Annotated in this window: 47 protein-coding genes (1 of these 47 running past the window's edge); 21 read left to right on the top strand and 26 right to left on the bottom strand. The window is 64.4% G+C overall.

From position 1 onward, the window contains the following. The 3 genes from PMI42_RS24250 to PMI42_RS24240 all read right to left on the bottom strand — a co-directional run. Positions 1 to 41, bottom strand: the 5' end (the start) of a protein-coding gene (locus PMI42_RS24250) for a glutathione S-transferase family protein (RefSeq protein WP_008138973.1). 616 nt of this gene lie to the left of the window's left edge; only the first 41 of its 657 coding nucleotides appear in the window; the start codon lies at positions 39 to 41; its stop codon lies off the left edge, out of view. A gap of 64 nt (positions 42 to 105) precedes the next feature. Then, positions 106 to 1,257 carry an acyl-CoA dehydrogenase family protein gene (locus tag PMI42_RS24245; RefSeq protein ID WP_008138971.1) on the bottom strand — a complete coding sequence of 384 codons (1,152 nt, stop codon included), beginning with the start codon at positions 1,255 to 1,257 and terminating at the stop codon, positions 106 to 108. Between the two features lie 69 nt (positions 1,258 to 1,326). Then, positions 1,327 to 2,463 carry an acyl-CoA dehydrogenase family protein gene (locus tag PMI42_RS24240; RefSeq protein ID WP_008138969.1) on the bottom strand — a complete coding sequence of 379 codons (1,137 nt, stop codon included), beginning with the start codon at positions 2,461 to 2,463 and terminating at the stop codon, positions 1,327 to 1,329. Between the two features lie 265 nt (positions 2,464 to 2,728). Here PMI42_RS24240 and PMI42_RS24235 point away from each other — a divergent pair, with 265 nt between their 5' ends. Further along, the gene (locus PMI42_RS24235; protein ID WP_035966470.1) at positions 2,729 to 4,279 is read left to right on the top strand and encodes an acyl-CoA synthetase; all 1,551 of its coding nucleotides are present in this window, start codon (positions 2,729 to 2,731) and stop codon (positions 4,277 to 4,279) included. A gap of 89 nt (positions 4,280 to 4,368) precedes the next feature. Beyond that, positions 4,369 to 5,589, top strand: coding sequence for an ABC transporter substrate-binding protein (locus tag PMI42_RS24230; protein ID WP_008138967.1), 1,221 nt, complete (start codon positions 4,369 to 4,371; stop codon positions 5,587 to 5,589). A 52-nt stretch (positions 5,590 to 5,641) separates the two neighbouring features. Here the strand turns inward: PMI42_RS24230 and PMI42_RS24225 are convergent, their stop codons facing one another. Beyond that, positions 5,642 to 7,135, bottom strand: a complete 1,494-nt coding sequence (locus PMI42_RS24225; protein ID WP_008138966.1) for a glycosyltransferase family 2 protein — start codon at positions 7,133 to 7,135, stop codon at positions 5,642 to 5,644. Between the two features lie 57 nt (positions 7,136 to 7,192). Next, positions 7,193 to 7,954: a helix-turn-helix transcriptional regulator gene (locus tag PMI42_RS24220; RefSeq protein ID WP_008138965.1), complete on the bottom strand. Its 762-nt coding sequence runs from the start codon at positions 7,952 to 7,954 to the stop codon at positions 7,193 to 7,195. A 186-nt stretch (positions 7,955 to 8,140) separates the two neighbouring features. Between PMI42_RS24220 and PMI42_RS24215 the strand changes: the two genes are divergently transcribed. From PMI42_RS24215 to PMI42_RS24205, 3 genes are all read left to right on the top strand, one after another. Then, a complete protein-coding gene (locus PMI42_RS24215) occupies positions 8,141 to 10,402 on the top strand; it encodes a marine proteobacterial sortase target protein (RefSeq protein ID WP_008138964.1) in 2,262 nt (753 codons plus the stop codon). A gap of 106 nt (positions 10,403 to 10,508) precedes the next feature. Beyond that, positions 10,509 to 11,078 carry a class GN sortase gene (locus PMI42_RS24210; protein WP_008138963.1) on the top strand — a complete coding sequence of 190 codons (570 nt, stop codon included), beginning with the start codon at positions 10,509 to 10,511 and terminating at the stop codon, positions 11,076 to 11,078. Positions 11,079 to 11,197: 119 nt separating this feature from the next. Beyond that, positions 11,198 to 12,190, top strand: a complete 993-nt coding sequence (locus PMI42_RS24205) for a glycosyltransferase (RefSeq protein WP_008138962.1) — start codon at positions 11,198 to 11,200, stop codon at positions 12,188 to 12,190. Positions 12,191 to 12,201: 11 nt separating this feature from the next. Here PMI42_RS24205 and PMI42_RS24200 read toward each other — a convergent pair whose 3' ends face one another. Continuing rightward, positions 12,202 to 13,839 carry a glycosyltransferase family 2 protein gene (locus tag PMI42_RS24200; protein WP_008138960.1) on the bottom strand — a complete coding sequence of 546 codons (1,638 nt, stop codon included), beginning with the start codon at positions 13,837 to 13,839 and terminating at the stop codon, positions 12,202 to 12,204. A gap of 200 nt (positions 13,840 to 14,039) precedes the next feature. Here PMI42_RS24200 and PMI42_RS24195 point away from each other — a divergent pair, with 200 nt between their 5' ends. Beyond that, positions 14,040 to 16,259, top strand: a complete 2,220-nt coding sequence (locus PMI42_RS24195) for an acetate--CoA ligase family protein (RefSeq protein WP_008138958.1) — start codon at positions 14,040 to 14,042, stop codon at positions 16,257 to 16,259. 154 nt (positions 16,260 to 16,413) lie between these two features. Continuing rightward, positions 16,414 to 17,244: an MlaD family protein gene (locus PMI42_RS24190; protein ID WP_008138956.1), complete on the top strand. Its 831-nt coding sequence runs from the start codon at positions 16,414 to 16,416 to the stop codon at positions 17,242 to 17,244. A gap of 36 nt (positions 17,245 to 17,280) precedes the next feature. Here the strand turns inward: PMI42_RS24190 and PMI42_RS24185 are convergent, their stop codons facing one another. The 9 genes from PMI42_RS24185 to urtA all read right to left on the bottom strand — a co-directional run bounded on the left by PMI42_RS24185 (position 17,281) and on the right by urtA (position 28,384). Further along, positions 17,281 to 20,418 (bottom strand): autotransporter outer membrane beta-barrel domain-containing protein, encoded by a 3,138-nt coding sequence (locus PMI42_RS24185; RefSeq protein WP_008138953.1) that lies wholly within the window; start codon positions 20,416 to 20,418, stop codon positions 17,281 to 17,283. A gap of 188 nt (positions 20,419 to 20,606) precedes the next feature. Continuing rightward, positions 20,607 to 21,647 carry an aliphatic amidase gene (locus PMI42_RS24180; protein ID WP_008138952.1) on the bottom strand — a complete coding sequence of 347 codons (1,041 nt, stop codon included), beginning with the start codon at positions 21,645 to 21,647 and terminating at the stop codon, positions 20,607 to 20,609. A gap of 45 nt (positions 21,648 to 21,692) precedes the next feature. Beyond that, a complete protein-coding gene (locus PMI42_RS24175) occupies positions 21,693 to 22,070 on the bottom strand; it encodes an FmdB family zinc ribbon protein (RefSeq protein WP_008138950.1) in 378 nt (125 codons plus the stop codon). 113 nt (positions 22,071 to 22,183) lie between these two features. After that, the gene (gene fmdA, locus PMI42_RS24170; protein ID WP_008138949.1) at positions 22,184 to 23,413 is read right to left on the bottom strand and encodes a formamidase; all 1,230 of its coding nucleotides are present in this window, start codon (positions 23,411 to 23,413) and stop codon (positions 22,184 to 22,186) included. 27 nt (positions 23,414 to 23,440) lie between these two features. Continuing rightward, positions 23,441 to 24,130, bottom strand: a complete 690-nt coding sequence (urtE, locus tag PMI42_RS24165; RefSeq protein WP_008138947.1) for an urea ABC transporter ATP-binding subunit UrtE — start codon at positions 24,128 to 24,130, stop codon at positions 23,441 to 23,443. Positions 24,131 to 24,141: 11 nt separating this feature from the next. Further along, positions 24,142 to 24,897 (bottom strand): urea ABC transporter ATP-binding protein UrtD, encoded by a 756-nt coding sequence (gene urtD, locus PMI42_RS24160; protein ID WP_008138945.1) that lies wholly within the window; start codon positions 24,895 to 24,897, stop codon positions 24,142 to 24,144. Between the two features lie 10 nt (positions 24,898 to 24,907). Further along, entirely contained in the window at positions 24,908 to 26,050 is a 1,143-nt protein-coding gene (gene urtC / locus PMI42_RS24155) for an urea ABC transporter permease subunit UrtC (RefSeq protein WP_008138943.1), read from the bottom strand. A 17-nt stretch (positions 26,051 to 26,067) separates the two neighbouring features. After that, positions 26,068 to 26,994: an urea ABC transporter permease subunit UrtB gene (urtB, locus tag PMI42_RS24150; protein WP_008138941.1), complete on the bottom strand. Its 927-nt coding sequence runs from the start codon at positions 26,992 to 26,994 to the stop codon at positions 26,068 to 26,070. Between the two features lie 130 nt (positions 26,995 to 27,124). Continuing rightward, positions 27,125 to 28,384, bottom strand: coding sequence for an urea ABC transporter substrate-binding protein (gene urtA, locus PMI42_RS24145; protein ID WP_008138940.1), 1,260 nt, complete (start codon positions 28,382 to 28,384; stop codon positions 27,125 to 27,127). A 178-nt stretch (positions 28,385 to 28,562) separates the two neighbouring features. Between urtA and PMI42_RS24140 the strand changes: the two genes are divergently transcribed. Continuing rightward, the gene (locus PMI42_RS24140) at positions 28,563 to 31,934 is read left to right on the top strand and encodes a hybrid sensor histidine kinase/response regulator (RefSeq protein ID WP_008138937.1); all 3,372 of its coding nucleotides are present in this window, start codon (positions 28,563 to 28,565) and stop codon (positions 31,932 to 31,934) included. Further along, positions 31,918 to 32,844: a response regulator gene (locus PMI42_RS24135; RefSeq protein ID WP_008138936.1), complete on the top strand. Its 927-nt coding sequence runs from the start codon at positions 31,918 to 31,920 to the stop codon at positions 32,842 to 32,844. Before PMI42_RS24140 ends, PMI42_RS24135 begins: the two co-directional genes overlap by 17 nt. A gap of 231 nt (positions 32,845 to 33,075) precedes the next feature. On the opposite strand, the gene PMI42_RS24130 is transcribed toward PMI42_RS24135, so the two are convergent. Next, positions 33,076 to 34,578 carry a flavin-containing monooxygenase gene (locus PMI42_RS24130; protein WP_035966473.1) on the bottom strand — a complete coding sequence of 501 codons (1,503 nt, stop codon included), beginning with the start codon at positions 34,576 to 34,578 and terminating at the stop codon, positions 33,076 to 33,078. A gap of 125 nt (positions 34,579 to 34,703) precedes the next feature. After that, a complete protein-coding gene (locus PMI42_RS24125) occupies positions 34,704 to 35,453 on the bottom strand; it encodes a S1 family peptidase (protein WP_008138934.1) in 750 nt (249 codons plus the stop codon). Positions 35,454 to 35,556: 103 nt separating this feature from the next. Between PMI42_RS24125 and PMI42_RS24120 the strand changes: the two genes are divergently transcribed. Continuing rightward, the gene (locus PMI42_RS24120; protein WP_008138933.1) at positions 35,557 to 36,192 is read left to right on the top strand and encodes an HAD-IA family hydrolase; all 636 of its coding nucleotides are present in this window, start codon (positions 35,557 to 35,559) and stop codon (positions 36,190 to 36,192) included. A gap of 96 nt (positions 36,193 to 36,288) precedes the next feature. On the opposite strand, the gene mtnA is transcribed toward PMI42_RS24120, so the two are convergent. The 3 genes from mtnA to PMI42_RS24105 all read right to left on the bottom strand — a co-directional run bounded on the left by mtnA (position 36,289) and on the right by PMI42_RS24105 (position 38,676). Then, positions 36,289 to 37,398 carry an S-methyl-5-thioribose-1-phosphate isomerase gene (gene mtnA, locus PMI42_RS24115; protein ID WP_008138932.1) on the bottom strand — a complete coding sequence of 370 codons (1,110 nt, stop codon included), beginning with the start codon at positions 37,396 to 37,398 and terminating at the stop codon, positions 36,289 to 36,291. 18 nt (positions 37,399 to 37,416) lie between these two features. Beyond that, positions 37,417 to 38,292, bottom strand: coding sequence for an S-methyl-5'-thioadenosine phosphorylase (locus PMI42_RS24110; RefSeq protein WP_008138931.1), 876 nt, complete (start codon positions 38,290 to 38,292; stop codon positions 37,417 to 37,419). Between the two features lie 111 nt (positions 38,293 to 38,403). Further along, complete coding sequence (locus PMI42_RS24105; protein ID WP_008138930.1) at positions 38,404 to 38,676, bottom strand: phosphopantetheine-binding protein; 273 nt, start codon at positions 38,674 to 38,676, stop codon at positions 38,404 to 38,406. 357 nt (positions 38,677 to 39,033) lie between these two features. Between PMI42_RS24105 and PMI42_RS24100 the strand changes: the two genes are divergently transcribed. The 7 genes from PMI42_RS24100 (at position 39,034) to PMI42_RS24070 (ending at position 48,695) form a co-directional block, all read left to right on the top strand. Beyond that, complete coding sequence (locus tag PMI42_RS24100; RefSeq protein ID WP_008138929.1) at positions 39,034 to 40,251, top strand: acyl-CoA dehydrogenase family protein; 1,218 nt, start codon at positions 39,034 to 39,036, stop codon at positions 40,249 to 40,251. A gap of 81 nt (positions 40,252 to 40,332) precedes the next feature. Continuing rightward, positions 40,333 to 41,313: an amino acid--[acyl-carrier-protein] ligase gene (locus tag PMI42_RS24095; protein WP_008138928.1), complete on the top strand. Its 981-nt coding sequence runs from the start codon at positions 40,333 to 40,335 to the stop codon at positions 41,311 to 41,313. Positions 41,314 to 41,350: 37 nt separating this feature from the next. Continuing rightward, positions 41,351 to 42,226 carry a hypothetical protein gene (locus PMI42_RS24090; RefSeq protein WP_035966466.1) on the top strand — a complete coding sequence of 292 codons (876 nt, stop codon included), beginning with the start codon at positions 41,351 to 41,353 and terminating at the stop codon, positions 42,224 to 42,226. Between the two features lie 268 nt (positions 42,227 to 42,494). Beyond that, positions 42,495 to 45,362: a PAS-domain containing protein gene (locus PMI42_RS24085; RefSeq protein WP_008138926.1), complete on the top strand. Its 2,868-nt coding sequence runs from the start codon at positions 42,495 to 42,497 to the stop codon at positions 45,360 to 45,362. A 203-nt stretch (positions 45,363 to 45,565) separates the two neighbouring features. Then, positions 45,566 to 46,543 (top strand): tripartite tricarboxylate transporter substrate binding protein, encoded by a 978-nt coding sequence (locus tag PMI42_RS24080; RefSeq protein ID WP_008138925.1) that lies wholly within the window; start codon positions 45,566 to 45,568, stop codon positions 46,541 to 46,543. Positions 46,544 to 46,696: 153 nt separating this feature from the next. Then, entirely contained in the window at positions 46,697 to 47,182 is a 486-nt protein-coding gene (locus PMI42_RS24075; RefSeq protein ID WP_008138923.1) for a tripartite tricarboxylate transporter TctB family protein, read from the top strand. A gap of 4 nt (positions 47,183 to 47,186) precedes the next feature. Beyond that, on the top strand, positions 47,187 to 48,695 hold the full coding sequence (locus PMI42_RS24070; protein ID WP_008138922.1) for a tripartite tricarboxylate transporter permease: 1,509 nt from the start codon (positions 47,187 to 47,189) through the stop codon (positions 48,693 to 48,695). A gap of 102 nt (positions 48,696 to 48,797) precedes the next feature. Here PMI42_RS24070 and PMI42_RS24065 read toward each other — a convergent pair whose 3' ends face one another. Continuing rightward, positions 48,798 to 50,492, bottom strand: coding sequence for a bifunctional diguanylate cyclase/phosphodiesterase (locus PMI42_RS24065; RefSeq protein ID WP_008138920.1), 1,695 nt, complete (start codon positions 50,490 to 50,492; stop codon positions 48,798 to 48,800). 221 nt (positions 50,493 to 50,713) lie between these two features. Between PMI42_RS24065 and PMI42_RS24060 the strand changes: the two genes are divergently transcribed. Then, positions 50,714 to 50,974 (top strand): hypothetical protein, encoded by a 261-nt coding sequence (locus PMI42_RS24060; protein ID WP_008138918.1) that lies wholly within the window; start codon positions 50,714 to 50,716, stop codon positions 50,972 to 50,974. Between the two features lie 6 nt (positions 50,975 to 50,980). Here the strand turns inward: PMI42_RS24060 and PMI42_RS24055 are convergent, their stop codons facing one another. The 3 genes from PMI42_RS24055 to mtgA all read right to left on the bottom strand — a co-directional run bounded on the left by PMI42_RS24055 (position 50,981) and on the right by mtgA (position 52,795). Then, positions 50,981 to 51,628 (bottom strand): hypothetical protein, encoded by a 648-nt coding sequence (locus PMI42_RS24055; protein WP_008138914.1) that lies wholly within the window; start codon positions 51,626 to 51,628, stop codon positions 50,981 to 50,983. 142 nt (positions 51,629 to 51,770) lie between these two features. After that, positions 51,771 to 51,953: a 50S ribosomal protein L32 gene (rpmF, locus tag PMI42_RS24050; RefSeq protein ID WP_007598106.1), complete on the bottom strand. Its 183-nt coding sequence runs from the start codon at positions 51,951 to 51,953 to the stop codon at positions 51,771 to 51,773. A gap of 167 nt (positions 51,954 to 52,120) precedes the next feature. Next, entirely contained in the window at positions 52,121 to 52,795 is a 675-nt protein-coding gene (gene mtgA, locus PMI42_RS24045; RefSeq protein WP_008138906.1) for a monofunctional biosynthetic peptidoglycan transglycosylase, read from the bottom strand. A 161-nt stretch (positions 52,796 to 52,956) separates the two neighbouring features. On the opposite strand from mtgA, the gene PMI42_RS24040 reads away from it, so the two are divergent. Further along, positions 52,957 to 53,880 carry a polyprenyl synthetase family protein gene (locus PMI42_RS24040; RefSeq protein ID WP_008138904.1) on the top strand — a complete coding sequence of 308 codons (924 nt, stop codon included), beginning with the start codon at positions 52,957 to 52,959 and terminating at the stop codon, positions 53,878 to 53,880. Between the two features lie 7 nt (positions 53,881 to 53,887). Then, complete coding sequence (locus PMI42_RS24035) at positions 53,888 to 54,577, top strand: DUF1345 domain-containing protein (RefSeq protein ID WP_008138902.1); 690 nt, start codon at positions 53,888 to 53,890, stop codon at positions 54,575 to 54,577. Between the two features lie 54 nt (positions 54,578 to 54,631). Here PMI42_RS24035 and PMI42_RS24030 read toward each other — a convergent pair whose 3' ends face one another. Together PMI42_RS24030 and PMI42_RS24025 are read right to left on the bottom strand one after the other, a co-directional pair. After that, positions 54,632 to 56,452, bottom strand: a complete 1,821-nt coding sequence (locus tag PMI42_RS24030; protein ID WP_008138900.1) for a caspase family protein — start codon at positions 56,450 to 56,452, stop codon at positions 54,632 to 54,634. Positions 56,453 to 56,633: 181 nt separating this feature from the next. Beyond that, positions 56,634 to 57,062 (bottom strand): GFA family protein, encoded by a 429-nt coding sequence (locus PMI42_RS24025; RefSeq protein WP_008138899.1) that lies wholly within the window; start codon positions 57,060 to 57,062, stop codon positions 56,634 to 56,636. A gap of 94 nt (positions 57,063 to 57,156) precedes the next feature. On the opposite strand from PMI42_RS24025, the gene PMI42_RS24020 reads away from it, so the two are divergent. Next, positions 57,157 to 57,531 carry a nuclear transport factor 2 family protein gene (locus PMI42_RS24020; RefSeq protein WP_008138896.1) on the top strand — a complete coding sequence of 125 codons (375 nt, stop codon included), beginning with the start codon at positions 57,157 to 57,159 and terminating at the stop codon, positions 57,529 to 57,531. Positions 57,532 to 57,671 lie beyond the last annotated feature (140 nt).

Here is a 57,671-nt window from a genome sequence, read left to right as displayed (position 1 = left end):
CGGAACGAGCGCGCGGCGTCGCAGTGATAGAGCGTGATCATCAGGCGTTCCCCTCGCATTGTCTAAGCATGATCTTCCCGGAAAACCGGCATCCACTTTTCCGGATCACGCGCTGGGCAGCGTGCCCATCATCTTGCACAGGACCATCAGCATGACCTCGTCGGCGCCGCCGCCGATCGAGGTCAGGCGGCTGTCGCGATAGGCACGGCTGACCGGTGTCTCATTGGTAAAGCCCATTCCGCCCCAATATTGCAAGCAGGCGTCGGTGAGCTCGCGGCCGAGCCGGCCGGCCTTGAGCTTGGCCATGGTCGCGAGCTTCGTCACATCCTCGCCGGCGACCAGCTGCTCGGCGGCGCGATAGATCAGCGCGCGCAGCAGCTCGACCTCGGTCTGCATCTCCGCAAGCTTGAAGTGGACGACCTGGTTATCGAGGATCGACTTCCCGAAAGCCTTGCGGTTGCGCGTGTATTCGATGGTTTCGTTGATGATGTATTCATGCGCCTTCAGGCAGGCGGCAGCGCCCCAGAGCCGTTCCTCCTGGAATTGGATCATCTGGTAGGTAAACCCCTTGCCCTCCTCGCCGATCCGGTTGCGCTTGGGCACGCGGACATTGTCGAAGAAGATCTGCGCGGTATCGGACGAGCGCATGCCCATCTTGTCGAGCTTGCGCGCGACCGTGACGCCCTTGCTCTTCATGGCCACGCAGATCAGCGACTTGTTGCGGTGAACAGGCCCATCGCCGGTATTCGCCAGCAGGCAGATCCAGTCGGCCTGGGTGCCGTTGGTGATCCACATCTTGCCGCCATTGATGACGTAGTCGTCGCCATCGGAACGCGCGGCGGTCTTGATCGAGGCGACGTCGGAGCCGGCGCCGGGCTCGGAGACGCCGATGCAGGCGACGTAATCGCCGGAGATCGAGGGCGCCAGGAATTCGCGCCGCACCTCGTCCGAGCCGAATCGCGCCAGTGCTGGCGTTGCCATATCGGTCTGCACCCCGATCGCCATCGGCACGCCGCCGCAGGTGATGGCGCCAAGCTCCTCCGCCATCATCAGCGCGTAGGAGTAATCGAGGCCCGAGCCGCCGAACTCGACCGGCTTGTTCAGCCCGAGGAAGCCGAGGCTGCCCATCTTTCTGAACAGCTCGTGCGCCGGAAAGATGTCGGCCTTCTCCCATTCATCGACGTGAGGATTGATCTCGCCCGCGATGAACTTCTGCAGGCTCCGTCGGATTTCGTCGTGGTCGGCGGTAAACAGCATTCTCTCTCCATCGTCATTCCGGGCTCGCTCGCTTCGCTCGCGCCCCGGAATGACGCGAGGAGAAAGCGGTTATAGTCCCATCTGCCGCGACGCCAGATCCTTCATGATCTCCTCGGTGCCACCGCCGATGGCGTTGACCTTGACCTCGCGGTAGATGCGCTCGGCCTTGATGCCGCGCATGAAGCCGGCGCCGCCGAAGATCTGCACCGCTTCCGAGGCGCAGAACGCCATGGTCTGGGTCGCCTGGTTCTTCATCATGCAGATTTCGGCGACCGGGCTTTCGCCCTGCTCCAGCCGCCACGCCAGCAGCTCCAGCATCGCCTGGCTGGCGGCGACCTTCTGCGCCATGTCGACGATCTTGTGGCGGATCACCTGGTGCTGGGCGAGCGGCTTGCCAAACGTCTTGCGCTCCTTGGCGTAGGCGATGGCCTCGTCGAGGCAAACACGGGCAAAGGCCGTGCAGCCCGCCGCCATGCCCATGCGCTCGCTGTTGAAGTTCTGCATGATGATCTTGAAGCCCTGCCCCTCCTCGCCGATCAGGTTTTCGGCCGGCACCCGGCACGCGTCGAAATGCAGCGTCGCGGTGTCGGAGGCCCACCAGCCCATCTTTTTCAGTTTTGTGCGCGACAGGCCGGGCGTGTCGCCCTCGATCAGCAGCAGGCTGACGCCGCCGGAGCCCTCGCCGCCGGTGCGTACCGCGACAGTGAGATAGTCGGCGCGCACGCCCGAGGTGATGAAGGTCTTCTCACCGGTCACGACGTAGTGATCGCCGTCACGGCGCGCCTTGGTGCGGAGACCAGCGACATCGGAGCCGCCGCCTGGCTCGGTGATCGCGAGCGCTGAAATCTTCTCACCGGCGAGCACCTGCGGCAGCACGCGTGCCCTAACCTCCGGCCGCGCCGCCCGCGCGATCGGCGGCGAGCCTATGGTGTGGCTCATCAGGCTGGCACTGACACCGCCGGCGCCAGCGCGCGCCAGCTCCTGGCTGGCGACGATCTTCATGAACTGGTCGGCGGCGATCCCGCCATATTCCTCGGGAAATCCGAGCCCCAGCAGGCCGATCTCGGCCGCCTTGCGATAGAGCACGCGGGGGAATTCGCCGGCCTCGTCCCAGTCATGGGCAAAGGGGGTGATCTCCTTGTCGACGAAGCGGCGCATCACATCGCGGAAGGCATCGTGCTCGGCGGTATAGAACGGGCTCTTCATCGCAATCTCGGCTGCTGACGGATTCGTCTCATCCACCATGGCTGGAACATCTGCGGTTCACTTGCGCCGAGTGGCTGGCTGGGGGAACCACTCAGCGCAGTCATTATCTTAGCAACTCAACGCAAGACGATTTTCGCCGCTCGCAGGCCAACTCCGGATCAAAAAAAACGTCCATGCACAAACTCCGGCTGGCCCAAGGGCCACGCCGGGCATGGTGCGCGGCAACAGGGACGCAGGCGGCACGAGACCGCCGAGGGAGGGATTTTTGGCCGTTCGTCATTACGACTGGATCGCCCATCATGGCCGCCGCACGCCTGGCAAGGTCGCGGTCATCGACCTCGCGAGCGAGCGTCGCTTCACCTATGCGCAGCTCGACGCCCGCGTCTCGCGCCTCGCCTCCTTCCTGCGTCACACGCTGAACGTCTCGCGCGGCGACCGTGTCGCGGTGCTGGCGCTGAACACGACCGATACGCTGGAGGTGCAATTCGCCTGCGGGCGGCTCGGCGCGGTCTTCGTGCCGCTGAACACGCGCCTCACCGTTCCCGAGCTTCAATTCATCACCGGCGATTGCGCGCCTGTTGTGATGATTCACGACGCCGATCTGGCCGAGACCGCGCTCGAGGTCGCAAAGCTCTGCGGCATAGCGACCAGCCTGCTGCTCGGCCCCGGCGGCGCCTATGAAACCGGCATCGCCGCAGCAAAGCCATTCGAACGCGCGGAAGAGGTCACGCTCGATGACGTCTCGACCATCATGTACACGTCGGGCACGACGGGGCATCCGAAGGGCGCGACCATCACCCACGGCATGACGTTCTGGAATTGCGTCAACCTCGGCGGTCCCGCCTGCATCGGCCCGTCCTCGGTGCTGCTCACCGTGCTGCCGCTGTTCCACACCGGCGGGCTCAATTGCTACACCAATCCGGTGCTGCATGCCGGTGGCACCGTGATGATCATGCGCGCCTTCGATCCCGGCACGGCGCTCGGCCTGATCAACGATCCCGCGCAGGGCATCAATGTGTTCTTCGGCGTGCCCGCGATCTACCAGTTCATGGCGCAGCATCCAGCCTTCGCGACCACCGATCTGACCCGACTGATCGTCGGCGGTGTCGGCGGCGCGCCGATGCCGGTGCCGCTGCTGAAAGTCTGGGAGGCGCGCGGGGTCGCGCTGCAGCAGGGCTACGGCATGACCGAGACTTCGCCGGCCGTGCTGGTGCTCGATCGCGAGGATGCGGCGCGCAAGGCCGGCTCCGCCGGCAAGCCGGTGCTGCACACGGAAGTGCGCATCGTGCGGCCTGACGGCAGCGATGCCGCCATCGGCGAGCTCGGTGAGCTCTGGGTCAAGGGACCGAACATCACGCCCGGCTACTGGAACAGGCCGGAGGCGAACAAGACCTCCTTCACCGACGGCTGGCTGCACACCGGCGATGCGACGCGCATCGACGAAGAAGGCTTCTACTACATCGTCGATCGCTGGAAGGACATGTACATCTCGGGCGGCGAGAACGTCTATCCGGCCGAGGTCGAGAACGTCCTGCATCAGCTCGCGGCGATCGCCGAAGCTGCCGTGATCGGCATTCCCGATCCGCAATGGGGCGAGGTCGGGCTGGCCATCGTCGCGGTCAAGCAGGGCCAACAACTGAGCGAGGCCGACGTCTTCGCGCATTGCGCGGCGAATCTCGCGCGGTTCAAATGCCCGCGCCAGATCCGCTTCGTCGGCGCGCTGCCGCGCAACGCCACCGGCAAGATCCACAAGCCGACCTTGCGAAAGGAATTCTCGGTGGCCTCCGAAGTCGACAGGAAAGTCGCCAACGCCTGATCAAAGCGCCCCTCTCGCGGGCGCTTTTGTTTTTCCAACGTGCCTGCTCCAACCCAAAGAAACCCCAAAGAAAACCCCAAGGAATTTTCATGAACAAGAAACTCGCCCTGCTTGCCGCAGCAACAGCGTTGACGCTATTTGCGACCCAATCCGCGCATGCGCAGAAGGCGTACGACACCGGCGTCACCGACACCGAGATCAAGATCGGAAATGTCGAGGCCTATTCCGGCCCCGCGTCCGCCTACGGCGTCATCGGCAAGACCGAGGAAGCCTATTTCAAGATGATCAACGACCAGGGCGGCATCAACGGCCGCAAGATCAACTGGATTTCCTATGACGACGGCTATTCGCCGCCGAAGACCGTGGAGCAGATCCGCAAGCTGATCGAGAGCGACGAGGTCTTCCTCGTCTTCAACGCGCTGGGCACGCCGACCCAGACCGCCGTGCAGAAATATCACAATGCCAAGAAGGTGCCGCAGCTCTTCCTCGCCACCGGCGCCAGCAAGTGGAACGACCCGAAGAACTTTCCCTGGACCATGGGCTTCCAGCCCAGCTACCGGGTCGAGGCCCAGATCTTCGCAAAATACATTCTGAAGGAGAAGCCGGACGCGAAGGTTGCGATCTTCTATGCCAACGACGATTTCGGCAAGGACTACCTCGCCGGCATCAAGGACGTGTTCGGCGACAAGGCATCGAAGCTGATCGTGGCTGAAGAGAGCTACGAGACGTCTGAGCCGTCGATCGATGCCCATATCGTCAAGCTCAAGGGCACGGGCGCCGATGTCTTCGTGAACATCGCAACCCCGAAATTCGCGGCGCAGGCGATCAAGAAGATCGCCGAACTCGAATGGAAGCCGATGCACCTGATGACCGACGTCTCGGTATCCATCGGAGCGGTGATGAAGCCGGCCGGCCTCGAGGCGTCGGAAGGCGTGCTGTCGGCCGGCTACCTGAAGGATGCATCGGATCCGCAGTGGAAGGACGACGAAGGCATGAAGAAATTCATGACGTTCATCGACAAGTACATGCCCGGCGCGAACATCTCGGATGCCAATCTGGTCTACGCCTATGCCGCAGCCCAGACCATGGTTCAGGTGCTGAAGCAGTCGGGCGACAATCTGACCCGCGAGAACGTGATGAAGCAGGCTGCCAGCCTGAAAGACTTCGTCCCCGACACGCTGATCCCGGGGATCAAGATCAACACCTCGTCGACGGACTTCGCCCCGATCGAGCAGCTCAAGATGTGGCGGTTCAAGAAGGGCCAGTGGGAGCTGTTCGGCGACATCATCAGCGCCGAAACCGGCGGCTAGTTCGCGCCGGCATGGCGTTATCGAATGGCGGCCGAAAGGCCGCTATTCTCTTTCAGCGTGCCACGGCGCTCTCGGCCTCGGACGTGTCCGGGCCGATGTCGATCGATACGATGGACAGGCCGAGACGACGCGAATCGCCGGCGCCCCTCAGCACGGGACATGACCATGCGAGAATCGCAGTGCCCGAGGCCGGCAGGTCGAGATTCAAAGTATAGCTGTCGCGACCGATTGCGATCGCCGAAGCAGCGACGCGCGCGCCATCGAGATAGAAATGCGCACCGATCTTCTCCAGTGGCGCGCGCAGCGCAGGGCTTCGGATGCGGATCAGGTTGCGGCCCGGAGCACTTTTGATACGGACCGCGGCCTGCGGCTCGCTCCAGCAAAATGTGTGGCCGGCTGAGGATTCCATGCGATGGAAACCAAGCTGCCCGACGACCTGGTTGCCGAAAAGCCCCGCCACGGGCCTCGCGCCCCGGCGAACGCGGCGAATGCAATCGAGCCGCTGAAGCCGGATCAGCGATCCGATATAGCGCTTCATCCATCGTGCAATGGCCTGGTCTGATCCGGCCACCGTCAGCGCGGTCAGAACCATGCGCGCATGCGCGACAACGAGACGCGCCGCGATGCGCGCGGGACGATCGCCGAACAGCGCTGCCGCAGCCCAGCGCAGGAAGACACGCAGCTTCTCGTCGGGCCGCCTCCAACCCCGGCCCGAGAGGCTGTAGCGTACCAGCGCGTTCAGCGCGGCGCGGGCGAGCGAAGCGTCGAGGTTATCCAGCTCGCTCCATTCGGCCGGAATTTCGAGCAGGTCGCTGCCGGGATCGCGTTGCTCCTCGCTGAGATAGCGGATCTCGCCCTGCACGAAATCGAGCGTGAACGCCCTGAGTTCGTCGAGCTTGCCGATGTAGTAGTGATGGACGCAGGCTTCCTTCAGATAGCCGACGACATGACCGCGTGCGTAATAGCTGGCGGCGAGGGCCCATTCGGCGAAATGGCCGAAATCCGGACGCAGACCCCCGCATTGCTCGTAGACGTCACGTCGTGTCACGAAACACTGGTCGAGCACTTTGAGCCAGGGATGCCGCTTCATGCCGAATTCGATATCGGATTGATACATCGCAGCTTCGGCTTCCGACAGCGCGTTATGGCAACTTGGAATCGAGCGGCAGGAAAAGCCCGCCCAATCCGGATGATCCGCGATGGCGCGCACGCAGAGCTCGAGCACGTCGGGTTCCGGCCGGCAATGCGATTCCGTGAAGAACAGGTAGCTGCCGCGGGCCTTCGTCGCACCGAGCGCGCTCAACTCAATGTCATGATGGGACTCGCTGTATTCGAGATGCGCCTCGTTGCCGACGAGCGCCTCGATATCCGCGCGAAGCATGGGGTCAGGTGGCAGGACGAGAATGATCTCGTAAAGGGCGGCTGCCACGGTCTGCGATTTCCAGCCGAGCCAGCATTGCCGCCATTGCCCGCGGTGGTCGTCCAGCGGGATGACAATGGAGAACAGCGGAGATCCGCCGCCAGATGGTGCCGGCGCGTCCTGCATGATCGTCTTATAGACGGATATGCCAGCGGCGCCGGACTATTTTGTTCGGGGAGCTAACTATCCCGGCAGGAACAGCGCGAACGGCTCTTCCACCGTGCGGCGCAGGTGGCTGCGATACAATGCATGGTTGACGTCGTCGGGCGCGACTCGTCCCAGGGACGGTTTTGGAACATTCCTGAGCGGCACGTAGGCGATCGGTGCCGCGATCGGCGTGAGCTGCGAGCCGGGACCGGCGCGCAGCGTCGAGATGATGCCATACATCTCGCCGGCAACCGTCGGCCGCGACACAGTGATCACGCGATGCTGGCCGTGCTTGATGATGACGAGATAGATGAAGCCGGACTGATGCGGCACCGCAACCTCGCCGGTGTGCTCATAGGCGGCATCGGTCCGCTCGCCCTCGCGGAAGACCAGCGAAGAGACCTTCGGCTCCCACACGATCTCCGTGCGATAGGCGAAGATCGCGTCCTTGTCGCCGAATGACGGCCGCAGCGTGATGTAGACGTCCTCGAGCCAGGTTACCGCGCGGTGCGAATAGGAGCCGAGGCTGTCGGGCGCGACATCGTTTGCGGCTGGAGGCGCCATCACGACGACGCTCTTGCGCAAGGACACGCCCAGCGCCTGCTCCAGCCGGACGGTCGTCGCCAGCGTGAACGGCCGACGGCCGCCGAGCACCTTCTCCAATGTCGACAGGCTGAGCTTGGCCTGCTCGGCCAGCGCCTGCCGGGAGATCCGGCGCCTTGCCAGCTCCTCGCGGATGGTCTCCGCGATCTCGCGGCTTTGCTCGTCGGAAAGCTGCTTGTCGGCCTGCATCTGCATCGTCAACCCTGCCTTGGGAGCAGCATTCTAGCAGGGCGGACAAACCAGCACAAAACCGCACATGGCCACCCGGCCGCGGCCCGCCCGGGCCGGCCGCGGCGGAACATTGCCGATCATTCTGCTCGCGACATCGGGCTCTTCCGGCCGATGCTTTGGACCAGCGAACACCCTTCGGGAGCAGGCCAGATGGACAGCTACGATACGACAGACAGCGACGAGCATCCGATGCTGGGGCGGCTGATCACGCTCGGCTTGTTTCTGCTGGTGCAGGGCATCGCGGTGATGCTGGTCGCCTTCGTCGCCCTGCTGGTGAGTTTTGAGCCGGGCTGGTCGGCGACGACCGAGCAGGCCAGCCTGCTCCAGCCCGGCGACGCCAGGTCGGGCACGCTCCTCCTGAAGGAAGACGGCGCCACCACCGAAGCGATCCGCCTCGGCACCGACGTCGACATCACCGTGTCGGGCTCGACGCTGCGCGCACGCATCACCCAGGTGTTCCGCAATCCGACCAAGGACTGGGTCGAGGCCACCTATGTCTATCCGCTCGCGACCAATGGCGCCGTCGATACGCTCAAGATGGTGGTCGGCGACCGCATCATCGTCGGCGACATCAAGGAGCGGCAGCAGGCGCGCGTGATCTACGAGGAGGCGCGCCGCGCCGGCCGAAAGGCCGCGCTCACCGAGCAGGAGCGGCCCAACATCTTCACCAACTCGGTCGCCAATATCGGTCCTGGCGAAACCGTGCTGGTGCAGATCGAATATCAGGAGCCGGTGCAATCCGGCAATGAATATTCGCTCCGCGTGCCGCTGGCGGTTGCGCCGCGCTACAATCCGGCGCCGATCGTGCAGAGCGTCGACTTCCGCCAGGATGGTTCGGGCTGGGGCGCGACGAATTCGAACCCTGTGCCGGATCGTGACCGCATCGCGCCACAGGTGCTGGATCCCGCGAAGAGCGCGCCGGTCAATCCGACCAGCATCACGGTGCGCCTGAAGGCCGGCTTTGCGCTCGGCGAGGTCAAGAGCCACCATCATAACGTCAAGACGGACAGCCCTGATAACACGACGCGTGTCATCACGCTCGCCGCTGGCGCGGTGCCCGCCGACCGCGATTTCGAGCTGACCTGGAAGCCGGCCGCGGAGAAAGCGCCGTCAGTCGGCCTGTTCCGCGAGCGCGTCGGCGATGCCGACTATTTGCTCGCCTTCGTCACCCCGCCCAGCGCCGAGCAGGCAACACAAAAGCCGCTGCCGCGCGAGGTCGTGTTCGTGATCGACAATTCCGGCTCGATGGGCGGCACGTCGATCGTTCAGGCCAAGGCCAGCCTGACCTACGCACTCGGCCGCCTCCAGCCCAATGACCGCTTTAACGTGATCCGCTTCGACGACACCATGGACGTGCTGTTCCCAGCCTCGGTGCCGGCCGACGCCGCGCATGTCGGCGAGGCCACCTCGTTCGTCAGCGCACTGCAGGCCCGCGGCGGCACCGAGATGGTGCCGGCGATGCGCGCCGCGCTGACCGACAGGATCGGTGACACCAACATGGTTCGCCAGGTTGTCTTCCTCACCGACGGCGCGATCGGCAATGAGCAGCAATTGTTCGAGACGATCACGGCCATGCGCGGCCGCTCCCGCGTGTTCATGGTCGGCATCGGCTCCGCACCCAACACCTATCTGATGACGCGTGCCGCCGAACTCGGACGCGGCGCCTTCACCCATATCGGTTCGGTCGAGCAGGTCGAGGAGCGCATGCGCGGCCTGTTCGCAAAGCTGGAAAACCCGGCCGTGACCGGCCTCAGCGCAAAGTTCTCCGACGCCAAGGCGGACGTGACGCCGGCGATCATTCCCGACGTCTATCGCGACGAACCGCTGGTGCTGGCCGCGAAGCTCGACAAGCTCGCGGGCTCGCTCGAGATCAAGGGACGCATCGGCGATCGCCCGTGGTCGGTGACGCTGCCGCTGCAAAACGCCGCCGAAGGCAAGGGCCTGTCAAAACTCTGGGCCAGGCGCAAGATCGGCGATGCCGAGGTGGCGCGCACCCTCCGCGAGATGACGCCCGAGGATTCCGACAGAGCGATCCTGGCGCTGGCGCTCGACCACCAGATCGTCACGCGCCTCACCAGCCTTGTCGCGGTCGACAAGACGCCGAGCCGCCCCGAAGGCGCGCCGCTCAGGCTGAGCGAATTGCCGATCAACCTGCCGGCCGGCTGGGATTTCGCGAAGGTCTTTGGCGAGCGGCCGCAGCAGGCACCGACGCACTTGCGCGAACGCCATGCCGATGCCCGCAACCAGCCAGCGACGAGGCGGCCGACACCCGCCGCCCCCGATGCGATCCGCCTGCCCAAGACTGCCACTTCGGCCGAGCTGAAGATGATCGGAGGTTTGATTCTGATCGTGCTCGCCCTGATCCTGTTCGTGTTCAACCGGCGTCAGACCTTGCTCACTGACGCCGCTTGAGAGAGGAGCCCCCCGAACTCCTCTGTTAGCGCGCGCGGCTGCCCGTCCCACACCAACGGCCGCGCGCGCCTTTTTCTTCTTGCCGTCATTGCGGGTGTGGAGACAAATGCCCCGCCTCATCTCTCCCCTCGTTCTGGCACTCGTCGGCCTGCTCCTGTTCGGCGACGGCGCCTACATCCATGCCAAGGCCTGGCTGGCGCAGGTGCTGCTGGAGCGCGCCTTCGACAGGAGCGTGGCGACCGGCCAGGCTGTCAGGCCATGGTCATGGGCAGACACCTGGCCGGTCGCACGGATCGAGGTGAAGCGGATCGGGGCCAGCGCCATCGTGCTGGAAGGCACGAGCGGCCAGGCGCTTGCCTTCGGACCCGGCCATATCCACCAAACGGTTGATGCCGGCGAGCGCGGTGTTGCCGTATATGCAGCGCATCGCGACACACATTTCCGTTTCTTGCGGAATGTTACCATTGGCGACGTAATCGATGTCACGCGCAGTGACGGCAGACGCTTTCGCTACCGGGCGGATTTCTCCGCCGTGGTCCGCTTCGATGAGTCCGGCATCGATCCCGCGGCGCAGGATGCCGAGCTTGTGCTCACGACCTGCTGGCCGTTCGACGCCATCACGTCCGGCCCCGAGCGCTACATCCTGCATGCAACCTTGATGGGGACAGGTGAATAGCCGTTCGCGACCGGCCGGTCCGGTATCGTTTGCTGGAACCGGTGAACTGGCGGGACTGCCGATTGACCTATAAGAATGGACGATTGATTTTGACATTGCGCTTTCCGGGACCGACCGTCATGGACGACGAGTACAGGCAGCGTCTCGAGCAGCGGTTGGAGCAGCTCGAAAATCGCGTCGCGCTCCTGGAAAGGAATCAGGACCTCATTGCCGCCGGACAAAGACGAACCTCGTTGAGGAGCCTCTGGCGCCGGCCGCCGATCTGGACCTTCGAGCAATATCCGCCGCGCCTGCTCAACCTGACCGCTTTCCCCTCCGCACCGGCGATCCCCGCAGGTGCGCCGCGGATCGCCATGGTCACGCCCAGTTACAACCATGCGCAATATCTCGGCGCCACGATCGAGAGCATCGTCAGCCAGAACTATCCGAACCTGTATTACCACGTGCAGGACGGCGCCTCGATCGACGGCACGATCGATCTGCTGAAGAGCCGTGGCGACGGCATCAGCTGGAAGAGCGCGCCGGACAACGGGCAGTCCAATGCCATCAATCTCGGCTTTGCCGGCGTCGACAGCGAGATCATGGCGTACCTGAACAGCGACGACATCCTGCTGCCGGGGACGTTGGCCTATGTCGCCAACTACTTCATGTCCCATCCCGATGTCGACGTCGTGTACGGCCATCGCGTCTTCGTCGATCGCGAGGGCCTCGAGGTCGGGCGTGCCGTGCTGCCGCCCCATGACGACAAGACGCTGCAATACGCCGATTATATTCCGCAGGAGACAATGTTCTGGCGCAGGCGCGTGTGGGACAGGATCGGTCCGATCGACGAGAGCTTTCACTATGCGATGGACTGGGACTTCATCCTTCGGGCACAGGCCGCAGGATTCAAGTTCGTACGGCTGCCGCGGTTTCTCGCCTGCTTCCGGATCCACGATGCCCAGAAGACGGCCGCGACCTATGCAGTCGGCGTCAAGGAGATGGGTATCCTGCGGCGCCGCGTTCTCGGCTTCGACCCGACGCAGCTGCAAATCCGCCGCGCCATCGCCCCCTATCTCGCCAAGCAATTGGCCTATCATTACGCCTACAAGCTGAGCCTGCTGCGGCACTGAGCAGGCTGTTGTCAGCGGCCTCGGGCACCGCGATCGAGCCAGATCCGTTCGAGCCCGATGCCGAGCGGACGGACATCGGAGCCCAATGCCAGATCCGCAGGTGAGAGCGGATCGGATAATGCGAGGCTGATGGTGACCATCCCATCGGCGGCGATCGCGGCCGGATCGAGCGTCAATCGGCGCAGGCCGGCGAACCCATCGGTCGAGAATGTCAGCTCCTGTGGCGCTCCGTTGCCGACGCGGCAGACGACCCGCAGTTGCGGATTCCTGTCGGAGACGAAAGCCCGGCACGCCAGCACGATCTCGGCCGGTTGTGGCGGAACGGGACGGACCTCGAAGCGGAGCACACAGTTCCTGGCGATGGACCAGGTGCCCCATTGCTCCGGCTCGCTCCATCCCTCGGCCAGCGCGGCGATGCCGGTCCCGTCACGCGCGAATGCAAGCTCCTCCCCGCCCAGGACAGGCGCGGACACGGACGTTTCCAGGGCGGCCGGGTCGAACGGAGCCTGATCCGGAACGAACTGCGCAATCACGCGCACCGCATCCGCGATCGAATTAAGTCCAAGCGCGGAGCCGTCCAGCTCGTAAAGCACACGGTTCAATCCGGTTGCGCGGACGCCCCGGCCGGGAAGCGGGCGATGCGTGCGGCGTGCGGGAATGACGATGTCGGCGACATCGAAACCATGCATGCCGGCGAGTTCGCCGATGGTCTGCACGGTCCGATCATACAGGGACGGCCGATTGTTGATGTCGGTTGCAAGCGCCTGCGCCAGCGTCATGTAGTCGAGCCGGACATGATCGTCATCGGCCAGCAGCAGGTCCTTGAGGACGAGCATGTCCTTGGCGATGAAGAGCTGGAGTGCATTGAGGTCGGGAAGTTTCGGATCGCCGTCAACGGCGCCGAAATCGCGGGCGCCACGCGATGTCTCGAGCAGGTCCGTCGTCTCGAAGAACAGCGCGTGGCCGGTGCTGTGCCGCGAAATGCCGGACATGCTCAGGGGCCGCGACAGGCGGACGAAGCTGTCGGTCAGCGCGGCATTGGCGATGCCGGAGGCCACATCGGGAGAGAGACCGATGAAATAGCGGCCGCCGGCCGCGCGCATCCGGTCGATGACGCTGCGGCGGACGAATGAATTGTAGATCATCGGCAGGTATGAATAGTGGGCCTGAAAGCCGAAGATGCGCGCCAGCTCGTTCCGCGACGAGACGCGCCGTGCGGACGAGACGAGGTCGATCTCCGCAACCAGCCTGTTGCGAAAGGCCGGATGGTAGTAATTCGGCCAATAATAGCTGTACGCACGCCAGCTCAGAAGATCGATCTTGCGATCCGCCAGAATGTCCGTTGCCGTGGCGCAGGCGTAGGGCATCAGCCCGTCGTCGTCGCCGATGAAGGTGACGTACTCGCCCGCGGCATGGCCGAGCGCGGCCTCCCAATTATCGGTCATGGTCAGAACGGTATCGCTGGCGAAGTGCCTGAAGCGCGCGTCGTTCAGACCCGCGACCATGTCCGCAATCTCGGGATTGCCGCCGTTGTTCTGGACGATGAACTCGCAATCGGCAGCAGCGGGCTGGCACGCCATGGTCGCGAGTGCGTGACGAAGCGTGTCGGGACGATCGAGCGTGGGCACCACGACGGACAGCAGCGGCATGATCACCTTTGAGACGTTGAATGTCGCGGAGTCCTAGCACCTCGCCCCGCCGTTCGCACTTTCGCCAAAACTCTGGTGATGCTAGCCTTTGTTGCGAAGCTCCACCATTCCGCCACGCGGCATGGAGCCCGTCACGATCGACCCCGGGATACCGGCGCATGGCAGCGCGCTGCAACAAAAACAAAAGGTGAGGAAACGCCATGGAAGCCCGAGTGCCTGCAGCGTCCGTTTCTCAGCGCCCATGGTCTCCATCACCCGATGCCAGCGACGTCGTCAAAGGCATCCACGCCATGCTGCACCCGCACAACATCGTGCTGGTGGGCGCGACCGACAAGCCCGGCAACTATGCCGAGCGCATCTGGAATAATCTGGTCAAATACGGCTACGAGGGCGGGCTCTATCCGCTCAACGCCAGGCGCGAGACGATCTGGGGCGTGCCCTGCTACAAGGATTTTGCGAGCCTGCCGGAAAAGCCCGATCACGTGCTGGTGCTGGTGCCGGCGCGCTTTGCCGTGCAGGTGATCCGCGACGCCGCCGCGGCCGGCGCGCGTTCGGCCACCATCGTCACCTCGGGCTTCAGCGAGTTGCAGGATGAGGAGAGCCAGAAGCTCGCCGCCGAACTGCAGCAAGCCGTGCGCGAGACGGGACTCGCCGTCACCGGCCCGAACTGTCTCGGCAATTTGAGCGCCGGCGAAAAGCTCTTCACCAATATCGACGACCGCATCGTCACCATGGAACAGGGCGCGGTGGCGATCGCCGGACAGTCCGGCGCCATCGTCATGGCGATCCGCCAGGCGCTGGAGGACCGCGGCGTCGGGGTCGGCTACATGGTGACGACCGGCAACGAGACCGGGCTCGAGACGCCCGACCTGATGCGCTATTTCGCCGAGGACCCGAGCATCAAGGTGATCGTCGTCTATCTCGAGGGCGTGCGCAACACCAAGGCGTTTCGCGACGCCTGCAAGGCCGCGCGCGCCGCGAGCAAGCCGGTGATCGCGCTCAAGCTCGGTTCATCCGAGGGCGGCCGCGCGGCGGCGATGGCCCATACCGGCGCGCTCGCCGGCTCGATCGAGACGTTCGATGCCATTGCAACGCGCGAAGGCGTCATCCGGGTCGGCGGGCTCGACGAGCTGATCGAGACCACCGAGTGCTTCGTTCACGCGGCCATGCCCAAGGGCGACCGGCTCGCCGCGGTCACGCTGTCAGGCGGCAAGCGCGGCATGCTGCTCGACGCCTTCTATGCGGAAGGCCTGAACTTTGCGCCGCTGAGCCCGCACGTCGGCTCGGAGCTCGCCAAGATGCTCGGGCCGGGCTCGATCGTCGGCAATCCGCTCGACGCCGGCTTTGCCGCGGTGGTCGACCCGTCGGTCTACATGAAGTCGATCAAGCTGATGATCGACGACCCTGACATCGACATCGTCATCGTCGATGCCGAGCTGCCGAAGACGCCGCACGAGCTGCGCGAGCGAAACCTGCGCATCGTCGACGAGATGGCCAGCCAGGCCTCAAAGCCCGTGATCTACATCAGCGCGATGTCGATCGGATTCACCGAGTTCACGAAGGGCTTGCGCAAATCGCTGCCGCATCTCGCGGTCATGCAGGGCATGGACCGTGCGGTGACCGCGATCAGATCGCTGCTCGACTATGCGAAGCTGCGCAAGGAAGTGCCCGACATCGTCGCGAGCTCGAAGCCGGCCGCGCGTGCCGTGCTCGAGAAGGCGCTGAAATCGGCAACCGGCGCCGCACTCGACGAGGTCGCCTCCAAAAAGCTTCTCAAAGCCTATGGCATCCCGATCTCGAAGGAAGCGATCGCACGGACCGCGGCGGAGGCCGTGAAGATCGCCAAGCAGATCGGCTTTCCGGTCGTGGCGAAGGTCGTCAGCGCCGAGATCCTGCACAAATCCGACATCGGCGGCGTGGTGCTGAATCTCAACAGCGCCGCCGAGGTGAAGAAGGCATTTCTAGACATCACCGCACGGGTGGCGAAGCTGAAGGGCAAGCCGAAGCTCGACGGCATCCTGATCGCGCAGCAGGTCAAGGCTGACCTGGAGCTCGTCGTCGGCGCCTCGCTCGACGCCGAGATGGGGCCGCTGGTGCTGTTCGGCACCGGCGGCATCGACATCGAGCTGATGAAGGACGTCGCGCTCGCCGGCGCGCCGCTGGACGAGGCCGAAGCACGGCTCCTGATCGGCCGCACCAAGGCCGGCATCAAGATGCGCGGCTATCGCGGCAAGCCGCCCCTGCACGAGGCCTCCGCGGTGAAGGCGCTGGTCGGCCTGTCCAATCTGATCGCGGATGCCGGCGATCGAATCGCCTCGATCGACATCAACCCGTTCCTGATCAATACCAGGACGGGCGTGGCCGTCGATGCGCTGATCGTTCTGAACAATGCCGCGGCAAAACGCGCCGCCGGACATTGATGTCGCGTGAGTCCGTAGGGCGGATTAGCGAAGCGTAATCCGCCAATTCATCCCCACGTCGGCGATAGATAGTGGCGGGTTACGTTTCGCTAACCCGCCCTACTTACCATTGGGACTCCTTCCAACCCTCCCGTTTTGGCCGTAGAATCGCCCGATGGCACGCGCGAGCAATCTTGTGATCGGAACGGCGACGCTGGCGGTGATTGCCGTGGCGTTCGGCGGCCTGCTCGGCGTGCAGAAATGGCGCACCGCCCAGAGCCGCAGCCAGTTGCGCGTGGTGTTCGAGGGCGGTTCCGCCAGCGGCTTGCGCCGCGGCGGCCCGGTCAATTTCGACGGCGTGCTCGCGGGCCAGATCCTGTCGATCAAGCTGGACAATCCGCGCAAGGTCGTGGCGCTGGTGATGCTCGACAATTCCGCGCCGATCCGCAAGGACACCGTGGCCGGAATCGAGTTCCAGGGTCTCACCGGCATCGCCGCGGTTTCCTTGATCGGCGGCGCGCCCTCCGCACCGCCTGTGCCGCTGGATTCGGACGGCATTCCCGTGCTGACCGCCGATCTCAGCGACGTCGAAACGATCGTCGACACCCTGCACAGCGTCGACCGCACCATCGTCAGCAACGCCCCTGCGATCAAGGAGGGCCTGCGCACGTTCGAGACCCACACCGCCGATCTCAGGAGCAAGGGTGGCGAGATCGATGCCGTCATGGCCAAGGTCGACAGCGCCTTCGCGGGCTTCGACAAGGCGGTCACCAAGATCGAGAGCGTGGTGCCAGGCTTCGTCGACGGCAAGGCCGACGAGCTGTTCGAGAAGATCAGGGGATTGCACGAGCTCACCGATGCCATGAAGAAGAAATCGGCGAGCTATATCGAGGATATCCGTCGCTCGCTGCTCGACGTCAGCGAGACCGCGAACAAGATGGCTGGCACGCCCTCGCCTGCCGCCGCCCCGCGCCCGCCGCGCAAGCCCCCGCAGAAGAAGCAGTAGGGATCTTTCTTACCCTCCCCTGGAGGGCGGCGCGCTTCACCACGCGTAGCGCACGACGCCCTTGCCGGCGTAGGAGCGGGTGACGTTCGAGAACTCGCCCTCGAAAGTCGCGGATGCGGACCAGCCGTTCATCCAGTTCACCTGCACGGCTGCCGTGGTCAGCGCGGAATCGCGCGACTGGGCGGCGCCATTCACGACGAAGGCCGTGCCCGGCAACGTCTGGAATACCGCGCCGACGGTGCGATCCGGGTTGAAATCATGCGCCCAGGCGAGACGGCCCCGCAAGGTCATCAGGCCGCCGGCCGCAGCAAACGACTTGTCCGCGCGAAAGCCGAGCTCGGTGCGGGTGCTGGTCACGTCCTTGGCGCCATAGTTGAGCGCAAAGGTGTTGTTTCCGACCACCGCGAACTCCGAATAGCTCGGCAGGCTGAACAGAGTGGCTTGAGCCGCAGCATAGGGCGTCAAGCCAATCCACTGCGTGGCATAGCGGTAGCCGCCCTCGACGCGGCCCGAGAAGGCATTGGCATTGAACTGCGCGCGCAACTGGTCAGTGCCGGCAGCGGTAACGATGCGATTGGTCGTCACGTCCTGCCAGCCATAGGCCAGCGCGGCCGTGATGTAGGCCGGCCCCGCCGTGTGACGCACGAAGGCGCCGGCCTGGAACAGGTCGGAGCGGCCCCAGCCGAGCCCGTTGACATTGAAGCCGGTGCCGCCGCCGGCAAGCGCAAAGCCGGCGATCGTCGACGGCGAGAAGCGATAATCGAGGCCAACGGCGGTGCCATAGACGCTGCTGCTGGTGTTGTTGGAGCCGAGGGCGACATTACCATCAGTGGTCTGCGAACCACCATAGCCCGCAGCCCAGACGTCCCAGCGCTGCTCGAACGTTGCGGGCGGCGCCTTGCGGTGGATCGCGGCGAAGGCGTCGCGCGCGTTCTTGTCACGCGCGTTCCTGCCGGTCGCGGCATAGGCATTCGCGCTCGCGTCGTCGGCATAGGGCGTCGCACCGGGCGCGCCGCTGCGGCCTGAGCCGAACACGTCGGTCAGCAGACTGATGAACAGGTTCATCGCGTTGAAGGTCGTCTGCTGCGACCCCGTGCCCGATTCGCCCGAGGCCTGCGTCAGACCGGCCGGAGAGAGATTGGCGAGCGCCACGGGAAGGCTGCCGGTGCGGTTGAAATAGTTCGTCAGCACATTGGCGACGTTCTGCTGATTGATGTTGAGGCCGCCGCCATAGCCGAGCGCGAGGTCGAGGTCGACATTGTTGAGGCCATAGCTCAGCGTCGCGTGCAGGTTCGGCGACAGGCCCGCGACGACGGGATTGAAGGTATCGGGCAGCGTCCCCGCGCTGAGGATCGTGTAGTGCTTCGCGATCGAGCCGGTCGGAACCACGACGACGGTGGCGCCGCCGAGCGTCGCCGTTCCGGTCACGACCGCAAGGCCATTGCTGGCGCCCGAGACCTGCACCATGTAACTCGACGCCGACGTGAAGGTGAGATCGCCCGACACGCTCAGCGTCCCGGTCGGATTGCCCGGCGCAAACGTGCCGCCATTGACGGCGATCGTACTGACCGTGCCAATGCCGCCGAAAGTGCCCCCGGTGGCGACGGACACAGTGCCGTTGATGGTGCCGGCGAGCAGGAGCGTACCGCCAAGCACATTCCAGTCCTGATTGCCGGTGCCGGTGATCGTCCAGGTCGAGCTGTCAACCTTGTTGAAGGTCGAGAACCCGTCGTACTGGAGGCCGACGCCGATCAGGTCGAGATTGAACGTGTCCTTGCCGGTGCCGCCGAGCTGGAATGTGTCGGTGCCGGACGCAAATACCTGGCCGTTGATGACGCTGCCGGGGCCGAGGGTGAGCGTGTTGTTGCCGCAACCGCAGAAGTCGATCGCAATGGCACCGGCCGCGCTGGCATCGATGGTGCCGGAGTTGAAGAGGCTGCCGCCGCCGCTCAGCATGATGCCCGTGCCGTTGGCGCCGACGGTGATGGTGCCGGTGTTGACGATCTGGTTGGTCGTGCTGAAGGAGCTGACGTCGATGCCGACGCCAGTGTCGCCGACGGTGATCTTGCCCGTGTTGGTGACAATGTTGGAATCGCCGACGACGAAGATGCCCTCGACAAAGTCGGCGCCCGTGATCTGCCCGCTGTTGGTAATCGTCGAGGACGAGCCGGTATAGGCGATGGCCACCCCGCCCAGGCCGACATTGATCGTGCCGCTCTGGCTGATCGTGGCCCGGTCACCCTGCATCGAAATGCCGGCCGTCCCGCTGCCCCCGACCGTGATCGTGCCGCCGTTGGTGACTTTCGAGTCGTCGCCCAGCACGGCAATGCCGACGCCAAAATCTCCGGCCGTGATCGAACCAGAATTGCTGACAGTCTGGAAGTCGCCTTGCAGGAAGATGCCGGCGGCGTTCTGCCCGACCGTGATCGTGCCGGTGGCCGTGTTGGTGATCGTGTTGTTGTCACTGATCGCCAGAATGCCGCCGGAGAAGCCGGCGGAATCGCCGACCGCGATCGCGCCCGCATTGGTGATGGTTGCACTGCCGAACGCCAAGATGCCGGTTGCACCGTCACCGCCCGTAATCGTGCCCGTCGCGGCATTTGTGATCGTGTTGCTCACCCCGGCGAAGACACCCACGCCCGACGCGCCGACCGACAGCGCACCGCTGTTGGTGACGGTGTTGTTGTCACCGACCGAGATCGCGGCGCCGCTGTCGCCCGTCGTGATCGTTCCGGCATTGGTAATGACGTTGTGATCGATTGCCTGGATGCCGAGACCGTTGTCGATCACTGTGATGATGCTGTTGTTGATCACGGTGTTGGAATTTCCAACGGCAATGCCGGTTAGGCCCGAGCCGGCCGACACGGTGCCGTTGTTGGTGACGGTGCTGGAATCGTTGACGCCAATCGAGAGCGCGCCGTTGTCGTCCACGGTCGCGCCTGACAGCACGTTGACATTGAGGGCATCGACGCCGGCCCCGGCCTGAAAGCCGTCCGCGTCGGTGCCGCTACAGGTGACGGTCTGGCCGCTCGTGGCCGGATCGGGCGTGCAAGCCGCGTTCGCCGGCGATGCGCACAGGCTGGATCCCAAAACGAACGCAGATGCGCCGACGAGCAACGCGGCGCTGCGCCGGCGCAGTCGATCCTGCCGCCTCGATAGCCCCTCGCCCCTCACGTCACGCCCCCGCTTCCCCGCCAGTTCCCGGGGAACTTAGGCCATGGGAAGGTTCCGTAGAACTACGGCGCCACCGGAATGCGTCGGTTTGACCCACAACCGAGGCAGAATCCGGAGGTCATGTTGCAACCGGGACACGGTTTGCAGGGCCAAATTCCCATTTGGCGCATGAAGCCGGTCGCAACAGCTCAGTAATTGCTGGCCGCCGCCTCGTTCGGGATGCCGTCGATCGGGCATTCCGCGGTCCCCGGCGTCGAGCGGGTCATCGCTTCCACCATGTCGCGGGTGCCTTCGGGATCGGCGATCCAATTCTTGTAGAAATCATAGGGGCAGGCCGCGACGCCGCGGGGGCTGTCACCGGAATTGATCATGCCGGTGTAGCCGCGGTGGACCAGCTTGTAGAGGTGGTTCTGCGACTGGCCGTTGCGGCGCGCATCGCGGATCAGATGCTTCGACAGCTGGGCGTACTGGATGCCGTAATCCTCCTCGCCGCATTCACCGAGCGTACGGCCGTCGAAGCCGATGATCGCGGAGTGACCGAAATAGGAATAGACGCCGTCGAAGCCGGCGGCATTGGCGACCGCGACATAGACATTGTTGGCCCAGGCCATCGCCTTGGAGATCATGACCTGCTGTTCCTTGGCCGGATACATGTAGCCCTGGCAACGCACGATCAGCTCGGCGCCCTTCATGGCGCAGTCGCGCCAGATCTCCGGATAGTTGCCGTCGTCGCAGATGATCAGGCTGACCTTGAGGCCTTTCGGACCCTCGGAGACATAGGTGCAATTGCCGGGATACCAGCCTTCGATCGGTACCCATGGCATGATCTTGCGGTACTTCTGGACGATCTCACCCTTGTCGTTCATCAGGATCAGGGTGTTGTAGGGCGCCTTGTGCGGATGCTCCTCGTGGCGCTCGCCGGTGAGCGAGAACACGCCCCACACTTTGGCCTTGCGGCAGGCTTCCGCGAAGATCGCGGTCTCCTCGCCCGGCACCATGGACGCCGTCTCGTACATCTCCTTGGAGTCGTACATGATGCCTTGCGTGGAATACTCCGGGAAGATCACGAGGTCCATGCCGGGCAGGCCGATCTTCATGCCGACGATCATGTCGGCGATCTTGCGGGCGTTGTCGAGCACCTCGGCCTTGGTGTGCAGCCGCGGCATCTTGTAGTTCACGACCGCGACGCCGACCGTGTCGTTGCTGCTGGAGATATCACCGTGAAGCATGTTGAGCGCTCCTGTCTTTTATTGGTTTGCTGTTGGCACGTAGCGTTAGTGGCTGATCATCCAGGGGCGCGCGGTGGGAAAACCCTTGGCGCCGCTTTTGGTCTTGGTCACCAGCCGCGCCGGCTTCTTCCTGTCGGACCCGTTCTTGTCCTTCACGGTCTTGCCTGACGAACAACAGCCGCAACCCGGTCCGTGCGAGGCCTTGTATTGCGCAAGTGTTTGCGGTGCGTGCGAGCTGCGCTCGTTGACGGCGTGGGCTTTGCGCTTCTCCGCCGGCATGCAGAAGAAATTCGGCGCGGTCAGGATGACGCGTGGCGCCATCATCTCGCAGTGCGGGCAGCTCTGCGGATCGTCGCATTCCGCCATCGGGCGGAGATCCTTGAACGGACCGCAGTCGTCACAGAGATATTCATAGACCGGCATCGCATCATCCCTACGCTATGGTCTGTTCAACACAGCACCTGCCACCGTTCGTGCGGAGACAGCCCCTCACCCCGACCCTCTCCCCGTAAGGACGGGGAGAGGGAGAGCACTGGCTATTTGTCCGGCGAGATCGGCATCTGGATATCGCCGGTGATGTGCTTGATGGGTCCTGCCGCCGACGGCATCACGTCGAAGTCGAAGATCTCGGTCGGCAGCCATAACGTGGCGCAGGCATTGGGCACGTCGACCACGCCGGAGATATGACCCTGGCACGGCGCGGTGCCGAGGATCGAATAGGCCTGGGCACCGGAATAGCCGAACTTCTTCAGATACTCGATCGCGTTGAGGCAGGCCTGGCGATAGGCGATGTGGACGTCGAGATAGTGCTGCTTGCCCTGCTCGTCGACCGAGATGCCTTCGAAGATCAGATAGTCCTTGTAGTTCGGCGTGATCGGCGACGGCTTGAAGATCGGGTTCTTGATGCCGTATTTCGCCATGCCGTCCTTGATCACCTCGACCTTCAGATGCAGCCAGCCCGCCATCTCGATGGCGCCGCAGAAGGTGATTTCTCCATCGCCCTGGCTGAAGTGGAGGTCGCCCATCGACAGACCGGCGCCGGGCACATAGACCGGGAAGTAGATCTTCGAGCCGCGCGAGAGATCCTTGATGTCGCAATTGCCGCCATGCTCGCGCGGCGGCACGGTGCGAGCACCTTCCGCGCCGATCTTGGCCTTGACGTCGCCCTTGGCGCGGCCGCCATGGGCGGTCGCCGCGAACGGCGGATTGGCAAGGCCGGGCACGCGGGTCGGGTTGGTCGAGATCAGCTCGGCCTCGCGCTTGTTCCAGGTCTCCAGCATCTTCGGATCGGGCAGACAGCCGATCAGGCCGGGATGGATCAGGCCTGCGAAGTTGACGCCGGGGACGTGGCGGGACGAGGTATAGAGGCCCTTGATGTCCCAGATCGACTTCTGCGCCAGCGGGAAATGGTCGGTCAGGAAACCGCCGCCGTTCTGCTTGGAGAAGAAGCCGTTGAAACCCCACAGGCTCTCCTTCATCGGGCCGACGTCGAGCAGGTCGACGACGAGGAGGTCGCCGGGCTCGGCGCCCTTGACGCCGATCGGGCCGGACAGGAAGTGCACGATCGACAGGTCGATGTCGCGCACGTCGTCGGCGGAATCGTTGTTCTTGATGAAGCCGCCGGTCCAGTCATAGGTCTCGATGATGAAATCGTCGCCGGGATTGACCCAGGCCACGATCGGAATGTCGGGGTGCCAGCGGTTGTGCACCATGTCATTTTCGTAAGCCGACTTGGTGAGATCGACCTTGATCAGTGTCTCTGGCATCGAGATGCTCCCTTCTACTGCGGTTGGTTAGACGGACAGATATTTCGAGACCTGCGCGGCATCGACGGCGTCGCGCGGATCGTCGCGCACGATTTCGCCGTTCTCGATCACCAGCACGCGATCGGCGATATCGAGCGCAAAACTCAGGACCTGCTCGGACACGACGATCGAGAGGCCCTTTTCGTCGCGGATGCGCTTCAAGGTGCGCGCCATCTCCTTGATGATCGACGGCTGGATGCCCTCGGTCGGCTCGTCCAGCAGCAGCACTTTCGGCTTGGTCGCGAGCGCGCGGGCGATCGCGAGTTGCTGCTGCTGGCCGCCGGAGAGATTGCCGCCGCGGCGGCCCTTCATCTCCAGCAGCACCGGAAACAATTCGTAGATGTCTTCAGGCACCTCGGTCCCGCCGGAGACGACGAGGCCGGTCTCGATGTTCTCCTTCACCGTCATGGTCGAGAAGATCATGCGACCCTGCGGCACATAGGCGAGCCCCTTGGCGACGCGCGCGTAGCTCGGCAGGCTGCCCAGCTCGGCGCCGTCCATGGTCACCGAGCCGCTCTTGGTCGGCAGGATGCCCATCAGCGATTTCATCAGCGTGGTCTTGCCCATGCCGTTGCGGCCCATGATCGCGACGATCTCGTTCGCGGCGACCTTGACGTTGAGCCCGTGCAGCACCTCGCTCTGGCCGTAGGCGACGTGGAGGTCTGAAATTGCCAGCATGATCCGCGCTCCTAGTGACCGAGGTAAACTTCGACGACCTTGGGGTCGTTCTTCACCTTTTCCATGGTGCCCTCGGAGAGGATCTGGCCCTGGTGGAGCACGGTGACCTTGTGCGCGATGTCCTCGACGAACTTCATGTCGTGCTCGATCACCAGGACCGAGCGATTCTTGATGATGCGATTGAGCAGCTCGGCGGTCTTGGCGCGCTCGGATACGCTCATGCCGGCGACGGGCTCGTCGAGCATCAACAGGTCCGGATCCTGGATCAGCAGCATACCGATCTCGAGCCATTGCTTCTGGCCGTGGCTGAGCTCGGACGCGTAGGTGTTGAGCTTCTCCTTGAGGAAGATCATTTCTGCGACTTCCTCAACGCGGTCCTTGACCTGCTGGTCGCGCTGGAAGGTCAGCGAGCCGAACACAGACCGGCCGCGCGGAAAGGAAATCTCGAGATTCTCGAACACGGTGAGATCCTCGAACACCGACGGCGTCTGGAATTTACGCCCCACTCCGGCCTTGACGATCTCGTTCTCCTTCAGCTTCGTCAGCTCCGTGCCACGAAACTGGATCGAGCCTTCGGTCGCCTTGGTCTTGCCGCAGATCAGGTCGAGCACGGTCGTCTTGCCGGCGCCGTTCGGTCCAATGATGACGCGGATCTCGTTCTCCTCGATGTAGAAGGAAAGGTCATTGACGGCCTTGAACCCGTCGAACGAGACGGTTAGTCCGGAGACCGCGAGCAGGAATTCCTTGGGCTGATGTCCGACGAGCATGATGGTCTCCTCACTCTGCCGGCGCGCCGTCGGCGACCGAATTGTCTTTCCAGCCCGCCTTCGACTTGCGCGAGGTGAACAGGCGGTCGATGTGGGGCTGGATGTAGTCGGCCCAGAGCCCGGACAGACCGTTCGGGAAGGCGAGCACGACCGCGATGAACAGCCCGCCGAGGCCGAACAGCCAGAGCTGCGGGAATGATTCCGAGAGGCTGGTCTTGGCGAAATTCACCAGGATGGCGCCCCATATCGCGCCGAAGATCGACATGCGCCCACCGACCGCGGTGTAGATCACCATCTCGATCGACGGCACGATGCCGACAAAGGATGGCGACATGAAACCGACATTGAGCGCGAACATGGCGCCGCCAATCGCAGCGAAGACCGCGGCCATGCAGAACGCAAAGATCTTGAAATTGGCGACGCTGTAGCCGGAGAAGCGGACGCGATCCTCCTGTTCGCGCATCGCCACCAGGATGCGTCCGAGCTTGGTCAGGCGAATGAACTGCGCGATGCCGATACACGCGAACAGCAGCACCACCTCGACGAAGTACAGGATAACCTTGGCGTGGTCGGGCCGGATGTCCCAGCCCTTGAGGGTCCTCAGGTCGGTCATGCCGTTGATGCCGCCGGTATAGCCCTGCTGACCGACAATCAGGATCGTCAGGATGGCGGCGACGGCCTGGGTGATGATCGCGAAATAGGTGCCGCCGACGCGGCGCTTGAACATCGCGGTGCCGATGATCAGCGCGAAGATGCCGGGGACCAGGATGATGGCGAGGATGGTGAAGGTGAGGCTGTGGAACGGTTGCCAGAACAGCGGCAGCGACGTGATCTGATTCCAGTCCATGAAGTCGGGAATGCCGGGCGTCGACTGGATCTTCGTGTTCTCGACGCTGGAGGCCTCGAGCTTGAGGAACATCGCCATGCAATAGCCGCCGAGGCCGAAGAACACGCCCTGTCCCAGGCTCAGGATGCCGCCATAGCCCCAGCACAGAACGAGGCCGAGTGCGACGAAGGCGTAGGTCAGGTATTTCGCGACCAGGTTGAGGCGGAACACATCCAGCGTCAGCGGCAAGATCACGAACAGCACGGCAGCCAGGACAATGAAGCCCATGAGCTCGGAGCGATTGAAGAAGCGTGAATTGATGACCATGACTTGCCTGCTTCCCGTTATTTGCGGACTTTGAGGGCGAAGAGGCCCTGCGGCCGCAGCATCAGGATGCCGACGACAGCGAGCAGCGTGAGCACCTTGGCCATCGAGCCCGACATGAAGAATTCGAACGTCGATTGCGTCTGCGAGATCGAGAACGCGGAGGCGATAGTGCCCAGCAGGCTGGCCGCGCCGCCGAATACGACGACGAGGAACGTATCGACGATGTACAGCTGGCCCGATGTCGGCCCGGTCGAGCCGATCATGGTGAAGGCGCTGCCGGCGACGCCGGCGATGCCGCAACCGAGTCCGAACGTGTAGCGATCGACCTTCTCGGTATTGATGCCGACGGCGCCGGCCATGATGCGATTCTGCACCACGGCGCGGACCTGGCGGCCCCAGCGCGATTTGTACATGACGTAGGCGACGCCGACGGTGATCAGCACGGTGAGGCACATCACGAAGACGCCGTTGATCGGCACTTCGATGCTGTCGCTCACGTGCAGCGAGCCGAGCATCCATTGCGGCAGCTCGACGCCGACCTCGCGCGCGCCGAACACGGAACGATAGGCCTGCTGCAGCATCAGGCTGAGGCCCCAGGTGGCGAGCAGCGTGTCGAGCGGGCGCTTGTAGAGGTGCCGTATCAGCACCCATTCCACCAGCATTCCCAGCGCACCGGATGCGATGAATGCCAGGATCATCGCGAGGAAGAAGTAGCCGCTGAACAGGCTCGGCAAATGGGACTGGAAGAAACTCGAGGTCATCCAGGTGACGTAGGCCCCGAGGATCATGAACTCGCCATGGGCCATGTTGATGACGCCCATCTGGCCGAAGATGATGGCAAGACCGAGCGCCATCAGCACGTAGACCGAGAACAGGATCAGTCCTGCAAACCCCTGCATGACGAAGATGGAGCCAAGATCACCAAGCGAGTAGTCGCCGAACATCGATGTCCTCCGTCAGGGGTAAGGGTCCCGCGCCGCGAGCAGGTTCGCGACGCGGGGGTCTTGGGCGTGGATTTGCTGTCCACGCCAGGGAGCTGTTGATCTCGAGAGAAAGCGCGACGGATGCCGCTTCTTACTGGTAGCCCTTGGGGAACGGATCCGGCTCGACGAGATCGGCGGTCTCGTAGATCAGCTCGAACTGGCCATCGAGCTTGGCGCGGCCCACCCGGGTCTTCGACCAGAGGTGATGGTTTTCGTGGATCCGCACATAGCCTTCCGGAGCACCCTTGAACTCGACGCCGGGCGAAGCCGCCGCGATCTTGTCGATGTCGAACGAGCCGGCCTTCTCGACCGTCAATTTCCACAGCCACGGGCCGAGATAGGCAGCCTGGGTGACGTCTCCGATCACGGTCTTCTCGCCCCACATCTTCTTGAACGCGGGCACGAAGGTCTTGTTGTTCGGGTTGTCGAGCGACTGGAAGTACTTCATGCAGGCATAGGCGCCCGCGATGTTCTCGCCGCCGATGCCGTCGATTTCGTCTTCGGTGACCGAGATCGTCAGCAGCGCCTGCTTGGAGAGGTCGATGCCGGCAGCCTTGAGCTGCTTGTAGAAGGCGACGTTCGAGCCGCCGACGACGTCGGTGAAGATCACGTCGGGCTTGGTCAGCTTGATCTTGTTGATGACCGAATTGAACTGGGTCGAGCCGAGCGCATAGTATTCCTCGCCGACGACCTTGCCCTTCAGCACGTTCTCGACATGCTTGCGCGCGATCTTGTTCGAGGTGCGCGGCCAGATGTAGTCCGAGCCGATGAAGAAGAACGACTTTGCGCCCTTCTCCTTGGCGATCCAGTTCAGGCCGGCGAGGATCTGCTGGGTCGCTTCCTGGCCGGTGTAGATCACGTTCTTGGACTGCTCGAGGCCTTCATAGAAGGTCGGGTAATAGAGCATGCCGTTGTACTGCTCCATGACCGGCAGCACTGCCTTGCGGGAGGCCGAGGTCCAGCAGCCCATGATGGCCGCGACCTTGTCGTTGACGAGAAGCTTCTTGGCCTTTTCGGCGAAGGTCGGCCAGTCGCTGGCGCCGTCTTCCTGGATGAACTTGATCTTGCGGCCGAGCACGCCGCCCATGGCGTTGATCTGCTCGATGGCGAGCTTCTCGGCCTCGATCGAGCCGGTCTCGGAGATGGCCATGGTGCCGGTCGCCGAATGCAGGATGCCGACCGTCACTTCGGTGTCGGTGACCGCGAGACCCGTGGTGTTGACCGCCGAGGTCGCCGGGGCCTGCGCAAACGATGCCTTCGGCAGCATCGTGATGGCCGGCACGGCGGCCATTCCCATCAATAGTTTGCGCCGTAACGGCGACAACAAGCCCTTGTTTGCTTCGTCTGACATGAGCACCCCACTGTTTGTTCGAGGACACGCGATTGGTGCCGTGAGGATGGCTCGAATTTGTGCAGGGCAAGCATACGCAAGATCGCGTATACTGCACCGCAAAATACCGACGTAGGCTTTTGGTACGGGATTTGCGAGTTCGCGAGAGGTTTCGGACGTCTTCGGGAGTGGGGTTCGAGTGGCAGGGCGGCAGCGAATAGACCGCGTCAGGCGCCAGTACAACCAATGGGTCGCCAACCAGACGCTGGAAGACTACGCCCTGCGCTTCACCGCCAAAAGCGCGCGACGCTGGTCCGCCGCCCGCGTCGCCAACACCGCGATCGGCGCGATCTCGTTCCTGGTTCTCGAAGCGATCGGCGGAACCATCACCCTCAATTACGGCGTCACCAACGCCGCCGCCGCCATCCTGGTTGTCTCCACCATCATCTTCTGCTGCGGCGTACCCATTGCCTATTATGCCGCCAAATGCGGCATCGACATTGACCTCCTCACCCGCGGCGCCGGCTTCGGCTATATCGGCTCGACCGTCACGTCGCTGATCTACGCCTCCTTCACCTTCATCTTCTTCGCGGTCGAGGCGGTGATCCTGGCGACCGCGCTGGAGATGTGTCTGGGCATCCCGCGCCCGATCGGCTACCTCATCAGCGCGGTCGCGATCATTCCGCTGGTGACCTACGGCATCACGTTGATCAGCCGTTTCCAGCTCTGGACGCAGCCGCTCTGGATCGTCCTCCACATCCTGCCCTTTGCCGCAATCGCCTGGGCAAGCCCCCACTCCTTCACGGAATGGCACAAATTCGCCGGCGAGCACGGCGACCTCGGCGGCCATTTCGACCTGCTGCTGTTCGGCGTCGCATCCTCTGTCGTGTTCTCGCTGGTGGCGCAGATCGGCGAGCAGGTCGACTTCCTGCGCTTTTTGCCGCGCGACCGGCGCACCTCGAAAGCATCGTGGTGGATTGCGCTGATGAGCGCGGGGCCGGGCTGGATCGTGCTCGGCGCGCTGAAGCTCCTCGCGGGCTCGTTCCTCGCCTTCTTCGCGCTCAGCCATGGCGTACCGCCCGAAGAGGCCGCCGAGCCCGCGCACATGTATCTCGTGGCGTTTCGCTACGTGCTGTCGGAGCCGGATCTCGCGCTGGCGCTGACCGGCTTCTTCGTGGTGCTGTCGCAGATCAAGATCAACGTCACCAACGCCTATGCCGGCTCGATCGCCTGGTCGAATTTCTTCTCGCGCTTGACCCACAGCCATCCCGGGCGCGTCGTCTGGCTGGTGTTCAACGTAATGGTCGCGCTGCTGCTGATGGAGATCGGCGTCTACAAGGCGCTGGAGCAGACGCTGGCGCTCTACTCCAACGTCGCGATTGCCTGGGTCGGCGCGCTGGTGTCCGATCTCGTGATCAACAAGCCGCTCGGCCTGCGGCCGCCGCAGATGGAGTTCAAGCGGGCGCATCTCTACGACATCAATCCGGTCGGCGTCGGCGCGATGACGCTCGCGATCATCGTCTCGATCGCGGCCTTTTACGGCCTGTTCGGCCCAACCATGAAGGCGCTCGCCGCCTTCGTTGCGCTGACGGTCGCCTTCGTCACCGCACCCGTGATCGCCTGGCTGACCGGCGGAAAATACTACATCGCGCGCAAGCCGAAGCGAAGCTGGGCCAATATCGAGGCGATCCAGTGCTGTATCTGCGAACACAGCTTTGAGCCGGAGGACATGACCTCCTGCCCGGCTTACGCCGGCCCGATCTGCTCGCTCTGCTGCTCGCTCGATGCACGCTGCCATGACCTCTGCAAGCCGCATGCGCGCGCGCAGGTGCAATTCTCCGAGGCGCTTGGCAGGATCTTGCCACAGCCGATCTATCAGCGGATCAACTCGCAGTTCGGCCATTACATCGGGGTCTTCGTCGTCTCGGCCGGCCTCGTCGCACTGGTGCTGGGGCTGATCTATCTCCAGACCTCCGCGAGCGTACATGGCGAGAACATGCTCGTCTCCAACGTGCTGTGGAAGGTGTTCTTCTCGCTCAGCATCATCATCGGCGTGGTGGCCTGGCTGTTCGTGCTGGCGCAGCAGAGCCGCCGCGCGGCGGAGGCTGAAACCAAACGGCAGACGGCGCTCCTGATCCAGGAGATCGACGCGCACAAGCGCACCGATGCCGAGCTGCAGCGCGCCAAGGAGGTCGCCGAATCCGCCAACCTCGCCAAGAGCCGCTACGTCGTCGGCCTCAGCCACGAGCTGCGTTCGCCGCTGAACGCGATCAGCGGCTATGCCCAGCTGCTGGAGCAGGATTCGACGCTGACCACCAAGCCGCGCGACCAGGTCCGCGTGGTCCGCCGCAGCGCCGATCACCTCTCCGGCCTGATCGACGGCATCCTGGATATCTCCAAGATCGAGGCGGGGCGGCTTTATCTGTCGCGCGACGAGGTGCGGCTCAGCGAGTTCCTGGATCAACTCGTCGGCATGTTCCGCCTTCAGGCCGCTGCCAAGGGCATCGACTTCGTGTTCAGGCGGCCGGCTTATTTGCCGCTCGTGGTCTATGCCGACGAGAAGCGCCTGCGCCAGGTCCTGATCAATCTGCTCTCCAACGCGATCAAGTTCACCCAGACCGGCAGCGTGCAGTTCGTCGTGCACTATCGCAGCCCGGTCGCCGAGTTCGAGGTGATCGACACCGGCCCCGGCATTCGCGGCGACGATCTCGAGCGCATCTTCGCGCCGTTCGAGCGCGGCGCGCTCGGTGTCTCGCAGCCGCAGACCGGGACCGGGCTCGGCCTGACCATCAGCCGCTTGCTCGCCGGCGTCATGGGCGGCGACATCAAGGTCTTGAGCACGGTCGGCGCCGGCAGCACCTTCAAGGTCAAGATCTTGCTGTCGGAGGTCACCAACCCGCAGCGCATCGCGCCGGTGAAGGCGCCGGTCTCCGGCTATCACGGCACGCGCAAGACCATCCTCATCACCGACGACGACCCAGTGCATCGCGATCTCCTGCGCGAGGTGCTGACGCCGCTCGGCTTCATCCTGCTCAGCGCCCCCGACGGCGCGGGCTGCCTCGCGCTGGCGCAGCATTGCCGGCCCGATCTGTTCCTGCTCGACATCTCCATGCCGGCCATGGACGGCTGGGCCGTGGCGGAGGCGCTGCGCGCGAGCGGCCATCACCAGGCGCGGATCCTGATGGTGTCGGCGAGCGCGCTGGAGGCCCACGGCACGCCGCTGGCGCAACCCTTCCACGACGGCTATCTGATGAAGCCGATCGACATTCCGCGGCTGCTGGAGACGATCCGCCAGCTCCTCAAGATCGAATGGCAATACGGCTCGGACGAGATCGCGGTGCCGTTCTGGCGACCGGAGAGCGGATCGAAGCCGCCGGTGCGGCACATCGAGGCGCTGATCGGGCTCGGCCAGATCGGCTACGTCAAGGGAATCCAGCTCAAGCTCGACGAGATCGGCAGCGAGCACCCTGAGCACGCCGACTTCGTCGCGCAGATGCGCTCACTCGTCGACCGTTTCGATCTCGACCAGTACATGGCCACATTGAAGACGTTGCATGCTTATGAGCATTGAACCGAAGAAGCGCGACGTAGCGCTCGTTGTCGATGACTCCCCCGAAACGCTGCGGTTGCTCACCGATGCGCTGGACGGCGCCGGGATGACGGTGATGGTGGCGCTCGACGGCGCGAGCGCGATGCGCATTGTCGACCAGATCACGCCCGACATCGTGCTGCTGGATGCGGTGATGCCCGGCATTGACGGGTTCGAGACCTGCCGCCGCCTCAAGCGCGATGCGGGCCTCGCCAACGTGCCCGTGATCTTCATGACGGGCCTTGCCGAAACCGAGCACATCGTGCGCGGACTCGACGCCGGCGGCGTCGACTACGTGACCAAGCCGATCGTGATCGAGGAGATGCTGGCGCGCATCCGAGTCCATCTCGGCAATGCCCGCCTGACCCAGAGCGCGCGCACAGCGCTCGACGTCTCCGGCCGCTTCCTGTTCGCGGTCAACCGGCAAGGCCACATCCTCTGGGCCACCCCGCAGGCGCAAAAGCTGCTGGCCGACCATCATGGCGCGCAGGCCGACGACTTCGTCCTGCCCCCGTCATTGCTGCAATGGCTGGAGCAGGCCAGGGGCAAGAGCAACGCGAAGTCGCAGGCGGCCGCCCTGCCCGACAATCCGCAGCTTCGCTTCTATTACATGGGCGAAACCGCGCCGAACGAATTCCTGCTGCGACTCTCGAAGGAATCCGGCACTGCGCTGCCGCCGGAGTTCACCAGCGAGCTCGGCCTCACCACCCGCGAGGGCGAGGTGCTGGCCTGGCTCAGCAAGGGCAAGACCAACCGCGACATCGCGCAGATTCTTGGATTGAGCCCACGCACGGTCGACAAGCATCTGGAGCAGATTTACGCCAAGCTCGGCGTTGAGAACCGGACGGCCGCGGCGGCGATTGCGACGAATGCGACAAGAAGGAATTCGTAGTCTGAAATGAGAGTGAGCTGGGACGCCGCTTAACCAACAAACAGTGTCGTCCCGGACAAGCGAAGCGCAGATCCGGGACCCATAGCCACAGGGGATGTTTGGCGAAGACCCGGAGTGGCCAGCTCGCCCTATAACCACTCCCTGGGAGTATGGGTCCCGGGCTCGCTTCGCGCCCCGGGACGACAGTGGAGTGCGGGGCGATAGCCGCCGCCCCTTACACCAACGGCCCCCTCACCCGTAAACAAACGCCTTGTCGTCCAGGTCTGTCTTCGGGATCTCGTCCTTCTCGGTCCAGTAATCCTGGCTGTGCTGCCATTCCGGCTTGTCGCCGCGCTTGGGCAGCAAATTCATGTCGCGCATGATGTAGCCGGGATTGAAATTCTCCGGATCGATCCAGGGCAGGATCGGCATGTTGTGGTCTTCGGCGCGGAGCTTGACCTCGACCTTCTTCGCGCCCTTGGCCTTCATGTGGCCGAGCAGCCGGCAGACGAAATCGGCGACGAGATCGACGCGCAGCGTCCAGCTGGCACGGAAATAACCGAACACCCAGACCATGTTCGGCACGCCCGTGAACATCATGCCGCGATAGGTGACTGTGTCGCCGAAGGCGAGTGGCTTGCCGTCGATCTCGAAAGCGATGTCACCGAGTGCCGAGAGGTTGAAGCCGGTCGCGGTGACGATGATTTCGGCTTCGAGCAACTTGCCCGACTTGAGCTGGATGCCATTCTCGACGAAGCATTCGATCTCGTCGGTGACGACGGAGGCCTTGCCGCTGGCGATGCCCTTGAACAGATCGGCATCGGGCACGAAGGCGATGCGCTGCCGCCACGGCCGGTAACTCGGCGTGAAATGCGTCTCGACGTCGTAGTCGGGGCCGAGCACCGCGCTGATCTGGCCGATCAGCTCTTTCTTCACCTGCTCCGGCTTGGACAAGCAGAGCTTCGTGAACGCATCCTGCTCGAACAGGATCTTGCGACGAACGATCTCGTGGATCCAGGCTTCATCCACCTGGAGCCGGCGCAGCTCTTCAGCGATTTCGATGGCGTTGCGGCCGAGCCGGAAATAGGTCGGCGAGCGCTGCAGCATGGTGACATGCGCGCATTGGTCGGCGATGTTCGGCACCAGTGTCGCTGCGGTCGCGCCCGAGCCGATCACGACGACCTTCTTGCCCGCAAGGTCGATATCATCCGGCCAGGTCTGGGGATGGACAATGCGGCCCTTGAAGCGGTCCGTGCCCTTCCATTCCGGCGTGTGGCCTTCCGAATGGCGATAGTAGCCCTGGCACATCCAGAGGAAGTTCGCGGTGAAGGTCCTGGCTTCGCCGGTGTCGGTCGTCGTCGCCTCGATGGTCCAGAGATTCTGCTCGCTCGACCAGCTCGCGGAATTGATCTTGTGCTTGTAGCGGATGTGGCGGGCGATATCGTTGTCGTCGATCACCTCGTTCATATAGCTGAGGATTTCTTCGGCGCTCGCGATCGGCGGGCCGACCCAGGGCTTGAAGCTGTAGCCGAAGGTGTGGAGGTCGCTGTCGGAGCGGATGCCGGGATAGCGATGCGTGCTCCAGGTGCCGCCGAACGTCGCCTGCGTTTCCAGAATGACGTAGCTCGTGCCCGGCAGCTGCTTTTCGATGTGATAGGCGCTGCCGATGCCGGAGATGCCGGCACCGACGATCAGCACGTCGAAATGCTCCATGGCCTGCTTGGTGGTGGCGTGACTGCGAACAGCGACATTCATTGTTGCTTCTATGCCTTGCTTGTTTTTGTGGCCGCCCTTGATTGGGCGACGCGTTTCCTCCGCGACGGGCATGGTCGCCCGGCGCGCTTCCGCACCAAAATGACATAGATCAAGTCGCGATCAAACTACAGCGCCGCACCCCAGCTCCGCGCGGTCTGCAAGATCCAGCCGCGATAGAGCGTGAGGGGCGTGACGCCAGTCAATCCGCCGCAGCCGTCGCTGGCATTCGGCCCTGTCGCCCAACTGATGACGCCCACGAGCACGGGACCGTTCGGCTTGTCCTCGAATACGGGGCCTCCGGAATCACCGGTACAGGCACCGATTCCATCGCGAACCCCGTTGGTTACGGGATCGACCAGCCGGATTTGAAGGTTGCCGGGCTGGCCCGTGGCAACGAGGCCGGCGACGCGCACGGCGCCGCCGCTCCTGCCATCGCCGCGCACGGTGACGCCGGTCCCCGCAATGACGAAGCGGCCGCCGACCTGGACTGGAATATTCGGCGCACCGACCGCGACCGTCGATTTTCCCTTGAGTGGAATTTCCAGTTGCAGCAACGCCACGTCCGCGGTGGCGCGATGCGCCTGCACCTTGTAGTCCGGATGGATCGCGATCGCGCGCACGTTCAGCAATTGTGGCGCACCGTCGGCACCGAGATCGACGATCTTGTAGTCCGCGCCAGGCTGCACGCAGTGGGCGCCCGTCAACACGACCCTGGGCGCAATCAAGCTGCCGGTGCAGGAATTGCCGCGCGAGCCGACGATGGTGACGATCGCGCGCGCGACGCCATCCGCCTGCGGCGTGCCGCCTCCGACGATCGCATGGGCCGGCGTAGCAAGCAGCAGCGCGGCTGTGATGGCAATGGCAAGCTTCTTCATGGGAACACGCTTCGGCATCGGTGACGACCAGGATTGCTTCAGACTGGCCCTTGCCGATAGCGCATGCTAGCCCTCTTGAAAAGGAATTGACGAGGGCAGGATAGTGGCGATCGAGGCTGTGATCTTTGATTTTGGCGGCGTGCTGACAAGCTCGCCATTCGAGGCGTTCGCGCGGCACGAGCAGGAACGCGGCCTGCCCGTCGACATTATCAGGCGCACCAATGCTGCCAACCATCTGGAAAATGCCTGGGCCAAGTTCGAGCGGGCCGAGGTCGATATCGAGACGTTCGACAGGCTTTTCGCCGAGGAATCGCGCGCACTCGGCGCGGAGGTGCGCGGCCGCGACGTGCTGCCGCTGCTCCAGGGCGATCTGCGGCCGGAGATGGTCGAGGCGCTGAAGCGCATCAAGGCCAGGTTCAAGACCGGCTGCATCACCAACAACCTGCCGGCCAACGCGATCGGCAGCATGACCGGACGCAGCCTCTACGTTGCGGAGGTGATGGTTCTGTTCGACCATGTCATCGAATCCGCCAAGATCGGCCTGCGCAAGCCCGACCCGCGCATCTACCAGCTGATGGTCGAGACGCTGAAGGTCGATCCGAAGCACTGCGTCTATCTCGACGACCTCGGCGTCAATCTGAAGCCAGCACGCGAGATGGGCATGACGACGATCAAGGTGGCCAGCGGCGCGCAAGCGATCGCCGAGCTTGAGGCGGCGACGGGGCTGAAGCTGACCTAGTTCGCAAATGCCGTAGGGTGGGCAAAGCGAAAGCGTGCCCACCACAAGCGGATGGTGGGCACGGCGCTTCCGCGCCTTCGCCCACCCTACGAGAGCCTACTCCGCCGCAGGGGCTATCCGCTCCGGAAACGCGGCCGCCAGCGAGGCGCGATCCGGCTTGAGCACGCCGCGCTCGGTGATGAGGCCGGTGACGAGCCGCGCAGGCGTTACATCGAACGCGTAGTTCGCGACGGGCGAGCCCTCGGGCACGATGCGCACTGTCTCCAGCCGGCCATCCGCGGTGCGGCCGGTCATGTCAGTGACTTCCGTGCCGCTGCGCTGCTCGATCGGAATATCGCGGATACCGTCATTGACGGCGAAGTCGATCGTCGGCGACGGCAGCGCGACGTAGAACGGCACGTTATTGTCGTGCGCCGCGAGCGCCTTCAGATAAGTGCCGATCTTGTTGCAGACGTCGCCATTGGCGGCGACGCGGTCGGTGCCGACGATGGCGAGATCGACCATGCCGTGCTGCATCAGGTGCCCGCCGGTGTTGTCGGGAATCACGGTGTGCGCCACGCCGTGACGGCCGAGCTCCCAGGCGGTGAGCGAGGCGCCCTGATTGCGCGGCCTCGTCTCGTCGACCCATACATGGATCCTGATGCCGCGCTCATGCGCGAGATAGATCGGCGCGGTCGCGGTGCCCCAGTCGACGGTGGCGAGCCAGCCGGCATTGCAATGGGTCAGCACATTGACCGTCTCGCCCGGCTTCTTCCCCGCGACAATCGCCTCGATCAGCTTCAGGCCGTTGTCGGCGATGCCGCGGTTGATCTCGACGTCCTGCTCGACGATCTCGTCAGCGCGCGCGTAGGCGGCTTCCGCCCGCTCCAGTGGATCGATCGGCGCGAGCGCCACGCGCATCTCGTCCAGCGCCCATTTCAGATTGATCGCGGTCGGCCGCGTCACGATCAGGGTCTCGTACGCGCGTCTCAGGCCGCCGTCGGAAGGGTCCTCACGCATCGCGAGCGCCATGCCGTAGGCCGCGGTTGCGCCGATCAGCGGCGCGCCGCGCACCAGCATGTCGCGAATGGCGACCGCCGCGTCTTCGCACGACGTCAGCTTGGCAACGATGAACTCATGCGGCAAACGGCGCTGGTCGATCGCGCCGACCGACCAGCCGTCGCGCTCGCGCCAGATGCTGCGAAAATGCTTGCCGTCGACCTTCATGGCAGTCTGCCTTTCGTCTCAACCGCGCAGGATACGCCCGGCCACCGCATCGAGCTTCCTCAACAACTCGGGATCGCGGGCCTCCGGCGCCGTGATCAGCGCGGTGTCGAGCGCACGGTCCGAACCGATCGGGCACGGCTCGTGCTCGCGGGGGAAGTCTTTCGCCAGCCGCGCCACCAGCGCCTTGGCCTTGTCGGCGTTCGAGGTCAGTACGCGAATGATGTCCTGCACGGTGACGGCGTCATGATCGGGATGCCAGCAATCGAAATCCGTCACCATCGCGACGGTGGCGTAGCAAATCTCGGCCTCACGCGCGAGTTTTGCCTCGGGCATGTTGGTCATTCCGATCACGGAATAGCCCAGCGTCTTGTAGGTCATGCTTTCCGCATAGGTGGAGAATTGCGGGCCCTCCATGCAGACATAGGTGCCGCCGCGCGCGATCGCGATGCCCTCGGCTTCTGCCGCCGCGGCGAGATGGATGCGCAGGCGCGGCGAGACCGGATGCGCCATCGACACATGGGCGACACAACCGCGGCCGAAGAACGAGCTCTCGCGCTTGTGGGTGCGATCGACGAACTGATCGACGAGCACGAAGGTGCCGGGCGGCATCTCCTCCTTGAAGGAACCGCAGGCTGACAGCGAAATCAGGTCGGTGACGCCGGCCCGCTTCAGCACGTCGATATTGGCGCGATAGTTGATGTCGGAGGGCGACAGCCGGTGGCCCTTGTCATGCCGCGGCAGGAACACGATCGGCAGGCCGGCGATGGATCCGCGACGCAACGGCGCCGACGGCTCTCCCCAGGGGCTCTTGATCACCTCTTCGTGCGCGCCTTCGAGGCCCGGCAGGTCGTAAATGCCGGAGCCCCCGATGATGCCCAATACCGCCTGCGTCATGCCCGCTCCACCTGTCCGCCATCTGCGACATGGTTAAGCTATGCCAGTTTTGCGGCGGTTTTGAAACGGGGTGCTGCGCTCTTGCCGGGCTGAAAGAAACCTGCGCCGAACTCAGGCCGCCGTCGCGGGCTGCAGCTGGGTCGCGACCATCCGCTCCAGCGTTTCGACGGACTGGAAATTCTCCGGCGTGATCTCGGACTGCGGGATGGTGAAGTCGAACTCGGCTTCGACGCCGAGCATCAGGTTGACCATGTCCATCGAGGTCAGGCCGACATCGACGAGCTTCGCCTGCGGCGTGACGTCGGCGGTGAGCGCGTTCTGTTCGAGAATGCCCTTCACCAGCTTGATGATGCGATTGCGCACGTCAGTATCGAAGGCCTGCATGGCGAATTCCCGTATGTCTGTCAAAGGTCGGAACTGGTGCCGGCTACGATGGGCACGGCCGGCCGTTCCCGCAATGGGCGCCACCATTACTTCGCGTTTCTTAGTAAACGATGACTCAGATTGTCTGGATTTCGGGCTTCTTCCAAATCCCTAACGCGACACCCGGACTTTCGGCGATGCAAACAACCGGACCTTAACTGTCCATTTGGAATTGCAGATCGTTTACCCTCTATTTCATCGACGAATTTGAATTAAATCCGTAGCCTCGTCTCACAAGCAAAGATGGCCGGAGGATCGCTGACGCGGCATCGCGAATGATGCCGGCGATCTCGAACGGCAAACCGGAGGCGGACGAGCATGAACGTGCGTGAAGCAGTTCTCACTGTCGACGAAACGCAGATGAGCTTCCTCGAGCAGGGGCCTTCCCTGATCGAGCGCGCCGCCCGGACCGCGACCGTGGCGACAGCCGACGCCGACGGCGTCGATCGCGACGCCCGCTTTCCCCGCAAGGCTTTCGACGCCGCGCGCGAGCAGAAACTGCTCGGCGTGATGATCCCGGTCGAGTTCGGCGGCTTCGGGGCCTCGATTTACGACGTCACCGACATCTGCTACACGCTCGGACGCGCCTGCGCCTCGACCGCGATGATCTACGCGATGCATACGACCAAGGTCGCCTGCGTGATACGCCACGGCCACGGCATTCCCTGGATGGAAACCATGATGCGCCGGGTCGCCCGCGACCAGTGGCTGCTCGCCTCCTCCACCACCGAAGGCCAGAACGGAGGCAACATCCGCGCCAGCGCGGCCGCGGTCGACCATGCCGGCGACACTGTCTCGCTGGTGCGCGACGCCACCGTGATCTCCTACGGCGCCGAGGCCGACGGCCTCGTCACCATCGCCCGCCGCGCCACCGAGGCTGCCGCCTCCGATCAGGTGCTGCTGGCACTCGCCAAGGACGATTATTCGCTGAAGCAAACGCAGGGCTGGGAGACGCTCGGCATGCGCGGCACCTGCTCGACCGGCTTCGAGCTGAAGGTCGATTGTCCCGCCGACCGTGTCTTCCCCGAGGCCTATGACAAGATTCACGCCCAGACCATGACGCCGTTCGCGCATCTGTGCTGGTCGTCGGCCTGGGCCGGCATTGCAGCTGCGTCTGTCACCCGCGCGCAGGCCTTCGTCCGCAAGGCAGCCCGCAGCTCCGGCGGCCAGATGCCGCCGGCCGCCGCGCACTTCACTGCCGCCAAGATGTCGCTGGCAAAGCTGCGTGCGCTGATCTCTGCCAACCTCGACGCTTTCGCCCGCGCCGAGCATGACGAGCGCGCGCTGAGCTCGCTCGACTTCCAGTCCTCGATCACGCTGCTGAAGGTGCAGGCCTCCGAGCTCGCGGTCGAGACCGTGATGCACGCGATGCGCACCGCTGGTCTCTCCGGCTACCGCAATGACGGCGAGTTCACCATGGGCCGTCACCTGCGCGACGTGCTGTCATCGCCGATCATGATCAACAACGACCGCATCCTGGCCAACGCCGCGACTTCGACGCTGATGAGCGGCATTCCGGCAAGCCTTCGTGACTAAGAGCCTTCGCGACTAAAAACCTTCGTGACTGACGTGCCTTCGAGGCCAACAAGAATAATTTCAGATAGCAGGACATCGAACATGAACATTGCTGTTCTCCCCGATTCGCCCGAGACCGCGCCTGAGATCGTCGATCCGCTCGACCACCTCGCCGACAAGCTGTTCCACCGCATGGGCGCAGACGGCGTCTATGCCCGCACCGCGCTCTATGAAGGCGTCGTCGAAAAGCTCGCCGCGCTGATCACCAGCCATCGCGAGGCCGGCACCGAAGCGCTGCGCTTTCCGCCGGTGATGAGCCGCGCCCAGCTGGAAAAGTCCGGCTATCTCAAGAGCTTCCCGAACCTGCTCGGCTGCGTCTGCGGCCTGCACGGCACCGAACGCGAGATCAACGCGGCGGTGAGCCGCTTCGATGCCGGCGGCGACTGGACCACCTCGCTCTCGCCCGCCGACCTCGTGCTGTCGCCCGCCGCCTGCTATCCGGTCTATCCGATTGCGGCGAGCCGCGGGCCTTTGCCGAAGGGCGGCCTGCGCTTCGACGTCGCCGCCGACTGCTTCCGCCGCGAGCCGTCAAAACATCTCGACCGGCTGCAATCGTTCCGGATGCGCGAATATGTCTGCATCGGCACCCCCGATGACGTGTCCGATTTCCGCGACCGCTGGATGGTGCGTGCGCAGCAGATCGCGACCGATCTCGGCCTGACCTTCCGCGTCGACTATGCCAGCGATCCCTTCTTCGGACGCGTCGGCCAGATGAAGGCGGTCAGCCAGAAGCAGCAGCAGCTCAAGTTCGAGCTTCTAATTCCGCTGCGCTCGGAAGAGCAGCCGACCGCCTGCATGAGCTTCAACTATCACCGCGAGCATTTCGGCACGACCTGGGGCATCCAGGACGCCAATGGCGAGGCCGCCCATACCGGCTGCGTCGCCTTCGGCATGGACCGTCTGGCCGTCGCCATGTTCCACACCCACGGCACCGATCTTTCCATCTGGCCCGCCAAGGTCCGGGAGATGCTGGGCATGCAGCCGCAAATCGCGGCCGATGCCCACGGTGAAGGCTGGCGCTAAGAGAACGAGGCCTCCCATTTCCACGGGCAAGACGAGCGTGATCCACACCAAGGTCCGATGCCGCGAGATCACCGAGTCCGATGTCGACGGCATCGCGGACTTGCTGACGCGCGGCTTCGTGGGCCGCTCGCGCAATTACTGGATCCAGGGCCTGCGCCGTCAGGCCTTCCGGCCCGTGCCGGAGGGCTATCCGCGCTTCGGCTACATGCTCGACAATGACGGCACGCCGGTCGGCGTGCTGCTGCTGATCTACACGGCACGGAAGGACGGCGAAGACACCGCCATCCAGTGCAATCTGTCGAGCTGGTATGTCGACCCCGCCTATCGCAACTATGCGCCACTGCTGACCAAGATCGCGCAGCGGCACAAGGAGGTCACCTATCTCAACATCAGCCCGGCGCCGTGGACCTGGCCGATCATCGAGACCCAGGGTTTTCGCGCTTATTGCCGCGGCATCTTCTTCTCGGTGCCCGCACTGGCGCGCGCCCCGCGCTGGAGCAAGATCGAGGTGATCTCGCAGCACGCCAAGACGGTCGAGGGACTGTCCGAAGCCGAGACCGAGCTCCTGACGCGGCACGCGCGCTACAATTGCCTCAGCCTGGTCTGCCGGACGCCGAAGGGCACCTTCCCCTTCATCCTGCAACCGGTGCGCATCCGCAGGGGCATCATCGCGCCGCCCGCGATGAAGCTGATCTATTGCCGCAGCGCCGCCGAATACGCCGCCTGCGCCGGCCGCATCGGCCGGCTGTTGCTGCGGCTCGGCAAGATCTCGGTGGCGGTCGACGCCAATGGACCCATTCCCGGCCTCGTCGGTATTTATACCGAGCGGCGCGGCCGCAAATATTTCAAGGGCCCGCATCGGCCCCAGCTCGCCGACCTCACCGACACGGAACTCGTGCTGTACGGGCCGTAGCGGACCGGACCAAGAACACGCCGTCGTCCTGCCCCGCCCCCGTGCGCAATTGCGCACGAGGCGGGGACGACACCTGAATTGTTGTAAGCTCCGGGCCAACCCTGGCTTGCAGGTCCCTTGGCACTCGCGTGCCGGCACGCGCATCTCTCCATCGCCGGTCACCCTCCGTAAACTACTGCGCTTAAGGGAATTTTCCCGCCTCTTCGCTACGCTCGGTGGCTGAATTACGTTGCGTTAAGTCTATTGCCCGCCGAGATCCCGCGATCCCATGACGTCGACCTGCGACAACGAGCTTGGTGCACGCCGCGACGAGGGCCCGCAGGCCCTGGTCGCGCTCGGCCAGCTCGCGCTCGACCACATGGAGCAGGGTGTCTGCGTCTACGACGCCGATAACCGGATCGTGCTGGTCAACCAGCGCTATCTCACGCTGTTCAACATGTCGGCCGAGATCGTGACGGTCGGCACGCGCTATCGTGACGTGCTCGGTCACAGCGTCGTGCTGGGCAACATCCCCGCAACAGAGGTCGATGCACTTTATACCTCGCGGATCGCATTGATCGCCGCCGGCAAGCCCTTCCGCACCCGGCAGACACTCGCGAGCGGCGTTGTGATAACGCTCGAGCTCAAGCCGCTTCCCGGCGGCGGCTGGATGACGATCTGCGACGACGTCAGCCGCCTTGCCCGGCTCGAGGCGGAATTGCGCCTGCAGACCGAGCGCAGCCAGCACGCGCTCGCCAACATGTCGCACGGCCTCATCATGTATGACGCCGACAGCCGCATCGTCGTCTGCAACGAGCGCTTCCTGCACCTCTATGACCTCGACCCCGAGATCGTGAAGCCGGGCGTCGCGCACGCCACGATCATCGAGCACTGGCTCTCGCGCGGCAACATGCCGGGCATGTCGGCCGACGAATTCCACGACACGCGCCTGGAGGACGTCCGCGTCAGGAAGGCGAAAACCCTGCTTGTGATGCGCTACGACGGGCGGATGGTGCAGGCCGTCTCCCGCTTCCTGCCCGACGGCGGCTGGGTGACCGTGCATGAAGACGTCACCGAACGGCTGCAATACGAGGAGACGCTGCGGCAGCAGAACTTCATCCTCGATGCGGCGATGGAGAACATGGCGCACGGGCTCGCCTTCTACGACAGCGACATGCGCCTGCGCGTCTGCAACACCACATACCGCAAGATCTACCGGCTGACGCCGGAAGAGACCCGGCCCGGCACGCACCTCGCCGAACTGATCGAGCGCTCGATGACGAACGGCGCGTTCGCTTCGGAATACAGCCCGCAGCAGATCCTCGAGGCCGCCCGCGCGCGGATCGCGAGCCGCGACTCCTCGCCAATGCGCCGGAGCATGTCGAACGACACCGTGATCTCGGTGCGCTATTGCGCGCTGGCCGAGGGCGGCTTCGTCGCCACCTATGAGGACATCACCGAGCGCGAGCGCGCGATCGAGGAGCTGAGCGAGCAATATCGCCGCTTCGACGCGGCGCTGAACAACATGAGCCAGGGCCTGTGCATGCTCGATTCGAGCCTGCGCGTGATCGTCTGCAACCGTCGCTATATCGAGATGTACGGGCTGTCGCCCGACATCGTGAAGCCCGGCATCTCGATGCGCGAGATCATGGAGCACAGCTGCTCGCTCGGCATCCATCCGAACATGACCGGCGCCAAGCTCTACGCCGACTATGTCGAGCGGCTGCGCGAGGGCGAGCACACGCTGCACCGCCATCTGAACGATGGCCGCATCATCAAGCTCAACCACAAGCGGATGGAGCTTGGCGGCTGGGTCGTCACCTATGAGGACGTCACCGAGCGCCACAAGGCGCAGGCCCGCGTCGCGCACATGGCGCGGCACGATTCCCTGACCGACTTGCCCAACCGCACGCTGTTCCGCGAGAAGATGGGCGAGGGTCTGAACCAGGTCGCGATCGCCGGCGGCGCCATGGCCGTGCTGTGCTTCGACCTCGACAATTTCAAGACCGTCAACGACCGCCTCGGCCACGCCGCCGGCGACCGGCTGCTGCGCTGGGTCGCGGCGCGGCTGAAGGAGAATGTCGGCGAGCACGACACCGTCGCGCGCCTCGGCGGCGACGAGTTCGCCGTGCTCCAGCGCGGACCGCAGCCGCAATCGGCCGAAAGGCTCGCCCGGCGCCTGGTCGAGATCATCGGTCACCCGCCGCCGCTGGAAAGCCAGTCGATCCATGTCGGCGTCTCCGTCGGCATCGCGATCGCGCCCGATCACGGGCTCGATGCCGACGAGCTGATGAAATGCGCCGACCTCGCGCTGTACCAGGCCAAGGCCAAGGGACGCGGCGCCTACCAGCTGTTCGAACCCGAGATGGAAGAAGAGGCGCGCAGCCGCCACGCGCTGGAGTACGATCTGCGCGGTGCGCTGGAGGCCAATGAATTCCACCTCGTGTTCCAGCCGCAGGTGCGGCTCGACACCACCGAACTGACCGGCTTCGAAGCGCTGCTGCGCTGGAAACATCCCTCGCGCGGCTTCGTTTCACCGGCCGAGTTCATTCCGATCGCCGAAGAGAACGGACTGATCGTCCCGATCGGGGAATGGGTGCTGCGTACGGCCTGCGCCACGGCGGCCTCATGGCCCGATGTCTCCGTCGCAGTGAACCTGTCTCCGGTGCAATTCCGTTCGCGCGGGCTGGTGACGATGGTCACCAGCGCACTGGCGGAGGCCGGCCTTCCGCCGCAGCGGCTTGAGCTCGAGGTCACCGAGACGGCGCTGCTCGACGACAGCGAAGCGACGATCGAGATCCTGCACCAGCTCCGCGCCCTCGGCGTGCGCGTCAGCCTCGACGATTTCGGCGTCGGCTATTCCTCGCTGAGCTACTTACGCAAATTTCCGTTCGACCGCATCAAGATCGACCGCTCCTTCGTCGGCACGCTCGGCGAAAGCCCGGAAAGCGTCGCCATCGTCCGCACCATCGCAAGCCTCGGCTCGGTGCTTGGCGTCGAGACCACGGCGGAAGGCGTCGAGACGGCGGATCAGCTCGACTTCGTGCGCGAATGCGGCTGCACCGCGGTGCAGGGATATTATTTCGGCAAGCCCTGCCCGGCGGCCGAAGTGGGCCGTGCCATCGAGACCCTCAACGCGGTTCGGCGCGCGGCGTAAGAGCTTCGGCCGCCTCAAATTCCGTGCCTCGGCACGCTTCCAAACGACCAATTGTCGCACGCGCCTTTTCCGGCGGAATCACCGTGCCGGCCATCCGGACGGCCCGCGCAATGCGCTTTTCTTCTCCCATGATTTCGGGGACAATCGCGTCATAACAACGAGAAACGGCGGTCCAACGAGTCCGCTGCGAGGGAGGAGTTTCGATGTCGCGATATGGGCTGAAGACGATTGCCTTTGCCACCATGCATGCCGTCATGGGCGCGTTGCTCGCAACCGCCGCCAGCGCGCAGGACTACCCCGCCAAACCCGTCACGCTGATCGTGCCTTGGCCGGCCGGCGGCTCGACCGACATCTCGATGCGCGCGATCGCCGACAGCGCCTCGAAAGTGCTGGGACAGCCGATCGTGATCGACAACAAGGCCGGCGGCGGCGGCACGGTCGGCCCTGCGACCATGGCCGCAGCCGCAAAGCCGGACGGCTACACCATCGCGCAGATCCCGATCACGGTATTCCGCCTGCCCCTGATGCAGGAGGTGTCGTGGGATCCGGCCAAGGACTTCACCTATATCATCCACCTCACCGGCTATACGTTCGGCGTGACCACCAGCGCTGAATCGCAGTTCAAATCCTGGAAGGACGTGGTCGACTTCGCCAAGGCCAATCCGGGCAAGGTGACCTACGCGACGCCGGGCACCGGCACCTCGCTGCATGTCGGCATGGAGCAGATCGCGGCGATGTCCGGCATCAAGCTCACGCAGGTGCCGTTCAAGGGTGGGGCGGAGACCAACGCCGCCGTGCTGGGCCAGCACACCATGCTGCAAGCCGACTCCACCGGCTGGCGGCCGCTGGTCGACGCCGGCAAGCTGAAGCTGCTGATGGTGTGGACCGGCGCGCGGTCGCCGAACTATCCTGACGTGCCGACGCTGAAGGAGCTCGGCTATCCCATGGTCTATGATTCGCCCTTTGGCATCGCGGGCCCGAAGGGCATGGATCCCAAGATCGTCGCCAAGCTGCACGACGCCTTCAAGAAAGCGGTCGAGGATCCCGCAGTGATCGCCACGCTCGCCAAATACGACATGGTGCCGAACTACAAGAACACCGAGGACTACAGGAAATTCGTGGTCGAGGTCACGGAGTCCGAGCGCAAGGTGATCGATACGCTGGGGCTTGCGAAGAAGTAACGCTGCCCGCTTTCGTGTCCCGGACGCGGTGCAGCGCTTCTTCAGCGGTGCACCGCAGAGCCGGGACCCACCTTTTTCGTCCACACCCATAGGCCCCGGCTCTGCAGCGCATCACTTCGTGCTGCGCCGCGTCCGGGGCACGAGAAGACAGCGATGAACGACCAAACCAACGTCAAGCTCCGCCTCAACAACTCCGAACTCTGGGGCGGGCTGATCGGGCTCGGGCTCGGCGGCTTCGTGATCTGGCAGGGCCTGAAGCTGAAGCTCGGCACCATCAACGATCCCGGCTCCGGCTATGTGCTGTTCTACACGGGCATCCTGATGTGCGTGTTCGCAGGCTCCATCATCATCTCCGCCATCACCGAGGGCGGCCCGACGCTGGCATCGCGCTGGGAGAATGCGCATTGGCGCAAGCCGCTCCTTCTCATCGCCTGCCTCATCGCATTCTCGTTCGCGCTGGAGCCGCTGGGATTCCTGCTGTCGGCGATCCCGCTGATGCTGCTGCTGTTGCGGCTGATCGATCCGGTGCGCTGGACGCTGGCGATCCCGGTCGCCGTGCTGGTGCCACTGGGCATGTGGTGGGTGCTCAAGCGCCTGCTTTTGATCCAGCTGCCCTCCGGCCTGTTCGGGATCGGCTGACCGCATGGACACGCTCCTCAACGTCGCGCATGGGTTTGGCGTCGCGCTGCTGCCGATCAACCTGCTCTACTGCTTCATCGGCGTCTTCATCGGCACGCTGGTCGGCGTGCTGCCGGGCATCGGCCCGATCTCGGCGATGTCGCTGCTGCTGCCGGTGACGCTGTCGGGCACGCCGGAATCGGGCATCATCATGATGGCCGGCATCTATTACGGCTCGATGTATGGCGGCTCGACCACCTCGATCCTGGTCAACATCCCCGGCGAAGCCGCCTCCGTCGTCACCTGCATCGACGGCCACCAGATGGCGAAGCAGGGCCGCGCCGGACCTGCGCTCGGCATCTCCGCCTTTGGCTCCTTCATCGCCGGCACGTTTGCGCTGATCGCACTGATGCTGGTGGCGCCGCGGCTTGCCAGCATCGCGATCGCATTCGGCCCGGCTGAATATTTCAGCCTGATGGTACTCGGCCTCGTCGTGCTCACCTTCCTGACGCAGGGCTCGATGCCGAAGGCGCTGCTGATGGCGTGCATCGGCGTCGTCCTCGGGTTGATCGGGCTCGACAGCATCACGGCGCAGCCGCGGTTGACCTTCGGCCGCATGGAGCTGATCGACGGCATCGGGCTCGTGCCCGTCGTGATGGGCCTGTTCGGCGTCGCCGAGGTGCTGCTCAACACCGAGCAGGCCATCAAGCGCGACATCATCAACGCGAAGATCACGCAGCTATTGCCCAACAAGGCCGACTGGCAGGCGAGCGCCGGCCCCGTGGCGCGCGGCACGCTGCTTGGATTCCTGCTCGGTATCCTGCCGGGCGGCGGCGCGGTGGTGGCCTCGTTCGCGTCCTACGCGCTGGAGAAGCGGCTGTCGAAAACGCCGGAGCGCTTTGGCCATGGCGCAATCGAGGGTGTCGCAGGCCCCGAATCCGCCAACAATGCGGCCGCCGGCGGCGCATTCATTCCGCTGATGACGCTCGGCATCCCGCCGAACGTGGTGATGGCGCTGCTGCTGGGCGCCTTCGTCATCCACGGCCTGCAACCGGGGCCGCTGCTGATCACGCAAAACCCCGGCCTGTTCTGGGGCATCGTCGCCAGCATGTATATCGGCAACGTCATGCTGCTGATCCTGAACCTGCCGATGATCGGCATGTGGGTGCAGCTGCTCAAGCTGCCCTACAACATCCTGTTCCCGCTGATCATCCTGTTCACGATCCTGGGCGTCTACTGCTCCAGCAACAACGTGTTCGACGTCTATGTGATGATCGCGTTCGGCATCATCGGCTATTTCATGCGCAAGCTCGGCTACGAACCGGCGCCGCTGGTGCTCGCCTTCGTGCTCGGGCCGATGCTGGAGAACAATCTGCGCAAGTCGCTGATCCTGTCGCAGGGCGATCTCTGGACTTTTGTGCAGCGGCCGATCTCGGCGGCGTGCCTTGCGCTGGCAATGGTGCTGCTGATCGCGCCGCTGCTGCCAACGCTGCGCAAGAAGCGCGAGCTGGTGGCGCTGGACGAGGGCGCGTGATCTCGTAGGGTGGGCAAAGCGCAGCGTGCCCACGCATTTTTTTGCGGCCATGAAGAGATGGTGGGCACGGCGCAAACGCGCCTTTGCCCACCCTACGGCATCTCAGCTCGCCGCAGGCAGCGCGTTGTCCGGCGGCGCGGCCCACGGGCGTTCGGCCGAGGCCAAGCCGATCAGACGGCCCTGAATGTAGTCGCAGCCCCAGTCGCGCAGCATGCTGGCAGCCTCGTCGTCCTGCACCCATTCGGCCACCGTCTTGATGTCGAGGCGGCGGGCGAGGTCGATCAGGGTCTGCACGAAGGCGCGGTCGTCGGCGGAGCGGGTGATGTTCTGCACGAAGGCACCGTCGATCTTGACGATGTCGACGCCGAGCTTGCGCAGATTGCGGAACGAGGTGTAGCCGGCGCCGAAATCGTCGATGGCGATGCGGCTGCCGAAATTCTTCAGCCGTGTGACGAAGCCGCGGACATCGTCGATGTCCTGGATCGCAACCGTCTCGGTGATCTCGACGATCAGCCGCTCGGCGACGCCGGGATTCGCATGCATCAGCGACTCGATGCTCGTCCACCAGTCCGGATCCATGGTAGTATCAGGCGAAATGTTGAGGCTGAGGCTGATATCGGGCGCGGCAGCAAGCTCGGCGACGACGAGCTCGAGCACGCGATGATCGACCAGGCGGATGAGGCCGAGCCGTTCGGCGACCGGCACGATGTCGGGCGCGAGCAGCACCTGGCCGTCGCCCTGGTCCATCCGCACCAGGCATTCATGGAATGCGCGCTCACGCGAGGCGGCCGAGACCACCGGCTCATAGGCGAGCTTGATGCGGCGCTCGTTCAGCGCGGTGACGATCTCGTCGGTGACGCGGATGTTGACGCGGCGCTGCGCATCGCGCGTGGCGTCCGGACGCCAGGCCGCGAACGAGCCGGAGCGGCGGCGCTTGGCGGCGTCCAGCGTCTCATGGGCGCGGTTGACCGCCTCGTCGGTATTGCGGGCATAGCGCGGCAGGCTGACCGCGCCGATCGAGGCGGTGACCGAGACCGGGCCGGATTTCGTCGGCACCACCTCGTCGCGAATGCCGGCGAGGAAACGCTCGGCGGCGACGTTCATGTCGTCGACGGTGCAGTTCTTCAGGATCAGGCCGAATTTGTTGCCGGAGAAGCGCCCGAGCACATCGCCGCCGCGCAGACGCGAACGAATGCGCTTGGCGACGTCGAGGATCACGGCGTCGGCGACGTCGAAGCCGAAGGCGTCGTTGACGCGGGCGAGGTGATCGATGCCGACCAGCATGAAGGCGGCGGTCGAGCGGAAGCGGGTCGTCTCCTCGATCGCCTCGGCCAGCGCCGCGATCAGATGCGAGCGGTTGAGCTCGCCGGTGAGGGGATCGAGCCGGGCAAGCTTGGTCAGTTCCTCGTCGCGGGCATGGCGCTCATTGTTGATGCGAACCGAGCCGATCGCGCGCATGGGGCGCCCGTCGGGTCCGGCGAACCAGCGGCCGGTCTCCTCGACCCAGACCACGGGATCGGAGGCGCTCATGCGCACGCCGTACTCGACCCGGTAGGGCGTGCCGTCGGCGCCGTGCACGGCGGAGGTCTGCGCCAGCGCGGCGGTCCGCAGCGATTGCGCAGGCTCGGTCAGCTTGGCGAATTCGGCTCCGGTCGCCAGCCGCTCGGCGGGGATGCCGGGGAAGACGGCACTGAGCTGCTCACCCCAGACGATGACGTCACTGGCGATGTCCCAGGCGAACACGGCCTGGCCGAGCGCGGCCAGGATGTCGGAGGCTTGCGGCAATGCGGGGGTCAAAATCGCCTCGTTTCGGGACAGCGGGGAGTCCTGAGCCGGCACAGGATACGGCCAGATTCGCCCCCGACCCTAGGCAAAGTTGATAAACAATTTGGAAACCACGTTTCGGAGCGGCGCGGAACGAAACCGGCCCGGCCGGCATAGGCCTTGCGAGTACATGACTCGCACCGGCGCACGCGTCTCGAAACGCGACAATGCCCGCCGGATCAACGGTGATTGCGATGTTGGGTACTGATCGATCGGACGAGGCGGACAACGGCAGGGGGATGGCCCTGGTACCGATGGTGCCGACGTTGCAATGGGTTAACAAAGCCCCGCTGCCTCGCCCAGATCCGAGCTTCGTCACCCAGCTCATCGCCAATGCCGAGCACGTGCCCCAGACCAGCCGGCTCCGCCGCGCCTCTTCCGAAGACGCGCAGATGGCCTATGGGAGCAAACGGCCGCTTCCGAGCGTCAGCGCGCGCACGCGGCAAATGGCCTGAGGCTGATCAGCGCCGCGGATCGGGCGGCGACGACGTGCCGTTGCCCGGCTGCAGATCCGGTGAGGGAATTTCCGGCGAGGGCGGGTTCACCGGTTTGGGCGCCGGATGATCCATCAGCACGGATTCAGCAACTGATTGCGCCGAAGGTGCCGGCGGCTCCGCCGGTGCCGGTTGCGGCGTGGTCACAGGCTCGAATTTGGGCTCGACGACAGCTTCGTCGGCCGGTGCTTCGGCCTGGCGCCTGGCCTTGCGCGGCGCCGGCACCGTCGTCTCCGCAACATAGGTGACGCGGCGGCGCGTGCGCTGGGCAATACCGCCGAGGAAATCGGCCATCGCCAGCAACACCAGCAGGAAATAGGTCGAGTTGCCGAATTTGGGCCACATGACGAATTCGGCCGCGGCGGCGCCGAACACGATCAGCGACAGCAGATGGTCCATCAGGAATTTCGAGCCGGGCCGCGCGCCTTTCACCACTTCGAGCAGCAGCAGCACGATCCCGAGCGCGAGCATGACGTCGGCGAGCGTGACCGGCCAGATCTCGCCCGTGATCATCGGCACCTTGAACAGCACGTCCGTAAAGGACACGCTCGGCATCAGAAAGGCGATGATATTGTAGACCGCGAGCGGAATCAGGAGCAGCGGGAAACCGACCATCGGCAAGATGCCTTCTCGATCAAGATATCCGGACAGAACAATGCAGCGGCGAAGCATTGGCTCCGCCGCCGTCACCGTCATATCTCATGGGTTGGCCGAAATCAGGCGGGTCAGAACATCCGCCGGAAGAAAAAGTCCGAACTCAGGACTCTTTCTTCTTCAGGACCTGACGGCCCTTGTACATGCCGGTCTTGAGGTCGAGATGATGCGGACGACGGAGCTCGCCGGAGTCCTTGTCTTCCACATAGGTCGGCTTCTTGATGGCGTCTGCCGAGCGGCGCATGCCACGACGCGACGGCGAGGTTTTTCTTCTCGGAACGGCCATTTCGCTATCCTCTAGGGATTGGTGTTTCAGGGCATCGTCCACAAGGGACGGCTCAGCACCCGCAATACGAGGCGAGCTGAATGCCGATCAAGGCCGCGCTTATAGAGGAAGGCCGGCCGTAAAGCTAGGGTTCTGGACCGGAAAAAAGGATCGGAAAGGGCCCGAAATCAGCGATTTTCCCGCCAGCAGGTCGAAAGCGAGGAGGCCTGGGCCCTCGCCACATAGGTCCCGGCCAGCCTCCGGACACCCGGCCCGGGAACCCTGGCGCTGCGCTTGACCGGATTCGGCAGGATCGAGGCCAGAAGCGCCGCCTCCCGGGGGGAAAGGCTGGCGGCCGATTTGCCGAAGGCATAGGCGCTGGCGGCCTCCACGCCAAATTGGCCCTGCGGGCCGAGCTCGGCGATGTTGAGGTAAATTTCCAGGATCCGCGGCTTGGGCAGGACGAGGTCGATCCACAGCGCCAGCGGAAATTCCAGCGCCTTGCGGACGAAATCCCGCCCCTGCCAGAGGAACAGGTTTTTCGCGACCTGCTGGGTGATGGTGGAGGCGCCCCGGAACGGGGTGCCGTCCTCCTTGGCGTCGTCGATGGCCTCGCGCAGCGCCCCCCAGTCGATGCCGTGGTGCTTGCAGAAATGGGCGTCCTCGGCCGCCACCACCGCGCGCGGCAGGTAAGGCGCCATCGCCGCCAGGTCGATCCATTCCCGCTGCATCGGCGCACCGCGAAGCGAGCGCCAGGCCATCAGTGTCGAAACCGGATGGCCGGTGCGGTAGAACGGCGCGATCACATAGGGCGCGAGAAACACGACCGCGAGCACGAGCAGCAGGATTTTGACGATGCGCAAATCGACCTTTCCGACGCAAAATGAAACGTGGCCACGGATCCCGGCGTTAAGTCTGTGATAATTCGGGCCTTTTCCAGCACTTTTTAGGCCTTCCAAACGATTGACTGGGGCGGGCGCATAAAGGATTGTCCCGCCGAATTTTGGTTCTGGAGCCTTTCTTGATGACCGGCACGTCCCCGTCCGATTTCGCCAAACGTCTGGACAAGACCGCTGATGACACCGAAGCCCTGCTCGGGCGCCTGCTGTCGGACGACATCCTGCACGATGAGATCGCCCGCCCCAAGCGACTGATGGACGCAATGCGCTATTCGAGCCTGAACGGCGGCAAGCGCCTGCGGCCGTTCCTCGTGGTCGAGAGCGCGGCCGTGTTCGGCGTTCCCCGCGAAGCCGCGCTGCTCGTCGGCGCCGCGCTCGAATGCATCCATTGCTATTCGCTGATCCATGACGACCTGCCGGCGATGGACAATTCGGACCTGCGCCGCGGCCGCCCCACCCTGCACAAGAAGACCGATGACGCGACCGCGATCCTCGCCGGCGACGGCCTGCTCACGATCGCCTTCGACATCGTCACCCGCGACGAGATCCATCGTGACGCCAATGTGCGGCTCCTGCTGACGCGCGCGCTGGCGCGCTGCGCCGGCATCGGCGGCATGGTCGGCGGCCAGATCCTCGACCTCGCCGGCGAAGGCCGCTTCGGCGGCAACGAGCCGATCGATGTCGCCCGCATTCAGCAGATGAAGACCGGCGCGCTGCTGCGCTATGGCTGCGTCGCCGGTGCGCTCCTCGGCGAGGCCTCGAAGGCGGAATATCAGGCGCTCGACGATTACGGCCGCGCGCTCGGCGAAGCGTTCCAGATCGCCGACGACCTGCTCGACGTCGAGGGCGATGCGGCTGCGCTCGGCAAGCCGGCCGGCGCGGATGCCGCGCTCGGCAAGACCACCTTCGTCACCCAGCTCGGCATCGAAGGCGCCAAGCAGCGCGTACGCGACCTGCTCGCGCGCGCCGACAGCGCCGTGTCGATCTTCGGCGACCGCGCCGCCGTGCTGCAGGCCGCCGCGCGGTTCGTGGCCGAGCGGAAGAACTAGTCGCGCGATGGCGGGTGCCAAGAAAAAAGAGGATCCCGCCCTCGTCCGCTTCCGCCAGATGTCGCGGCCGATGCGGCTGATCTACGCGCGGCCGCGGACATTCATCGCGCTTGGTATCGGCATCCTCGTCTGCCTGCTTTTGCCGGGCTCGATCCGGCTGACGACGCGGCTTGTGCTGGGCTGGGATGCACTGATCGCAGTCTACCTCGTGCTGGTCTATGTGATGATGCTGTGCAACGACCACGAGCACATCCGCCGTAGCGCCGCGATGCAGGACGACGGCCGCTTCGTGATCCTGCTGGTGACGGCGATCGGCGCGTTTGCCAGCATCGCGGCGATCGTTGTCGAGCTCGGCACCCATCGTGGTGCCGCGGAGTTGACGATCGCCATTACGACCATCGCGCTGTCCTGGGCCGCCGTGCACACGACCTTCGCGCTGCATTACGCCCATGAATATTACCGGCACCCGCCGGGCGGATTGCAGTTCCCGAGCGGCGACAAGGAAGACCACGCCGATTATTGGGACTTCGTCTATTTCTCGTTCGTGATCGGCATGACCGCGCAGGTCTCCGACGTCGGCATCGCCGACAAGATCATCCGCCGCACCGCCACCGCGCACGGCATCATCTCGTTCATCTACAACACCGCCCTGCTGGCACTGACGGTGAACATCGCAGCAAGCGCGATCTCGAACTGACGCCGTCCCGGTCCCCGCGCGCAACTGCGCACTTGGCCGGGACGACCTGAAGTGTCAGTAGCAAACCTCGGCATTGGCGTCGTTGCCGGGGCCTCCGCCGCCGCGATATTCGAGATGGCAGCCGCGGTTGACCGGGCGGCAGCCGCCGTTATTGCAGAAAACCTGTCCGCCACTCGACGGGCGGCTGGCGCCAGCGGCAGCAGCAATCCCGGCAGCAGCACCATATCCACCTGCCGCACCGCCAGCCTGACGACGCTGCCGTGCAGGCCGCTCATCGCCGTCATCGCGCTTTGCGGTCGCGGGCTTGGCCGTCGCCGGCTTGGCGGCACGCTGCTTCTCGCACTCATTGTCGTCGTTGATCGCATAGCCCTCACGGCAGACGATCCTGGTGCACTTGTCGCCGTCGGCCTTGAAGCCATGCTCGCAAACCAGCGGGCACACGCGCGACGGCTTGGCCTTGACGGTATCGAGCGCGTCGGTGCTCGCCACCTTTACATCGAGCTTGGTGCCGGCATAGCGGTTGAACTGCGACAGCGAGCGCTGCGAGGACGTGGTCCAGTTGCCGTCAGCCTGCCCGGAGAAGCAGCCGACCCGGCCGAGCTCGGTCTGCACCGAACGGCTGAGATCGGCCGGCGCTGTCGCCGGCGTCAGCGAAGCCACGTTGGCGCCGGCGGGACCCGCGGTGCTGGCCGGCGCCGCGCCCGGTGCTGCGGCGGCAAGGTTGACGCGCTGCTGCTCGGCGGCGGCGGCCTGCTGCTGCGCCTGCTCCTTGGCCTTCTGCGCGACAAGCTGCTCCTTCTCGGCGGCCTTCGCATCGGCCGCAGCCCTGGCCTGCGCATCCTTCTGCGCACCGAGCGCGGCGAGACGATCGCGCTCGGCCTCGGCCTGCTTCGCCTTCTCGGTCGCCGCCACATGAGCCTGCTCGGCGCTGATTTTCTCGAGCTGAAGCTTGGCAAGGTTCGCATAAAAGCCATCGGGATGCTGGGCGAGAAACGCCTCCCATGCCGCCCTGTTGCCGACCTGGAGCGAGAGCTCGTAGTCGCGGCGCATATCGGCCTGCGGATTCGCCACAGGCGCCGACGGCACCACGGCCGCCACCTTGACCGGCACCAGCGGGACATCCTCGCCGCCGAGCGAGCCGTAGACGAACGGTTCCTGCTTGTTGCCGGTCGACTTCAGAACCTCGTCGCGCACAAAGCCGAAGGCCCGGCGGACGTCGAGGCCCGGCGTGGTCAGATGCTTCGACAGCGCGACGGTGAACGGGCTGTTGGCGCCGTCGCCGTCCTGGGCCGTGAAACCAGCCTTGGCCGAATAGGCGATCAGCGTGTTGGGGCTGGTCGGCTCGACCTGGGCCAGGCCGCGGCCGACGCCGCGGGAGGCGACCGTGCGCTTCATGGTCTTGCCGAACGGATTGTCACGGCAGGCGTCCAGGATCACGAGGCGAAGCTGTTTTGCAGGTTCGACGGCAACCAGGACGCGGTCGAGCGAGAGCGCCTCGTCGTAGACGTCGGTGTCGCGCTCCAGCTTGGCATCGACCGGGATCAGGTAGTTCGAGCCTTCGACCTCGATGCCGTGGCCGGCATAATAGACCACGGCGATGTCGGCATCGCGGGTCGCATCGGCGAATTCGCGCAGCACGCGCCGCGTGTCCAGCGCCGACAGATCGTGCCGGGAATCGACGACGTCGAAGCCGGCATCCTTCAGCGTCTTCGCCATCACCGAACCGTCATTGACGGGATTGGTGAGCGACGGCGCGTGCTGATAGGCCGAGTTGGCGATCACCAGTGCGACGCGCTTGCCGGCAAAGGCGGGCGCAGCGCCGAACAGCAGCGCGATGGCGATGAGAAGCGGGGAAAATCTGAACAGTTTGCACATGACACGACTTCCGAAAATTCAGGGCAATCGAGCCCCTTTGGGATCGCTTTAGCAGGATCTTCCGCCGGCGCTTGTGATGGAGGTCACGAAGGCGGCGCCGGCGACAGGCCGCAAGACCCCTTCTGTTTGTCGCGCCAGTCCGGGCGCGGTTCGCCGCAAAATAGCCGCGCGGCAGGTTCCCCTAGGCATCCCCGACGTGCCCCCGATATTGCGGCAGATTGTCCGTGATCTCGTGCCAGGGCGCCTTCGAGCCCACGAAAATGTGGGCGCTCGGCCGGATCGAGGGGGCATCGACCAGGGTTCCCATGGCGACATGGACCCATTTTCCCTCGCGCACCCGGGAATAAAGCAGCGAGCCGCAGCGGGCGCAGTGGGCATCATGGGTGGTGTCGTCGCCGAAAATCATTCGCCGATCCTCGCCATGGACGATGCGGAGCTTGTCCTGCGCGATCCCGGCGAACGGCTTGAAGGCCGAGCCGGTGGTGCGGCGGCAGTTCGAGCAATGGCAGTTCATCGCATAGGAGAATTCGTCCGCCACCTCGTAGCGCACGGTGCGGCAATAGCATTCGCCGGTGAGGATACGAGCGTTCGAATTTTCTGATCCGGTCATGACGGCGCCTTCGCGCAAATGGCTGATACACCCATAGCGCATTTTGATGTGTACGACTAAGTTCGCGCCAAGCCATCAGCCAAAGGGATGACCCATGAGCCAGAACCGTTCGAGCGTCGAAGCCGTCGTGCAATCCTATTTCGACGGCCTTTACGAGGGCGATGCCGAAAAGCTCGGCGCCATCTTCCATCCCTCGGCGGATCTGCGCTGGGTCGAGAAGGGCGAGCTCCAGGTCTTGACCGTGCCCGACTGGCTCGACCGCGTGCGCAAGCGCCCCTCCGGCAAGGCCGAAGGCAAGCCGCGCGAGGATTTCATCGTCACCATCGACCGCTCCGACGACAAGACCGCCTTCGTCAAGGTCCGGTGCCAGCTGCCGCCGCGGTTCTTCACGGATTATCTGGTGGCGATGAAGCTGGCCGACGGCTGGCAGATCGTGTCGAAATCGTACCGGTATGACCTGAGGGAGTGAGGGGGCGCGCCCCCCGCGCTGCCAAATATCTGCCGCGCTCCCTGTCCATACTCCGTCATTGCGAGCGTCGCGAAGCAATCCAGGATCCCTCCGTGGAGACACTCTGGATTGCTTCGCCGCTTCGCTCCTCGCAATGACGG

The sequence above is a fragment of the Bradyrhizobium sp. YR681 genome (assembly GCF_000282615.1).
GTDB lineage: Bacteria > Pseudomonadota > Alphaproteobacteria > Rhizobiales > Xanthobacteraceae > Bradyrhizobium.
This window is presented reverse-complemented; position numbering and strand designations above follow the sequence as displayed.

Excerpts from the sequence above, each read along its gene's own strand:
- urtA (WP_008138940.1), bottom strand. The coding sequence starts at position 28,384 with ATGTCAGACGAAGCAAACAAGGGCTTGTTGTCGCCGTTACGGCGCAAA.
- PMI42_RS24195 (WP_008138958.1), top strand. The coding sequence starts at position 14,040 with ATGGAAGCCCGAGTGCCTGCAGCGTCCGTTTCTCAGCGCCCATGGTCT.
- PMI42_RS24130 (WP_035966473.1), bottom strand. The coding sequence starts at position 34,578 with ATGAATGTCGCTGTTCGCAGTCACGCCACCACCAAGCAGGCCATGGAG.
- PMI42_RS24200 (WP_008138960.1), bottom strand. The coding sequence starts at position 13,839 with ATGCCGCTGCTGTCCGTCGTGGTGCCCACGCTCGATCGTCCCGACACG.
- PMI42_RS24220 (WP_008138965.1), bottom strand. The coding sequence starts at position 7,954 with ATGCAGATGCAGGCCGACAAGCAGCTTTCCGACGAGCAAAGCCGCGAG.
- PMI42_RS24080 (WP_008138925.1), top strand. The coding sequence starts at position 45,566 with ATGTCGCGATATGGGCTGAAGACGATTGCCTTTGCCACCATGCATGCC.
- urtE (WP_008138947.1), bottom strand. The coding sequence starts at position 24,130 with ATGCTGGCAATTTCAGACCTCCACGTCGCCTACGGCCAGAGCGAGGTG.
- PMI42_RS24035 (WP_008138902.1), top strand. The coding sequence starts at position 53,888 with ATGGCGGGTGCCAAGAAAAAAGAGGATCCCGCCCTCGTCCGCTTCCGC.
- urtC (WP_008138943.1), bottom strand. The coding sequence starts at position 26,050 with ATGGTCATCAATTCACGCTTCTTCAATCGCTCCGAGCTCATGGGCTTC.
- PMI42_RS24025 (WP_008138899.1), bottom strand. The coding sequence starts at position 57,062 with ATGACCGGATCAGAAAATTCGAACGCTCGTATCCTCACCGGCGAATGC.
- PMI42_RS24085 (WP_008138926.1), top strand. The coding sequence starts at position 42,495 with ATGACGTCGACCTGCGACAACGAGCTTGGTGCACGCCGCGACGAGGGC.
- PMI42_RS24205 (WP_008138962.1), top strand. The coding sequence starts at position 11,198 with ATGGACGACGAGTACAGGCAGCGTCTCGAGCAGCGGTTGGAGCAGCTC.
- PMI42_RS24245 (WP_008138971.1), bottom strand. The coding sequence starts at position 1,257 with ATGCTGTTTACCGCCGACCACGACGAAATCCGACGGAGCCTGCAGAAG.
- PMI42_RS24110 (WP_008138931.1), bottom strand. The coding sequence starts at position 38,292 with ATGACGCAGGCGGTATTGGGCATCATCGGGGGCTCCGGCATTTACGAC.
- mtnA (WP_008138932.1), bottom strand. The coding sequence starts at position 37,398 with ATGAAGGTCGACGGCAAGCATTTTCGCAGCATCTGGCGCGAGCGCGAC.
- PMI42_RS24180 (WP_008138952.1), bottom strand. The coding sequence starts at position 21,647 with ATGCTTCACGGTGATATCTCCAGCAGCAACGACACGGTCGGCGTCGCG.
- rpmF (WP_007598106.1), bottom strand. The coding sequence starts at position 51,953 with ATGGCCGTTCCGAGAAGAAAAACCTCGCCGTCGCGTCGTGGCATGCGC.
- PMI42_RS24105 (WP_008138930.1), bottom strand. The coding sequence starts at position 38,676 with ATGCAGGCCTTCGATACTGACGTGCGCAATCGCATCATCAAGCTGGTG.
- PMI42_RS24060 (WP_008138918.1), top strand. The coding sequence starts at position 50,714 with ATGTTGGGTACTGATCGATCGGACGAGGCGGACAACGGCAGGGGGATG.
- urtD (WP_008138945.1), bottom strand. The coding sequence starts at position 24,897 with ATGCTCGTCGGACATCAGCCCAAGGAATTCCTGCTCGCGGTCTCCGGA.
- PMI42_RS24190 (WP_008138956.1), top strand. The coding sequence starts at position 16,414 with ATGGCACGCGCGAGCAATCTTGTGATCGGAACGGCGACGCTGGCGGTG.
- PMI42_RS24070 (WP_008138922.1), top strand. The coding sequence starts at position 47,187 with ATGGACACGCTCCTCAACGTCGCGCATGGGTTTGGCGTCGCGCTGCTG.
- PMI42_RS24055 (WP_008138914.1), bottom strand. The coding sequence starts at position 51,628 with ATGGTCGGTTTCCCGCTGCTCCTGATTCCGCTCGCGGTCTACAATATC.
- PMI42_RS24225 (WP_008138966.1), bottom strand. The coding sequence starts at position 7,135 with ATGCAGGACGCGCCGGCACCATCTGGCGGCGGATCTCCGCTGTTCTCC.
- PMI42_RS24030 (WP_008138900.1), bottom strand. The coding sequence starts at position 56,452 with ATGTGCAAACTGTTCAGATTTTCCCCGCTTCTCATCGCCATCGCGCTG.
- fmdA (WP_008138949.1), bottom strand. The coding sequence starts at position 23,413 with ATGCCAGAGACACTGATCAAGGTCGATCTCACCAAGTCGGCTTACGAA.
- PMI42_RS24240 (WP_008138969.1), bottom strand. The coding sequence starts at position 2,463 with ATGAAGAGCCCGTTCTATACCGCCGAGCACGATGCCTTCCGCGATGTG.
- PMI42_RS24210 (WP_008138963.1), top strand. The coding sequence starts at position 10,509 with ATGCCCCGCCTCATCTCTCCCCTCGTTCTGGCACTCGTCGGCCTGCTC.
- PMI42_RS24135 (WP_008138936.1), top strand. The coding sequence starts at position 31,918 with ATGCTTATGAGCATTGAACCGAAGAAGCGCGACGTAGCGCTCGTTGTC.
- PMI42_RS24095 (WP_008138928.1), top strand. The coding sequence starts at position 40,333 with ATGAACATTGCTGTTCTCCCCGATTCGCCCGAGACCGCGCCTGAGATC.
- PMI42_RS24100 (WP_008138929.1), top strand. The coding sequence starts at position 39,034 with ATGAACGTGCGTGAAGCAGTTCTCACTGTCGACGAAACGCAGATGAGC.
- PMI42_RS24040 (WP_008138904.1), top strand. The coding sequence starts at position 52,957 with ATGACCGGCACGTCCCCGTCCGATTTCGCCAAACGTCTGGACAAGACC.
- urtB (WP_008138941.1), bottom strand. The coding sequence starts at position 26,994 with ATGTTCGGCGACTACTCGCTTGGTGATCTTGGCTCCATCTTCGTCATG.
- PMI42_RS24020 (WP_008138896.1), top strand. The coding sequence starts at position 57,157 with ATGAGCCAGAACCGTTCGAGCGTCGAAGCCGTCGTGCAATCCTATTTC.
- PMI42_RS24215 (WP_008138964.1), top strand. The coding sequence starts at position 8,141 with ATGGACAGCTACGATACGACAGACAGCGACGAGCATCCGATGCTGGGG.
- PMI42_RS24125 (WP_008138934.1), bottom strand. The coding sequence starts at position 35,453 with ATGAAGAAGCTTGCCATTGCCATCACAGCCGCGCTGCTGCTTGCTACG.
- PMI42_RS24230 (WP_008138967.1), top strand. The coding sequence starts at position 4,369 with ATGAACAAGAAACTCGCCCTGCTTGCCGCAGCAACAGCGTTGACGCTA.
- PMI42_RS24175 (WP_008138950.1), bottom strand. The coding sequence starts at position 22,070 with ATGCCGGTCTATGAATATCTCTGTGACGACTGCGGTCCGTTCAAGGAT.
- PMI42_RS24075 (WP_008138923.1), top strand. The coding sequence starts at position 46,697 with ATGAACGACCAAACCAACGTCAAGCTCCGCCTCAACAACTCCGAACTC.